We start from the raw sequence: 57,671 nt of genomic DNA on the forward strand, positions 1-57,671 counted from the left end.
TCCTGATCCGCCAGCAATTCTTTGTTAAATATTTTTGAATTGGTGTTGGCAGACAATTTCTGGCGCCTCGACCAGATGGTTAAAACAGTCGTATAAAGCGTGGGCAAATCGCTCAAAAAACAAAAAACCGCTCACAGAGCGGCTTTTTTTACATAAAACGTTTAGCGATTTGATCCGGCCACCAGCCTGAACTCATAAAAACGGCAATCCAGCGCGCCGTTATAGATAGGAAGCCGGCGCGACGGCGTCAGGCGGATCAGCTTGGGCAGGCGCAGATCGCCGGTGAGCAACCAGGCACGCCAGCCACTGAATTGCTGCTTGAGAACATTGCCCAGCTCCGGATAAAACTCAGCCAGCGCATCCAGTTCTTCCAGACGCACGCCATACGGCGGGTTGGCGATCAGCACACCTTCGGCTGCGGGTGCTTGTTCGGTATCACGCAGGTCGCCTTGCTGCACGTCCACCAGATGATCCAGCCCGGCTGCGATCAGATTATGGCGCGCGCTTTCAACTGCAACGGCATCACGATCACGCCCGGTGATTGGTGCGCTCAATGCTTCACGCGCCGCGCCACGCGCCTGCTCACGATAGCCATCCCATTTTTGCGCATCGAAGCCCGACAGACCTTCAAAGCCAAAGCGCCGCAAACGCCCTGGCGCCAGGCCCAAAGCAATCTGGGCCGCCTCAATCAAGAAGGTGCCGCTGCCGCACATGGGGTCATGCAGTGCTTCGTGGCCATTCCAGCCCGACAGCAGCAACAAGCCCGCCGCCAGGTTTTCGCGCAGCGGCGCATCCACGCTTTCCTGGCGATAGCCGCGCTTGAACAGCGATTCACCCGAGGTATCTATATAGAGCGTTGCCAGGCGATCAGTCATAAAGATATGAATACGCACATCGGGCGCATGCGTATCTACGCTGGGGCGCTCGCCACATGCGTCACGGAAGATATCGCAAACCGCGTCCTTCACTTTCAACGCGATAAAGTCCAGGCTGCGCAGATTGCTACGTTGTGCCGTTACCGAGACCTTGATGGTGCGCTCCACATTAAACAGCGCCGGCCAATCAGTACGCGTACCCAGACGATATAGATCAGCCTCGCTGCGATAGGCGCGTTCGTCCAGGCGCAACAAGATGCGGCTGGCGATACGGGAATGCAGGTTGGCCAGGTACATCAGATCGATCAGGCCGCGGAAACCCACGCCGCCTTCTTTAACATCGATATCCTGCGCGCCCAGCTCAGCCAGTTCATCGGCCAGTAGTTGCTCCAGGCCGCGTGGGCATGGTGCGTAGTATTGCTGGATAGCGGTCCAGTCAAACTGGTTGGGGCGCAATTTATTCGATGCGGCTACCACGCCGCCGCTGCCGGTGCCTCGGCTCGATACCGCGGCGGGTCGGCGGCCGGTATGCGAAAACCCGTCGCGACTATCCCGGCCGCGACCGCCCCGGTCATCCGCTTTCCGCTCGCCAAACACACGCGGGGCGCGCTCGCCCTCGGCGTCCGCACGCTTGCCGCCGCTGGCCGCTGCGCCCGTCTTACGCGCATGGTCGGCTTGCTGCGCACCGGGCCGTGCCGGTTTACGCGACGGCGCATCGGCAGTCGGCGCCAGGCGCGGTGGCAGTTTGAGGGTTTTCTTTTCAGTCATGATGTGCAAATCCAGTACGCCGCAGCCAGGCTACGGCAGGGTACGTCTAAGGGCGGCAGGCAATTTGCGCCGCACCAGAAAACAAGAATGCTGGATCAGTTCTGCCAGCAAATCGTCGGGGATGGCAGCGGGCGTATCCAGCGCAATCCAGTAATAGCGCCCCAGGTAAGGCGCGGGCCGCACGCCGGGACGATCGGTTAATTCGAGAAAACGCTCAGGCTCGACCTTGAAGCAGACCGCGCCGCTGTTAAGCCCGCAAATAGCGAACATTTTGCCGCCGATACTGTAGACCTCATTGGTCTGCCATTTGATATCGGTGGTGGCTCCCGGTTGCGCCGCGCAAAACGCGCGAAACTGATCGGCCGTCATCGCCATGCACGGTACTCCTTCCCCACGTTGATGGCTGCAGGATAGCAAGCTTCAGCAGGGCCATCGCCCAGGATCAGACCGCCACCTTGGCGCGGCGCCGCGTTTGTGCGATCGCCGGTGCCCAGATTTCGCCAGCCTGCTTCTTGCGCGTGGTCAACGTCAGGTCGCTGGGGCCGTAGACGTTGGTGTTATGCGTCAGCGGCGTAGTGATCAGATATTGCGCCTGCGTGGCTTTCAAGAAACCGCCCACCCGATCAATGTTAAAGATATCCAGATGCGCAAACGGCTCATCAATAAAGACAAAGCCGGATGGATTAGCATCGTCCATCATCAGGCTGATCAGCATGATCAGCGACTTCATCACCTGCTGGCCACCCGAAGCCTCGCCGTCGTTCAGGCCCATCATGCCTTTCTGGTCAAAGTTGAAGCGCACGGTCAGCCCCGCTTGCGCCAACACGGTGTCGTCGTTTTCCAGTTGCGGCAGATCAGTTTCGACATCAATGCCGGACAACTCACCCAGCCGCTTCAGATTGCGACCATATGTGCGAACGGTTGCTTTCAGCTTGTTGATATAAGCGGCGCGCGCTTCGTCGGTCAGTTGCGCGGTGCGTTCGACTTCATTGCGATGTAATTGCGTGTCGCGTTCGAGCGCGTGGTAGTCCTCGCCCAGTTTGTCACGTCGCACCAGCACGGTCTGATCGGTTTCCCAATCGGCTTGCGCCAGCCGTTCGCGTTCACGCTCGATCATATGGCGCGCCTCGCTCAGGCCGCCGTACTTGTCTTTGTATGCACGCAGACTGGCGCTGCTGCGCATTTCCGGCGGCATGCCGGCTTTGGCGTTGCGCAGATCACGGATACGGCGGCTTTGCTCATCGCGTTGGCGCGAAAGCTGGTTCAGCTCGTCATTAACGTGGGCGTTAAGGCGGTCGCGGCGGTCTTTCAGTTTCTCGAATTGCACGCGGCCGTCTTCACGGATCTTGCGCGCTTCGTCCCAGCTGGCTTGCGCCGCGGCCACCGCCGCGCCGGCTTCTTGCGCCCGCCGTTGTTCTTCGGGCCATCGTTCGGCGACGGCGGCAAATTCGTCCTGGCGTGCGGCCAGTTGCACCACGGCCTGCATGCCCATCAGCGACTGCTGCAAGGCCGAAGCGTCGCGCTCCAGTTCAACCAGCAGTGCTTCGCCCTTGAGCAACTGTTCGTTCAGGTCACGCAGCCGGCGTGCCGATTCTTGCAGGCGTGAGACGCGCGCCGCCTCGCCAAAGGCATATTCGCCCGGGCGCGCCGAAATATCGCGCGCGCCGCGCCGTTCTTTATGAAAGCCATCCCGCGTAATCCATTCGCCATCCAGATATTGCCCATCGGCAACCGATTTGGCGCGCTGGGTTCGATTGAGCAAGCTCACCAGCCAGGCAGGCGCGTCGGCTTTGAAATCGACGATTTCAAGAATCGAATTGCTGTTGGCGCGGCCCACCTTCTCGCGATCCGGCACGATGAAATGGCGGTATTTAAGTTGCTGACCCAGCTCGTACGCGCGCTGCCTATCCTGCGGTTTGTCCAGCAGGATGATGTGGCGATACGGCGCCAGCAGCGCTTCCACCGCGTCTTGCCAGGTGTTGTCGCGCACTTCGACGATTTCGGTCAGCAATTGGTGGCGGATGCCTGCCTCGTCCAGCGCCGCACGCATCCGGTTTACAAACTCCGGATGCGGTGCCCGCCCCTGGTCGAGCGCCAATTTCATATCCGTCAGCTGTTGGCGTTCATCCTTTTGCGCGCGGAGCGTCTGCTTGAGCTGATTGGCATGCTCGCGCTTGAGGGCCAGTTGATCGGCCAATGCCACGCCATCGGCGCCGTTCTCCGCAGCGGCCAGCTGGCGCAGGCGTTCCGCCTCTTTCATGGTTTTTTCACTGTCGCGCGCCGCGTCACGCGCCGACTGGAACACGGCATATGCCGCCTCGTTTTCAACGCGGGCCGCTTCTTCGTGCGTCACCGCAATGGCTTGCGCCGATTCGCTGTGACGATAGTGCGCATCCAGTGCATCCAGCTCGTCTTGTTTCTGGCGCAATGATTTACGCGCACCGCGGAACTGATTGATATAGCCGCGCAGGCTTTCCCATTGCTCCACATACTTGAGCGCCGGAATGGCGTGCTGTTCCAGCGTTTCGATATCCCGCTGCAGGCCTTGCCATTCCAGATAGTTATTGCCGCGCAATTTGAGCCGCTCCACATCCAGGCCCAACTGGCTAAGCTGCTGCTCCATCTTGCCCAGTTCGCCTTCGGCTTCTTTCAGACGCAATTTGGCTTCGGCGTAATGGTCGAGCACCTGTTTGTCGCCAAACACCTGGAACACCAGTTCCAGCAGGGCCTTGGGCGAGTATTCGCACAGCTTGTCGGTATCGCCCTGCTCCAGCGCCAGCACTTCGGCAATTGCGGGCGTCAGACCGGCTTGCTCCAGCCGTCGCTTGTATTCATTAACGCCCAGCCATTGCAACGAGGATTCAGTCTGGGCATCCAGCGTGACGTCGCCTTCGGCAATTGCATACTGACGCACCCAGTCACCGCCCTGCTTTTTAATACGGCAAAACAAGGTGACGACTTCAGAGGTGGCCGGGAAAAACAGATAGGGAAACAATCCGCCGCCCTGGCGACGCGGGTTGGATACCACGCCGCGCAGCCAGGCATTGTTTTCGCGGTTATTGCGCACATAGCGTTTGTAATCGCGCCGGCCCGAGCATTTGAGCGCCAGCAATGTGCGCAGCGCATCCAGCAAAGTGGTTTTGCCGGAGCCATTGGGGCCAACGATGGTGACAATCTGGGCATCCAGCGGCACTTTGATGGCGCGCCAGAAATCCCAATGGATCATTTCGAGTTCACGAATCTGGAACATTTACAGGTCTTCTCCAGATGCGGAGGCATCAACAGTAGCAACATCGAGCGCCAGTTGCGTGCCCGACAGATTAAGCACTTCGGCCATGGCGCCTTCGATAATGCGCGGAGCCAGTTTTGCGTAGTCGATCATCAGATCAAGCATCGGGCCTTCGTGGATCATCTTGTTGCGGCGGACCACAAAACCGAGCTTGGCCAGTTGGCCCAGATTCATCGAAAAGCGTGATTTGCCGCCCAGTTTTTTGCCAAAGTCGGCGTAGATGGCGTCTTCCGGCACGCCCAACGCCACTTCTTCGCCGCGCGCGATGGGCTTCTCGGCCCCAAACAGATCGGTCTGGCCGCCATTCTGGCTGGCGCGCGCAATCTGGCGTTCGCGCTTGGGCAGTATGATCAGCGCCCACACAATCACCAGCAAAGCGATCGCATCGCGTGGCAGGCCCATATTGTTGGATAGCCAGTTATCGCCCTCACCAAATACCCAGTCTTCCATTTCGGGTTTAAGGCCGATGGCGATGTGCTCGGCGTACGGGTTCTCCAGCAATTGCATGCCGCAATCGTCCAGCCGCCGGTCGAGCATGTCGCGAAACACTTCGTCGATCAGCGCGCGACGCGCCAGCGGGTCTTTGCGCGGAATAAAACGATGGGCGAACAGGCGCGCCAGCAGAATATTTAAAGCTTGATCCATAACGGGTACCTGGTCAGAGCGGCTTAAGCCGGCCACGCGTGAGCGCAGCCACTTCGGGGTGATCAATCAGGTCGACAACATCATCGGTCTCAAACGCCAGCGGCAGCTTGACCAGGTCGGCGACGATGCTTTGCTCCAGCGCGGCTTCGCGGTCACCCAACAGCGACAACAGCGACAAGCGATAGGCCGTTTCGGCATAGGTATCGGCCAGCACGGCCTCGGTCAGCGGCGTTTCCAGCTTGATGTTTTGCAGCAGCTCAAACAGTTCTTCGGCATGCCACAGGCGCTCGGCTTCAGCGGCGGTGACATTGGGTGATTCTTCCGAAGTGGGCAGCTCGCTGACGATCTCCTCAACGCGTTCGCGCTCAAGGATTTCAAATTCGGTTACGTCCAGCAGCAAGTCCGAAACCGCAAATGCAGGCTCGGGATGAAAACTGAGCAGATCGCGGCCCAGATCGGCCAGCTGTTCTTGCGAGCGGCCACGCAACCAGTCCGACACATTGGTCGAGGTCAGCCCGGACTGGCCCAGATGCACGCGCTGTGCCGCCAGTTCGGCCAGGCGGCGCTGGAATACGCCGGTCATATTGAGCATGCGGCCTTGCGACAGCGCGATCGCTTGTGCAATTTGCTGCACGCGGCGCTCGCCCGATTCGTCTTCGAGCACGGCGCGGACCACTTCGGTGCCCTTTTCCACCCACTTCCACACGCTATCGAGCTTGGCGCGCGCGCTGCGGATCTGGTGCTCGGATTGCGATTCGAGCGCTTGCTCAAAGTCGCCATGCAATTCGGTCAGGCGTGCTTGCAAATGCTGCAGCGATTCGGTCGAGATATTGCCCACGGCCTGGCCTGCAGCCACTTGCGCGGTCAGATAACCGAGCTCGGCATCGCCATCGGCAAATTGCGTCAGCGTGGCCACGGCAGCCAAGGCCACGCGGCCCGGTTCGGACAGGCCGTACAGGCCTTCATCGCTATCCCACACCAGCAAACCGTTATCGCGCAGCCGCTTTAACACGGTGTCGCGTTTGATGGCGTTGATATAACTGAAATGGCTTTCCAGCTCTTGCGGGCTCCAGCGTGGTGCTTCGGCGCGCGAGCCAATCTCACGCAGGATCAGCAGCCGCACCATGACTTCGTCTTCGCCACCGCGAAACAGCGTGATCAACGCATCCAGATACGGACGCGCGCGCAGCAGCCCGGCCAGCGGACCGAGGTCAGCCGGGTCAACGCCGGGCTGAAAAAAATCAGCAAAGGGGGAATCTGGATTCAACATGCAACCGCGAGGTAAAACGAGGAAAGCGGCATTCTACGACGGCTGGCGGTCTGGCGTCGCATTGCGGGCGGCATCCAGCGCTTGATCAAGTGCCGCCGTCACGCGGCCATCGGGGGCAAACTTGCGTGCAATCAAGGCGCGGCTGGCAAGCAGTTCGGGCACATCGACGTCTTGCCAGGTATAGGGCGACCATGCGCCGTCTTGCCAACGAATCAGCCGCAGATTATTGCGCAGCACGCGCGGCGCAAACGAGGTCTGCATCAGCACGCTCTGAAAAAACATTTCGTCCGGCACGGCGGTGCGGGCAAAAAAGCGCAGTACTTCGGGATGTTGTTCGCAAAACGCCAGGATGGCGCGGCAAGCCGGGGCCGACAGCGTCCACCATTGCGAGCCCGCAAAAATCTGCGGCACGGCCACCGGCGGATAGCGCCGCCACCCCAATCGTTGCACCGCGCGCTGCAGCTTTTGCCACAGCTTGCCGATCGGCTTGCCGTGCCAGCTTTGTGGATGCCAGGTTTGCCAGCGATAGCGCACGTCAAACTGTGCTTCGGTGCGGATATCGATAAAGCCATCGGTGGTTTGCGCGGCGAGGAAACGGGCGATGTCTGGGTGTGTCTTTAGCGGATAATCCGCGCCAGACAATAAAGTCGCCCAGGCGCAGCCATCAGCCAGCGCGGCGCGCATTAAATCGAGGGTGGCAGAAACCAGAGAGAAACCGCCCCAGTAGCAGGGACGGCGGGCGATGAACTGAACGTCCATGCCAGCAGGCACGGCGGCCTGCATCGCGGCAAAAGTCTGGGCCGAAGCACGCGCATCCACATGCACGTAGCAACGGCCACCCGCCAGCCGCTTGAGCAAGCGGCCCAGTTGCTGCGGGTGGTCATGCGCAAGAATCAGCCACGCCAGGCGTGGCACTTGCTCAGTTATCGTCGCCATCCACGTGGGCCAGCGCGCGGGCACATTCTTCCGGCGTCAGACCTTCGCAAATATTGTGCGGCGCGATTTCAGGGATGGGCACCACGTTGGCGCGCGCGGCCTCTTTCTTCAATTCGCGCACGGCATCCAGGTAATCCATGATGGCCCAGGTCAGTTCGCGCGTACCGTCGCCCGTCAGACCGGAGATGGTAAACAAACGCGGACGCGCCGGATCGAACACGGCGTATTCGTCTTGCGGGGTTTGATCCCAGCCATAGGCATCAAGGAAGGCTTTGACGCGCGCGTCGCGCTCTTCTTCCGGAATCATGTCCAGCTTGTTCAGCACCAGCCAACGCGGCTTGTTGTACAGGCTCTCGTCGTATTTGCGCAGTTCTTCGACGATGGCTTTGGCTTCGGCCACCGGATCGGTTTCTTCGTTGAACGGTGCCAGATCAACCAGATGCAGCAATACACCGGTGCGTTGCAAATGCTTGAGGAAGCGATGACCCAGGCCCGCGCCATCGGCCGCGCCTTCGATCAGACCGGGGATATCGGCCACCACAAAGCTGCGGTTGTCATCAATACGCACCACGCCCAGATTGGGGTGCAGCGTGGTAAACGGATAATCCGCTACTTTGGGGCGTGCAGCCGATACAGCACGGATAAAGGTGGATTTGCCGGCGTTAGGCATGCCCAGCAGGCCCACATCAGCGAGCACTTTCAGCTCAAGCTTGATGGTGCGGGTTTCGCCCGGCTCGCCCGGCGTGGTTTGACGCGGTGCGCGGTTGATCGAGGATTTGAAATGGATATTGCCCCAGCCGCCCTTGCCGCCCTTGGCAATCACGACGCGTTGGCCGTCATGGGTCAAGTCAGCCAGTACTTCGTCGGTTTCGGCATCCATGATGACGGTGCCGACCGGCATGCGCAGTTCGACTTCGTCGCCGGCCTTGCCGTAGCAATCGGCGCCGCGGCCCGATTCACCATCTTGTGCCTTGTAGCGTTTGACAAAGCGATAGTCGACGAGGGTGTTGATGTCTTCATCCGCCACCGCCCACACGCTGCCGCCGCGACCACCATCACCGCCATCCGGACCACCGCGCGGGATGAATTTTTCGCGGCGCATACTGGCCGACCCCTTACCGCCCTTGCCGGCGATCACTTCAATTCTGGCTTCGTCAATAAATTTCATTTTGGGACTCTTGTGTGAGCGTATGGGCAAGGTGCGCGCAGTAAGACACCACACCCGTCGCGTTATGTGCGACAGGCGCCCTGGTCGTAGCGGATCAATATACGGGCGTTGCCCGCGGCTTAACTCGGTAAAGATAGAGCCATATTGATCAAGAGCAAGAGGCAGCTTGTAACTACGCCTGCAAACTTGAGCCTCTTACAAAAGAAAAAAGCCCTATCAGACGATAGGGCTTTCAAGCTGCGAGATCGCTAAAGCCTCAGGCTTGAGCTTCTTCGCCCACGTACGGGGTTACGATCACGGTGCGACGCTTTTGCGCGCCCTTGATCGCAAATTGCACGTAACCATCAACCAGTGCGAACAGGGTATGGTCTTTGCCCATGCCGACGTTCTCGCCCGGATGAAATTCAGTACCGCGTTGGCGGATGATGATGGAACCAGCGTTGATCAGCTCACCGCCGTATACCTTCACGCCAAGACGCTTGGCCTGTGAGTCGCGACCGTTGCGCGAACTACCGCCTGCTTTTTTGTGTGCCATGGTGTTTTAGCTCCTGACAGATTACGCGTCGATCGAATCGATGCGGATTTCAGTGTAGTTCTGGCGATGGCCTGCGTGCTTCTGGTAGTGCTTACGGCGACGCATCTTGAAGATGCGAACCTTTTCGCCACGACCGTGGGAAACCACGGTTGCCTTGATGGAAGCGCCGGCGACCACAGGGGTCCCGATCGTCACTGCGTCACCGTTTGCCACCATCAATACTTCATTCAGTACGATCTGGCTGTCGATGTCTGCAGCAATCTGTTCTACTTTAAGTTTTTCGCCAATGACAACTTTGTACTGCTTGCCACCGGTTTTTACGACTGCATACATTTAACAAGCTCCAAAGAGTTTGCACCCAAAAAAACCATGTCACGAATGACATAGCCCTCCGCCCACGCGAAGGAATCGGCGAATATACGCAATCTTTCTTTCCCGGTCAATCACTTAGGCCAAATGGACGGTTGCAGCCACCCAGCCCGCCGCCGCATAGGGTGGGTCTGGACCCACCGACCAAAGTGATATGCCAATGACGCGCTACGTCGCCGACGGCTTGGTCAGCCGGGTCCTGGCCAACTCCATGCCCAGCGCCAGCCCCCGATGTTGCCCCCCGGCCAGCGCCAGACCAGGCCAACGTAAACCCGCCTTGCAAGCCGCCCGCCGCTTGAATCGTGTTAATATCCCGGCGGCTTTATCTCTCACCTTTTTTATCAGATACGCAAAGCGAGGCGCTCGTGGCAATGGAGTTTGTCAAATCGGTAGTCGACCAGAACATGAACCAGGTCGACGCCTTGATCCGCAAACAGCTCTATTCCGATGTAGTGCTGGTCCGCCAGGTCGCGGAATACATTGTGGCCTCGGGCGGCAAGCGTCTGCGCCCCATGCTGGTATTGCTGTCGGCCGAAGCGTTGGGCTATCAGGGCGAACATCACCGCACGCTCGCAGCCGTCATCGAATTTATCCACACCGCCACGCTGCTGCACGATGACGTCGTTGACGAATCCAGCCTGCGCCGTGGCCGGGAAACCGCCAACGCCCTGTTCGGTAATGCCGCCAGCGTATTGGTGGGTGACTTTGTCTATACCCGCTCGTTCCAGATGATGGTGTCGGTGGGTTCGATGCGCGTGATGGAAGTGCTGGCCGAGGCCACCAACATCATCGCGGAAGGCGAAGTACTGCAACTGATGAACATCGGCAACGTCGAGATCAACGAAGCCGACTATCTGCACGTGATCCGCTACAAGACCGCCAAGCTGTTTGAAGCAGGCACCCGTCTGGGCGCGATTCTGGCCGGGGCCGATGCGGATACCGAAGCCGCCTTTGCCCGCTACGGCATGCATCTGGGCACCGCCTTCCAGATTATTGATGACGTACTCGATTATTCCGGTCAGACCGATGCGATCGGCAAAAACCTGGGCGACGATCTGGCCGAAGGCAAGCCCACGCTGCCGCTGATCTACGTGATGCAACACGGCGCGCCCGAACATGCCCAGGCGGTGCGCGAAGCACTGACCGAGGCCAGTCGCGATCGCTTTGATGACGTTACACGTGCCATTGCCGCCAGCGGCGCGCTGGAATATGCGCGCAAGGTTGCGGCCGAAGAAGCCGCTCGCGCCAAGGCAGAACTGGCCCATGTGCCCGACAACCCGGCACGCCAGGCGATGCTGCTGCTGGCCGATATCGCAATTTCCCGAAACAGTTGACAGCTTGAAAGCCCGGCTGTAATAATCCGGGCTCTTCGCGATTGAGGCAGGTTTGATCGCAGAAATTCGGGGTGTAGCTTAGCCTGGTAGAGCGCTACGTTCGGGACGTAGAGGCCGGAGGTTCGAATCCTCTCACCCCGACCAGAATTTGCTGTTACGCATTGCGTGCCAGCCACAAAAAGCCGTCCAGCTCGCTGGATGGCTTTTTTGTTTTCAGCGCCGCCTGCGGGCCAGGTGGCACCTGGCCGCCCCGCTCGCAGCGCAATTTCTTCCAATACACGTACCGGCCACTGCGCCAGGATCGTGGCTTCTTTCTTCCGCTGCTGAAATCGCAACCATGAGCACCGCATCCAACGGCTTTCTGCTGTCCCTGTCTTTATGCCTCGACATCGGCGTGGTCAATATCGCCATGATGACCGCCGCCATGCAGCACAATTTCTGGCGCGGTTTCTGGTTGGGGATGGGTTCGTGCATCGGCGACCTGATCTATGCCGTGCTGGCCCTCGCCGGGATGACGGCCTTGTTGCGTTTTCCGGCGGTGCGCTGGGCGATGTGGATAGGGGGCGGCATCGTGCTGGTGGTGCTGGCGATCAAGATGATCCGCGCCGCCCTGCAGACCGCGAACGACCTTGACCGCAGCGCCGCGCCTATCGAAGGCGGCTACGCGCAACAAGCCGTCAAGGGCATGCTGCTGGCCTTGTCTTCACCGTCGGCCATCGTCTGGTTTGCCGCCGTGGGGGGCGCCCTGATTGCGCAATCAGGCGTGCAAGGCTGGCAGGCCACCAGTATGTTTCTCGGCGGGTTTCTGGCGGCTGGCGTGGTCTGGACCATTTCGATCTGTCTGGTGGCGCGCCAGGGCGGCAAGCTGTTTGGCGCACGGGCCCTCACTTTCTGCTATTACGCGTCTGCCGCCTTGTTTGCCTTTTTTGCCTGGCAAGTGATTACTTCGGGCTACAGCAAATTCATTGTCGGCGGCGCACCCTGATCAGGCCCGCCGGGCGGCGTACGGCGCGCGGGCAAAGCGCAGCGGGCTGATGCCGGTCACTTTGCGGAAGGCATTGCTGAAATGACTCAGATCATAAAAGCCCAGACCCAGGGCTACATCCTGAATATGCCGACCACGGCGCAATTGCTGGCGCGCTTCCATCAAGCGTAATTGCATGTGATAGCTCAACGGCGGCATGCCCATCGCCGCCTTGAAGGTGCGGATCAGATGATGTTTGCTAACGCCGCCGCTGGCGGCCAGTTGCTCCAGGGCGATCGGTTGGTCCAGATGCGCGCGCATCAGCTCTAGCACGCGCAGCAGCATCCCGGTATCGAGCGGGTGGACCGCGCTAACCGCTTCCGCGCCGCCGTTGCCCAGCAGCGCCGCGCTCAGCGTAACCCATGCGGTATCCAGATCATGCTGCTGCGGATTTCTGGCCGCGCGATAGAGCTGCAGTATCGCCTGCCGCAACTGAGCATCTTCGAATACGCCTTGCGCAATTTCGGGCGCGATGGCGCGGCTACGCCAGCCGTTTTCGGCCACGGCCTGGGCCAGGCGCTGCGGCTCTATATATACAGACACAAAATCTGCGCCACCCGCCGCCGTATCAAAAATGGACGACTGCACGGCCTCCGGGTTGTAGATCGTCACCGAATGCGCCTGGGCCGTGAATTCGCGGCCATCCAGCCAGATCTGCTCGCAGCCCGCCAAATTGACGCCGATCACGTATTCGGCATGGGTATGACGCGGAAAGCTGGCTGCCGTCTGCGCTTGCAGTCGTGCCACTTCCATCCCGTCGATACGATACAACTCCGCCATTTCGATCATCATCGCGCCCCGGCTTGCCAGCTCGCTTTATAACATTGATCGCGCTGCAGCCTGGCCCACGCCGCCCTGCGTACAACGCCAGCACGCAGCAGCCTGCCGCCCTTCGGGGCGTTTTTTGCGGCCGTTACATCCCCTTTTGTCTCGCCGCCCCTTATAATTCCCGCCTTTGAATCGATTTTTTCCGGACCCAAGCCCATGCAAGAGCAATACAACCCGGCCGAAGTGGAAGCCGCTGCACAACGTGAGTGGGAACAACATCAAACTGACCGCTCGCTGGAAGACACCAGCAAGCCCAAGTATTACTGTCTGTCGATGTTTCCGTATCCGTCCGGCAAGCTGCACATGGGCCACGTGCGCAACTACACTATCGGCGATGTGCTGAGCCGCTATATGCGCATGAACGGGTACAACGTGCTGCAGCCGATGGGCTGGGATGCATTCGGTATGCCAGCCGAAAACGCCGCCATCAAGAATGGCGCGCCGCCTGCGGCCTGGACCTACGAAAACATCGATTACATGAAAAAACAGCTCAAGTCGTTGGGCCTCGCCATCGACTGGGAACGTGAAATCGCCACCTGCAAGCCGGACTACTACCGCTGGGAACAATGGCTGTTTACCCGCTTGTTCAAGAAGGGTGTGGTTTACAAAAAGACCGGCGTGGTCAACTGGGATCCGGTCGACAACACCGTGCTGGCCAACGAACAAGTTGAAAACGGCCGTGGCTGGCGTTCGGGCGCGTTGGTGGAAAAGCGCGAAATCCCGATGTATTACTTCCGCATCACCGATTACGCCGATCAATTGCTGCAAGATCTGGATCAACTGGATGGCTGGCCCGAGCAGGTCAAAACCATGCAGCGCAACTGGATCGGCAAGAGCTTTGGCGCTGAAGTCGCCTTTGATTACGACGTCGATAGCGTGGGTGAAGCGGGCCAGCTCAAGGTTTACACCACGCGTCCCGATACGCTGATGGGCGCCACCTACGTCGCCATCGCCGCCGAACACCCGCTGGCCACGCTGGCCGCGCAAAAAAATCCGGCACTCAACGACTTTATCGCGGAATGCAAATCCGGCTCGGTGGCAGAAGCCGATGTCGCCACCATGGAAAAGAAAGGCCAACCGACCGGCCAGTTTGTGGTGCATCCGCTCACCGGCGCCAAACTGCCGGTCTGGATTGCCAACTATGTACTGTGGGGCTACGGCGAAGGCGCGGTGATGGCCGTGCCGGCGCACGACGAACGCGACTTTGAATTCGCCAACAAATACACGCTGCCCATCGTTCAGGTCTACGCCGCCAAAGCGGGCGACCAGGCTTATGACAGCACGCAGTGGCAAGACTGGTACGGCAACAAGGACGACAGTCTGGTCACCATCAACAGCGGCAAATACGATGGCCTGAGCTATCAAGCGGCCTTCGATGCCGTGGTGGCTGATCTGGCCAATAACACGCACGGCACCAAGCGCACGCAATATCGTCTGCGCGACTGGGGTATCAGCCGTCAGCGTTACTGGGGTTGCCCGATCCCCATCGTGCATTGCGCCGATTGCGGTGATGTGCCGGTGCCGGAAGATCAACTGCCGGTGGTGCTGCCGGAAAACGTGGTGCCGGATGGCCGTGGCAATCCGCTGGCCAAAATGCCCGAATTCTACGAAACCACCTGCCCGACTTGCGGCAAACCAGCGCGTCGCGAAACCGACACCATGGATACTTTCGTCGAATCGTCGTGGTACTACGCCCGTTACACCTCGCCCGATGCGCAAACCGGCATGGTGGATGAGCGCGCTAAATACTGGCTGGATGTCGACCAGTACATCGGCGGCATCGAACACGCGATCCTGCATTTGCTGTACGCGCGCTTTTTCCACAAGCTGATGCGCGATGAAGGCCTGATCCACACCGATGAGCCGTTCCGTAACCTGCTGACGCAAGGCATGGTGGTGTGCGAGACCTTTTATCGCGAGCACGCCGACGGCAAAAAGGATTGGTACAACATTGTTGATCTGGATCTGGAACGCGACGCCAAAGGCCGTATCACCAGCGCCGTCGCCAAAGCCGATGGCTTGCCGGTCACGATAGGTGGCGTCGAAAAGATGTCCAAATCCAAAGGCAACGGCGTTGATCCACAAGCGCTGATCGAGAAATACGGTGCCGATACCGCGCGCCTGTTCATGATGTTTGCCGCGCCACCGGAGCAAAGCCTGGAATGGTCGGATGCCGGTGTGGAAGGCGCCAACCGTTTTCTGCGCCGTCTGTGGCGCATGGTGCACGAGCATGTTGCCCAAGGCAGCGTCGCCGCTTATGCCGGTGGCGAGCTGTCGGCCGAGCTCAAAGCACTGCGCTTTGCCCTGCACAGCACCATCCAGAAAGTCAGCGATGACTTTGGCCGCCGCAAGCAATTCAATACCGCGATCGCCGCTGTGATGGAATTGCTCAACACGCTGGCGAAAGCACCGGTGAGCGACGCTGCCGGTCGCGCCGTGGCGCAAGAAGTGCTGGAAACCGCGGTCAAGATTCTGGCCCCCATCGTGCCGCACGCCACCAATGCGCTGTGGGATGCCTTGCAGCCGGGCTCGCGTCTGGCCGAGCAAAGCTGGCCCAAGGCCGATGCCTCGGCGTTGGTGCAGGACGAAATCGATATGGTGGTGCAGGTGAACGGCAAGCTGCGTTCAACCATCCGCGTCAGCAAAGACGCCAGCAAAGAGTCGATCGAGGCGCTCGCGCTGGCCGATGAAAACGTGCAGCGTTTTGTCGAAGGCACACCGAAGAAAGTGATTGTGGTGCCGGGCCGTCTGGTCAATATCGTCGCCTGAACGGCGCCCCGCTTAATAGATAAAGGTTGAGGCAATGACCCTGACATTGCGCCGGATTACGGCGGTTGTGCTGCTTGTGCTGCTGTCGGCATGTGGTTTTCATTTGCGCGGCAAAGGCGATACCGCCGGCTTTGCCTACCCTTTGGTCTATGTGGAAGGCGGCGGCGGTTCGGCTGAGCAATTGCGCAGCTATCTGCCGCTGCTGGACGGGGTAAAGCTATCAAAAACGGCGGTGGAAAACGCGACGGCCAAGATCGTCATTACCGGTGAGAAGGTCGACAACATCGTGCTGACCATCAACAGCTCGGGCCAGGCCACTGAATATAAAGTGGCGCTGACCGTCGGCTTCAGTGCCTTCCGCCCCGATGCCACCGCGCTGATGACCGACCAGAAAGTAATGCTGTCGCGCAGCTATTCCTACGATCCGAATAACCCGATCGCCATGAACGGGGAATCGGACCGCCTGGTGCGCGATATGCAACAGGATGCCGTGCAGTTGATTTTGCGCCGTATCAACGCGGTCGCCGCGCGCGACAAAGCCAATGCGCAGTGAGGACCTGGCCCGCCATCTGAAAGGCGGGCTGTCGCCGCTGTATGTGCTGCACGGTGACGAGACATTTCTGACGCTCGAAGCCGCGCAGGCCTTGCGTGACGCCGCGCGCCAGCACGGCTATGCCGAACGCGAGGTCATGACGGTCGAAACCGGCTTCTCCTGGAGCCAGCTGGGCATGGTGGGCAACAGCTTCTCGCTGTTCTCTGAAAAGAAACTGCTGGAATTGCGCATTCCCACCGGCAAGCCTGGCGTCGAAGGCGCCAAAGCGCTGGAGGCCTTCGCTAACCGCTTGCCGCCCGATACCGTTAGCGTGGTGCAGTTGCCCAAACTCGATCGCACCGCTCAGAACGCCAAATGGTTTCAGGCGCTCAGCCAGCATGGCGAAGTAATCGAAGCCCGCCCGGTTGAACGCAATGCCTTGCCCGCGTGGATCAACGCGCGGCTTAGCCAGCAGCAACAAAGCCTGGACGCCGACGCGATGCGCTTTCTGGTGGATCGGGTCGAAGGCAATCTGTTTGCCGCACATCAAGAAGTGCAAAAACTGGGACTACTGCATCCGGCGGGCCCGCTGAATCTGGAACAAGTCCGCGCCGCCGTCGCCAACGTCGCCCGCTTTGATGTGTTTCAGCTCGGCGAAGCCTTGCTCGCTGGCGACGCCACCCGCTTTGTGCGCATGCTGCACGGCCTGCGCGCCGAAGGCGAAGCGCCGCATCTGGTGCTATGGGCGGTGGCCGAAGAAGTGCGCAGCCTGTGGCGACTGGCGCACGGCAAGGCGCACGGCCACAATATGGCGCAGCTGATGAAAGAAAACCGCGTGTGGGGCGCCAAACAAGGGCTGGTGGAACGCGCACTCGACCGCGTTGATGGCACACTGCTACGCGATGCCCTCGCCCACGCCGCCCGCATCGACCAGATGAACAAAGGCGTCGGCCAGGGCGATGCCTGGGACGAACTGCTGGCCATGTGCCTGCCGCTATTAAAAACCCCCAAACCCAACCGACCGGATTTGCCGCGCCGCGCCGCCTGACCTTGTTGCGGCGCTTGACGATAGAGCCAGAGAGCCGACCATGAAAGAGCAGATCCTCGTAAATGTCACGCCGCAAGAAACGCGTGTTGCCACTGTCGAAGATGGCGTGGTGCAAGACATCCACATCGAACGCACGCAGCAACGCGGGCTGGTCGGCAATATCTATCTGGGCGTGGTCAAACGCGTGCTGCCGGGCATGCAAAGCGCGTTTATCGAAATCGGCCTGGAACGCGCTGCGTTTCTGCATATCGCCGACGTCATCGAACAGCGGCAACATCCCAACGACGAATTGCGTATCGAAAAGCTGGTGCACGAAGGCCAGCCCGTGGTGGTTCAGGTCATCAAAGACCCGATCGGCACCAAGGGCGCGCGGCTCTCTACCCAGGTCAGCATCGCCGGGCGTTTTCTGGTGTTTCTGCCGCAAGAAAAACATATCGGCATCAGCCAACGCATCGAGAACGGCGATGAGCGCGAACATTTGCGCAACCGCATGGCCAGCCTGCTGCCGCCCGACCATCTGGGCTACATCATCCGCACCTCGGCCGACCATGCCACCGATGCCGAACTGCTGGCCGATATCGATTATCTGAACCGCATCTGGGCCGATATCAAACTGAAATCGCAAACGCTGCCGGCCAAATCGCTGCTGTTCCAGGATTTGTCGTTGCAACTGCGCACGCTGCGCGACATGGTGAATACCGAGACCGAAGAAGTGCTGGTCGATTCGCGCGAGAACTTCAACAAGATGCGCGAGTTTGCTGAATCGTTTGTGGCGGATGTACTGCCGCGCGTGCAGCACTATGTGGGTGAGCGCCCGCTGTTTGAGCTGTACGGCGTGGAGGCCGAGATTGAACGCGCAATGGCACGCCGCGTTAATCTGAAGTTTGGCGGCTACCTGATCATTGATCAGACCGAAGCCATGACCACCATCGACGTCAACACCGGCGGCTTTGTCGGCCACCGCTCGTTTGACGACACCATCTTCAAAACCAACCTCGAAGCCACGCATGTCATCGCGCGGCAACTGCGCTTGCGCAATCTGGGCGGCATTATCATCGTCGACTTTATCGACATGGATAACGACGCCCACCGCACCGCCGTGCTGGATGAATTACAGAAGTCACTGTCGCGGGACCGCACCAAGGTCACTATTTCGGGCTTTACCAGCCTGGGTTTGATCGAGATTACGCGCAAACGCACGCGTGAAAGCCTGGCCCATGTATTGTGCGAACCGTGCCCCACTTGCCAGGGCCGTGGTCAAATCCGCACCGCTGCCACCGTCTGCTATGAAATCCTGCGCGAAATCCTGCGCGAAGAGCGCCAGTTCCAGGCGCGTGAGTACCGGATTTTGGGTTCGCAGAATGTGATTGATATGTTCCTCGATGAGGAATCCGCCAGCCTGGCGCAACTGGTCGACTTTATCGGCAAGCCGATTTATTTGCAGGTAGAGACGGCGTATACGCAGGAACAGTTTGATGTGGTGCTGGTGTAAACCGCCGCGCAGCACGCCGCGCCCGCCCGGGCTGAAAACGAGCGCGAGCATCTGATTGCGCTGCGCCTCACCCTGAGTTTTTTCGCCATCTCGCGCCTCGGGCTGCCTGCGAGCAGGTGTCGCTCGCTGTCAATGCCTATGTGTCGTCGCGCCTTGATTGCGTAAGTTTCCTTATTTCGTTCTGGTTTTAGATACAGTCGTTTTAGAATGGCCGCCTGTTCAGAAAACTCCGGACCGGGCGGCTGCCTGTCCTCACCGACAAGAACCAATGATTCGATCTTATCTGCCCATAGAACGACTGGCGCTGTTTGCGGCAGGCATCGCCATCACTGCACTGGTACTCACCGTTATTCTGGGCATACATATCGCGCCCACGTATCCGGATTTTATCGCCGGATATCCGGGCTGGTCCGCCACCGGCAAATGGCAGGACCTGGCGGTTGGCCCGGCTTTGATTGCGGCGCTGGTGGCGGCAATGACCTGGCTGGCCCATCGCCTCAGGGCTGAACGCGGAACAGACTCGACCGATCCTGAACGCGATGCGTTCAGCCGGCAGTTGCTGTACTGGAGTTTGCCGGCATTGATGGCAGGGCTGCTGCTGGTGGGCCAGCCGGTCACGGACTCACGCTGGTTTTATCTGTCAGGCGTCAGCGTGCTGGTGGTGGGGTTTATTGCGCGCCCTAACAGTAAAACCGCCGGCCTGGATGCAGCTGCAGCGGGTTTGGCGCTGGCTTGTGTGTGGGGACTCGCGCTGAGCCCGGTGGCAGTCCATCTCGCCGCTGCGCGCCTGCTCCATCGCGATCTCGCCTCCGAGCACACCTTGCTCCGACTTGCGGGGCTCATCCTGCTAGGCGGCATGGCTACCTTGCTGTACCTGGGGCGCTTGCGTCCCGCAGTAATCCGGCGCTTTTTGCCCAGCGCCCTGCTGCTGACTCAACTGGTGATGGTGCTGTTCTTTCTGGTGCTGGTTCCGGCGGGCCTGCTGGACCCCATGGGTACGCTGCGCCACTACGCGACCACGCCGGTTTTCAAGATAGCGATCATTGCCTTGTTGCTGGCCGCGGTGGTGGATGTGCTGCGTCGCTATGACCGGCAAGCACAGACCCGCGGCGAGGCATCGTTGTATGCACTGGTTTCGCCGTGGTCGCTGCTTGCGCTGCTGATGGCCCTGCATGTGGGCCATACCCAGCCGCCTATCGTCAGTCCGGATGATTATCATTTTGGCGAGATCCTGCTGAGCTGGTGGTCCTGGCTTAACGGTGCGCAGCCCTATACGCAGTTCATCCCTGCCCATGGTCTGGTGGACGACTTTTCTACCGGCTTTGTTTCGTGGCTGTTTCTGGGCGGCGAAGCCGGTACCTTCAGCGAGGGGACGCGCCTGGCTTATGCGCTGATGGCCATCCCGACCTTCTTCGCACTGCGGCGCGCCACTGCCAGCAATCTGCTGCCGTTTTTTGCGCTGTACGCGTTTGAAGGCCGGCTGGTCTGGCTGTTTTTCACCTTGTTTCTGGCATTGTGGTTTGACCCGGCCTTGTGGCGACGCCCCGGGCGTTGGCTGATTATCTGGTGCTACAGCCTGCCGCTGCTGCTGCTGGGCATCCCGGCGCAAGGTGCTCTGCTCATCCTCGCGGCGGCGCCCTGTGCCGCGCTGGCGCTGTGGCGCTGGTGGCATTCGTCGGCACGCCACGCGTGGCGGCAAGGCGCCGTCGCCCTGGTCGTCCTCGCTGCGTTGCTGCTGCTAAGCCCGGCGGCATCCATGATTCTGCAGGGGCTGATCTATCTGCGCGAAAACGGCCCGATCAACCAACTGGCTTATGGCATAGGCTGGGCCTTGTCGTGGACCACGCCGGCGGCGCGTTCGGTCTTGATGTATGACCTGGCCCGGATGTCGTGGATGCTGCTGGCGGCATTCCTGCTGTACGCGCTGTTCTGCCGCGTACGCCGCCGCCCGATTGCTGTGGTGAGTACCCGGGTGGCACTGCTCGGCCTGCTGTTCTGCCTGCTGATGATCCCGTACACCATGGGGCGTATCGATCCGGTGGGCACCTCGCGCAGTGGCGTATTCGCATTCTTCTGCTGGACCTTGTTGCTGCCCATCCTGTGCCACGTATGCGGCCCTCGCCTGCCCAACGTCAAAGCCCTGCTGCTGGTGATTGCGGCAGTTGCGGGTGGCTTGATTGGCTCGCCCGCCGCTGAGCTGAGCAATCTGCGCAGCGTGGCGCATGCCAATATCCAGACCCCTCCGCTACGCGACGTCGCGGCGGCGGGATTGCCCCGCCTCGGCATGGGCTACTTTTATGAAGACCATTGGCGTCGACTGGTTTCGGTGGCGCGCATCCTCAACGCCGAACTACCTCCCCGCGCACCGTACCTGGATCTGACTTCGCGCAATGGCTTGTATTTTTATACCGACCGCCCGCCCCTGCTGCCCGTGACGGCCGCCTATAACATGGCACCGCTGTCTCAGCAGCACACCGCGGTGGGCATACTTACCCGGCAACGGCCGGCGGTAGCGCTGCTTGAAGTGGACAATATCGTGCACGATGGCGGCGGCCTGGCCTTGCGCGCGCCGGTGCTGTATCGCTTTGCCATGCAGCACTACACCCCGGAAATGAACGATGGTTACGTCATTGGCCATTTCGACCGCTGGGCGCAGCCCGCTCGCCTGGTGGCATACGCCCAGGACGGTCTGAGCGACGCACGCTGGGATCATGGCGTAGACCGCCATACCCCGGCCATCATGCTGGCGGATCGCAACGCGCTGGCCTATCTGCAAGCCCATGACGTGGTGAAGCTGGCCAATGGTGAACAACGCCAGATCAGCGCCATCAATCTGGCGGAAAACACCCTTACGCTGGACGGCGCCCCAATCAAAGCGGCGGACGGGCGCGTGCTAACGGTCATGATTGCAGCGGCCCGCACGCAGCAATATCGCACGGCGTTGCAGGAGCGCGCGTTTGCCATCCACGATCTGCAGATGTTGCCGGTGTCATGGGGACGGTCGTGGGCTAGCCTGGCGCGCAAGACCAGCGACACTCGGGCCATTTCGCCCGTCCCGGCGGCGACGCATGATGTTCAACTTGTAGCGGGGGCATGGCAGGTCACCGGCCCCGATCCCCAACTGATCTTTGATATTTCTGCGCTGAAGACCTCGGGTGCTGCGCACGGCATGCTGAACTTTGATTTTGAATGCCGCGGTGCCAGCAGCACGCCACGTTTGCAGATTTTCTGGTGGGGCGATCAGGAAACCGGTGCCAGCGAGGCACACAGCCTGGTCTTCACCGCTGGCGACTCAGCAGGAACACTGGCCGTGCCGCTGGATTCGCAACCGAGTTGGTGGAATCTGCAGCAAGCCAGCCATCTGCGCATTGATCTGGACTCGGCGGGCGCATGTGGCGCATTTGTGGTGAAGCAGATCGGACTTTCGCAGCGCGGATAACGGCCCCTGGCGTCCGGGGGCCGTCCAGGCTTAATGCTCGCGTTTACGGCTGGTGCGACTGCGGACCACCAGCCAGCGCGGCGCGCGGAAACGAATAATGCAGCGATAAAGCCAGAGATAGGCAAACACAAACAACAAGGCCGAGCACTGCAGCGCCCAGGTGTTATTCCACAGCAAGACCGCCGGAATAACGCCAAGCGATGACAACAACCACAAGTACGGTGAAGTCATCGAGTTGCGGAACACTTTGTGGCGCGGATCAGGGCTGCCGACCGTCCAGCGCATCAAGCGCTTGTACACCAGTTGATGCAAATGGGCGGCATCGGGCAGGCCCGGATTGGACTGGCGGGACACGCGCCGCAACATGGTGAACACGGTCTCGACCACAGGGTAGCTCACCAACAAAAAGGCAAACCAGGGCGAAACTTGCGGATTGCGGGCCACCAGCAAGACCACCAGCGCGCCGATCCAGAACCCTAATAAATACGCGCCGCCGTCGCCCAGAAAGATCAAGCCACGCGGCCAGTTCCAGAATAAAAAACCAAGGCAGGCGCCGATGCCGGCCACGGCCATGGCCCACACCAGATGGTCGGACAGCAAAAAAGCGACGTAACCAATCCCGGCCAGCATAATGGCCGCGACTGCGGATGAAAGCCCGTTGTAGCCGTCGATGAAATTAAGCGCATTGGTGACGCCCGCCAGGGCCACCACCGTGATCACGAATGAGACCGCCGGGATGGCAAGGATGGGATCAATAAATGGCACATCGACGCGCACCACGCGCACGCCCAGAAAGCACCATGCCAGGATGGCCGACAAGACAATACTCGCCATCCGGATCAGCACCCCACCGCGTTTGCTGATGTCTTCAAACAGGCCGCTGGCAAACGCGGGCAATGCAATGGCGAGCATCTGCAGAAAGTAAGGGTGCTCGGCTTTGCCACGCAGCCACAGCACCCCCCAACAGGCGATGAGGGCAACCGCAATCGCAATACCCCCCACGCGCGGTACTGGATGAACATGGAATTTTTGCACGCCGCCCATATCGGAATCCGCGCTGAAGCGGGCGTGAAGATGACTGCTGCGCACCAGCCACATCGAGGCTAGAAAGGCGACCGCAAACGAAAAGACTATGGGAAGCACGCTATTTGTTCTTTATGGGTGCGAATTTATGAGGCCTATTATGACTCGTTTCTATAGACCCAGGTCACGTTCGGCGCACTTGTTACGTATATGTCTGTAAGGATCTTCAAGCCAGCCCCAGCGGCAGAAATAACGGATCGCCGAGACGATGTGATAGCCCAGCAGGCGCGGGCTGCGATACGAGCCTTTGGCGTAATCGTGCACCACGGTGGCGTGCGGAAAATAGCGCGTGCGCCATTGCATGCCGATACGTCTGCACAGATCGGTATCCTCCATATACATAAAGTAGCGAGGATCAAAGCCGCCGCATTGCTGCAATGCCGCGCGCCGCAGCACCATGAAACAACCGGACAAGACCGGGATATCCGCTACTTCGGCGTAGGACCAATGCCGCAGTTCGTACCGATCGCGCAAGCGCCGTTTGAGCGCGCAATCGGGCAAAAAACGCCGCAGCAACAGATCGGATGGCGCGGGCAGCAGTTTACACAAATGTTGCAGCCGACCATCCGGATAGATAATGCGCGGCATGAGTTGGCCGACGTCAGGCTGCTCATCCATATAGTCGAGCATGCGCAACATGCCCTCCGCACTGAAACTGATATCGGGATTAACGACCAGGTGATACGGCGCGTCGACATCGGCCAGGGTGCTGAGCGCCAGATTGTGACCCTTGCCATAGCCGTGATTGACGCCGGTACACACATAGCGCCAGCCACGCTGGGCGATATGTTCGCGCAAGAGCGGATCGCCGGCGTTATCGACTACACAGATCACCACGCCCTCCAGCGCTGCCAGCGAAGCCAACAAAGGCTGGAGCCGCGACAGCGCCGTGCGATAGATCACGACCGAAATCGTCAGACGCGCGCTGCTCACGCGATGCGCCCGGTTTTGCCGCGTACGCCGTCCCACAGACCACGCAACATCATGCGGGCATGGCTCGCGCGTTGCTGGGTGAAGCCGGCATAGACCACAAAGCGCAGCGGCAATTTGTAGAGTTCTATCCATTTCCATGCCGCGGGCACGTAATCCCGCCGCATCAGCGCCACGCAATTGCGGAAATAGTAATAATGGCGCAGCGGCGAATGCAGCGGATAAGCGCGGCCCAGCACCTTGACCGGTTCATCGCCCAGCGTGTGCTGCATGGTGACCGCGGGCCAACCGTAGCTGCGCCAGCCTTGTGCCCGCGCGCGAAGGCCCCATTCGATGTCAACAAAATCGATAAACAAGCGCTCGTCCATGGGGCCGATCTGCCGCCACGCGGCGGCGGGAATACAGGTACCCGAAGTGATCAGGTAATCCGCCTCGATCAACGCCGCGCCAGCGGCCGGATGGCGGACGATTTTGCCATTGACCAACTGGATAAAAGGCGCGCGTTGCTGCAGACGCCGGTCAAAATACGCCGGGCCGATCTGGGCCACGCGCTGGCCGACCAGCGCCTGCAACTGGGTGACAAGGCCATTGATCATCGCGGCATCGGGTTCGCTATCCTGATCAAACAAGAACAGATAATCGCAACCCTGGTCGAGCAGGCATGCCGCGCCCTGATTGAGCGCGCCCGCCACGCCGCGATTCTGGCCATTGGCGAGCAAGGTAAGGTGATCGTGCTGAGCCGCCAGGGTTTGCAGCGCAGGCGCGCAGTGGGCGGAGTTGTCCACCACCGCGACCGTATCGAACAGGCCCACCCACTTGCTGATTCCGGCCAGACTTTCGGCATCGGGTTGATAGGTCACCACCACGGCGCCGATCATGATGCAAGACGGTCCGGTTGGGCCGCAGGCGGGCCGATGTGTGTTGCGTCTGCACCGCGCACGTCGTATTTCAACAAATCTGCAATTCCTGTTTCAGGCATCTTGATAATGGCGAGCCGGAATCAGGCCGACAGGCGCCGGTAGGCCGCAGGCCACATATCGCGTTTGGCACGCGCACCTTCGTTAGGAAAAGCGTCGGGGCTGGCAATGCAGATATGGTAGTTGGCGGTGCTGGCCCAGTTGTCAAAGTTGTTGATCCAGCCCAACGATGCCGCCAGAGAATGCGGCGGATTCAGAATGATCGCAACAAACAGACGCGCCAGCTCTTCGGGGCTGACCTCCAGCTCCAGCGTCGCCAGCAAGGCGCTGGCCTTGCGATAGCCAGCCAGCGAACCCGCGTTGATGCGCGCCACGACTTGCTCGATATCGTAGTTAAGGCCGCGGCATTCGTCTTTGACGACCGTAACCGGGCTGGCGGCGCGTTCGCCATAGTAGGCACCGCCGTCGTAGCCCACCGTCGCCCCTTCGGGGGCGGAGAAGAACATTTCCACCGGCACGCGATTATTGTAAATCTCGGCCAGCCATGCCGGATCGCAAAAGCTGGCATCCAGCAGGGCTTTCATCTGCAGGCGTTCACCGCGCGCACGGCGTGACGGCGTATCGGCCAGGCAGAAGTAATAACCGATCACCTCAACGTCGAACATCGATTTGATTGCCGCTTCAAAGGCGTCTTGCGTGGTACCGCTCCAGCCTATATCAACAAAGCCCAGCCGCATGCCGTCGCGCACGCCCAATTCAAGCAGATAGCGATAGAGGCCCGAGCGCGTGTTGTAGGCGTGGCGCACGATCTGCTTTTTGTGCAGGCGCAGCAGATGCCGCGCGTGGTCGTGCAGTTCCGGGGTAATCATGATGTCGCGCGTCAGACCTGCAGCCAGCACGGCTTCGTCTGACGGGCTGGGCAATCCAATGCGGGCAAAATAGTCGTCGACCGAGAAATAGTCGCTACCGGAAATCAGAAAATCGAGATGCGCTTCGAAATTGTGTTCATTGATCTGCGCCAGGGTATAGGCAACGCGCGAACCATGCATATAGACATAGGGCGCATCGATTTGCTCTTCGGCAAACACCTGGTGCAATAAATGGCCATCGCGTGACACCAGGCAAAGCAGATCCAGCGTGTCTTTGGCGCTGATCGCGCGCAGCCAGCGCGAGAACGCCAGCAAGCCGACGGCACCGCAATACAGGCCGGCCGCTTCCAGCGGGTCGGCGCCGCCATGTTGTTTGACTTCGAGCTTCAGCAGTTCTTCCAGCACCGCCGTCACCGGCGTGTGTGCCAGATAGCGATGTCGGATATCGACCGGGCAATAATGAATGCCGGTCAGGCCGCGGCTTTGTGCGCGCTGCACATCGCTGACGTAGTTGTCGCCGATATGCGCGATATCGGCGGGGGCGACGCCCATTGCAGCAGCGACCTGATGATAAAGCTCGCCCGTATCCCGTTTGGTGGCGTTGCAATCACTGGAGACAAACACGCGCTCTGCGTCCAGCCCGAAATCCCTGCACAGCCCGGCGATAAAATAACCGGGCAAGTACATGTCGGAAACCACCACCACCCGCTTGCCCGCCGCTTTTGCATATTCAAACAGCGCGCATGCCGCCGCGCTGGGGCGGGTCAGCGCGCGCTCAAACGCCAGTTCGGACTCCAGCAGCTCTTCGCGGCTGCTGCCACCCACCTGGATGCCATCATAAATGTCGGCAAGCGTGATTTCCTTGCGCCCTGCCGCCAGCATGCGTTGAAACGCCAGCGTCTGAGCCTGCTGCCGGAGCGCGCGAAAATCCGGAATGCGATGCTTGAGGCCGACCAGATCAAATACAACTTCCGGCTCGGGCATGATCCGGTAGCACAAAGTGTCATAAAAATCGAAAGATATGAGCTTGTGATTGTCTATTTGTTCTTTGATCTGGAGCACGGACATTACCAGTTGGTCAGAAATTCACCGCTGTTCGGGTGCAAATTCGGGTTATAGAACGGATCGCGTCCGAACAAATGCGGATGATTGCGATAAAGGATTTTCTTCTCTCCGTGTAAGCGTTTCAGCTTGGTTGGGTCTATATCATCCAGGCCGCGGCTTACAGATTCATAATGATACAATCGGGCCGCTTGGGCGACTACGTTAAAATAGCCTGCCGCATATAATTTGAAGCATAAATCCACATCGTTATAGCCAACCGCCAGCGCTTCGTTAAACCCGCCCACCTGCTCGAATTTTTCACGCGAGACCAGCAGGCACGCCGCAGTCACCGCCAGCCAGTTGTAGTCCAGCAAGGAACGGCCAAAGTAATAGGGATGCGCTGGATCGCGGTCATAGAACGCATGGCCCGGCCCGTCGGCCAGGTTGACCACGCCGCAATGTTGTAAGGTGCCGTGTTCAAACAACAGACGCGCACCCACTGCCCCCACATGCGGCAATTGGGCAAAGCCCAGCATTCGCTCCAGCCAGTCGCCTTCGATGATTTCGGTGTCGTTATTCAAGAACAACAGATAATCGCCCGTCGCCGCGGCGACGCCTTTGTTGTTGATGGCCGAAAAGTTGAAGGGTCCAGCCGCATTGACCACGCGGGCCATGCCCTCGCGTTCCAGTTGCGCAAAGCAAGCCAGACTGGCCGCCTCTTCGCTGCCGTTATCCACCACAATGATTTCGTAGTTCAGATATCCGGTTTTGCTGATGATTGAATCAATGCAACGCTGCAGATAATCGATTTTGTCGCGCGTCGGAATAATGATCGAGACTTTGGGATTGCCGCTGATCGCGTATTTAACGCGGTATTGCCCCGGCATTTGCGGCACGGCTTCCAGTTCGCCCTGCAGCCCACGCCGCGCCAGCGCATCGAGTTTGGCTTTGCGCAAGGATTCAATGGCATAGGGCTTGGCTTCGGCGCTGGCGGCAATTGACCCGGAATGGATGCGCCAGTGGTACAGCACCTCCGGAATATGCGCCACGCCTTGCCACACCTCGCTCATCCGCAGAACCAGATCGTAATCCTGCGCGCCTTCGTAACCGATGCGGAAACCGCCGACGCGATCAAACAAGGCGCGGCTGAAACACGACAGATGGCAGGTGTACATGATGCTCATAAAGGCATCGGGCGACCAGGCGGGTTTGAAGAAGGGTTCGCTGTAGCGGCCCGCTTCGTCAATCTTGTCTTCATCCGAATAAATATATTCGGCCGCGGTGGCGCCGATGCAGACGGCCATCTTGTACAAGGCATCTGGCGTGTACAGATCGTCGTGGTCCAGCAAAGCAATGTAATCGCCGGTGGCCAGTGCTGCGGCGGCGTTGGATGCCGCCGAGATTCCGCCATTTTGCGGCTGGAACGCGACCTTCACCCGCGGATCATCAATCGCACTCAGATAGCGCCGGGTTTTTTCGTCGCTGCTGCAATCATCGGCAATGCACAGCTCCCAGTGCGGGTACCACTGCGCTTGCACCGATTCGATCATGGCCTGTAACTGGCGCAGATCGGTGTTATAGGTGGGCGTCACCACCGAAAAGCGGGGCGGATTGGGCATATTGGCAATCGCCGCCGCGATATCAGCCGTCAGCACTGGATCGCGATAATGCCAGGCGGTCGGCAACTCGCCCTTCTGCACGGGCGGTGCCATTACATGCGCAAGATCCGCAGGCAGTCGTCGATACAGCCGCAATTTAAGGCCATGCAAACCCTCATGGCGCAGTACCGACAGGACGCGTCGCACCGCTGCGGCCGCCCCACCTTGCCGTTTGATCATGCGCGGCATGGCACGCGCGCCGCGACGGGCAGCGCCCACATACAACGCGACCCGGCCTTTGCGCAGCGGCGAACTGCCGCCAAAGGCGGCGCCCACCCAACGCACCGGCGCGGCAACGCGCCAACTGGTGGAACCACGCAAGGCCGCGATTTCATGCTTGAGGGTGTTGATCTCGGTGGCCAGATCGGATGTGCTTGCTTCGCGCTGGCCCAGTAATTTGTTCTGCTCGCCAAGGCGCTGTGACATGACTTCTTTTTCCTTCTTGAAACGAGCCAACAGGCCTTCGTTTTCAGCAATTTTCTTTAACTGGATCTTGTTGGCCAGCACCAGCTTTTCGCGGTCGGCTTCCAGTTGCTGGCAGCGCAGGTTCGCTTCGGCAATGGCCGTCATCATGGCGCGGCTGTTGTAGCGCAGCACCCCGATGCCCGCCTTGGCATACACCGCGCGCAATTTCAGCGGCATGGCTGCGGCGGCTAAGGTGGCGGCATCGATTGCTGGAAAAATCTGTGGATCATCGTTATCGCATTGCAATAACAGGCCACGCTGTTCCAGCACCGGCACGCTCACGATATTGACCAGGGCGCCCAGACCGTTCTCGGTGCGATCCCACTGCCACACCGGCTGGCCCGTGGCGTCGCTGAGTTGCAGTTCACTCAGCATCAGCATGTCGGGTTGCGCTACCGGGTCCAGCCGCAGTGCAGTGAATGGCACTGCGGGTAACTGGAACTCGATCACCGAAGGTTCAGCGCCCCATTGGCCAAAGCTGCGTACGCAGTTCAACTCGTTAAAGCTTTCCTCGGTGGTCGCAAAATACAGCGCGGCAAAAAAATATCCGCGCGGAAGCTTGTTGGTGCTTGATTTGGGCGACAACCAGCCCGAATTGCTGGCCTCTTGATACCAGGCCAACACGGTGTCGTCGCGCAGTCCGGCGCTGAGCTCGGTAGCATTGAATTGCTCAAACGTACTGGCACGCACCTGCGCCAGCCAGGCCTCAAGGATGCGGGGCTGCAACAACAAGGCGGATGGCAGGTGGAAGCGCGACAAGATCCAGGCCAGCACATTCTCTTTGCGCTGCGGCCACGGTGCCACCATTGCGTGCAACAACGCCGGAATATCGTGGCCATCTGCGGCCACGTCGAGATGGCTATGCCCCAACACCGCCAGCGGCTTTTGCCACAACATCGCTTGCAAGCCCACGCTGGAGCTGACCGATACCACGCCCTGCACAAATGGCATCAGGTAATGCGAAGTGCCGTACACCACCCGGAACATCGGATGCCAGACAAAGTTGGGGTAGCGCACCGTCAGATGCTCGATCAGATCGGCGCGCAAGATTTCGTATTCCGGATGCTCACAGACCACCACGGCCACATCACGCGGCGTGGCCTCGAGCACATTGATCAGCAAGTCGTACTGGTCTTTGTACGTCGCATTGGCGTCGTAAGCATAAAAACTGGAGAACTGCAGCGGCAATAAAATAGCGGACTGAAAGCGCGCGATGATATCGGCCACATAGGGGTAAACCGGGTTGCTTTGATCAGCGCGGGCGGTGCAATAACGCTCGCGGATCAGGCGTACGATTTGCTCCGCTTCGGCCGACGCCGTGTGCGCTCTGATCTGCTCCGCAAACTTACCCAACATCCCGGCCGAGAACATGCCGCACGGGTCTAGATAAATGGTTTCCGGAAACGGCGGGCGCGAAATCATGCCCAGTTCAAAGTGGAAGGTCTGACTTTGCGGGAATGCAGTTTGCAAGAACGGCGCGGGTGAAAACGTGATGCAGACATCCGGCACATAGCCGCCGAGTTTGCGCTTGATCAGCGCAGCCATCGCGTCTGTGGTGGCGGCGTCGTTCTGGCCCAGATACCAGCGTGATGCGGCGTCCAGCGCATTGGCGCCAAACGCCGGAATCAGCTCGGTTTGCCCTATCGTTGCGACGCGGCTCTGGCCCAGGACCTGGCGCGCCGTCGCCCCGAGGGCGCTACCGGTGATGCAGGCGAATTCATGCGCCTGGGTGTCGGCCGTGCTCAGGCTCGACACCATGCGGTGCATAAAATCGAGGAGCCACCCTTTCTTCCAGAGCGGATTGTCGCGCTCGACCAACGGCTCCACATAAAACAGGATGTTCATTACTTCAGAATTCCCCGTGACGGGTAAAAATTTCTTTGGGCGCAATACCTAGCGCAACCGCCATACCCACCCGCCATTCTTTTTCGATGCCTTTGAGCGCCAGATCCTTGATCTCAGGCCAGAGCTGCTCAGGAATCGCCACCACGCCATCGCCGTCGGCGAAAATGAAATCGCCATTCTTGACCGTGACGTTGCCGATGGTGATCGGCATGTTCATCGCGCGCGTCGTGCCTTCAAATTTGATGTCCACGCAATAATGGCCGCGTGCAAACACCGGAAAATCGAGCTTGGCGACATCGTATTTGTCGCGGGTAACACCATCCACCACGGCGCCTACCGCGCCCGCGCGCATGGCGAGCTGGGCGTTCAGGTTGCCGAAGTAAGCATGATCAGGCACCCGGTTTTCCACCATGATCACATCGCCCGGACGCACAAACTGATAAGTGTCGAGCGCGTCATAAATGCCCTGCCACGATTCGTTCTCGTTGGGACGATCCAGCAGCAAGGTTTTGGCCCGCCCAAAAAAGCGCCCGCCACCCATGATTTCTTTGGGCAGCACAAAGTTGTGCCCCATTTCACGCGTGATATCGGCCAGCATCGACGAAGTCAGATACGGAAACAGCGCGCCCAACGCCAGGTTTTCGCGCGCACGCGCGCCCGCTGCGATGGTTTCGGCCAGTTGTAGATCTTCAGGCCAGTTCACGTCCACGACTTCGGTGGGGTTCAGCACAAACATCAGCGGTTTGCTGCCAAAGCGCTTGCCCGAGGTCAGCACCGAGGCACGCACGATGTAGAGCGACATGGCCTCGATGGTGACCGCCGGCAGGTCCACGCTGTTAGGAATGCGGCCGCGGCCGTACTCCGGATTGCCGTCTTTCCAGGTGTACTGTTTGCCCTGGGTGACCGCGACCAGCGAGTCGTGCTCCGGGCTAGCCAGCAGGGCGTCTATCGCACGGTTAAGCGTATCGGCATCGACAAAGGGCGCAGTACACAAGGCCTGCACATACAAGTCGGCCGTGCGCTGGCTGCATTCCCAGGCAAACAGTTCGTGCCCATCGGTGGCGTTGCTGGCCAGATCGGCGGGGCGCTGCAGGCGGCTGACCGGCAAATCAGAGGCAAGGTGTGCGATCTCATCGCTGTCGGTATCCAGCACGACCTCGGTAATCCGGTCACACTGCAACAGCTGGCGCAGCTTGCGCTTGAACAGATACTCGCCGTCCAGTACGCGCAGATTCTTGTTCTGAATACGGTCGCTCGACCCTTTGGCCGGCACGAAGGCAATGATATTGACCACTCTGATCTCCACAAAATGAGGCAAAACCGGGGCGACCGCCGCGCGCGGTCTTAACCCTCATGTAGTGCTGAACTACGCCGGAGTGACCGGTTTTAATTCGATATTTGCCGGTGAGTATACGTAACCAAGCACCTGGCGTTTTGACACAACGGTAAGTTTTCGTATCGGCCAACGCTGGTCAAGTTCGATGCGATTGCCCGAGATATCGGCCAGGCCGATATACAGAAAATATTCGCCCGCAGGCACGTTCAAAACAAACCGATAAGCCAGTGTATGTTTGCCCGGGCTTAATGCCAGATCTATCCCGGCATACAGGTTGTTATCGCCCCAGACGTCTACGCCGGCCTTGTTTTTCAAGGTAAAACCACTCACCACGCGCGCAAACGATTTATGGCTGTGGATGGTGGCGCGAATTTCCAGCACATCACCCGCCTGGTAGACCTGGCGTGGTTTGCCATCATCGCCCAGAAAATCTACGCCAAGATATTCAGCTTCACGCGTACCCAGCCGGGTTTCGCTGATGCCCTGCAGCTCGGCCTGATAATCGACCGTGACCTGGGGCACCACTTGTGCCGGTGTTGCCACCGGCGCCACGCCCGCGCGGGTCAGGGTTTCATATTGTTTGACCACCGCGAGTGGGTCATCACTGTCCACCAGCAACTGACCATGGTCGAGCAGTATGGCCCGGTCGCACAGCCGGATGATGCTGCCGGTGTCATGCGACACAAACAAAATGGTGACGCCACGCTCCTGCAGCTCGCGCATACGCAACATGCATTTGAGCTGAAAACCGGCATCGCCCACGGCCAGCGCCTCGTCCACGATCAGAATGTCCGGATCGACTTGCACCTGCACGGCAAACGCCAGCCGCACCATCATCCCGCTGGAATAAGTCTTGACCGGCTGATCGATAAAATCACCGATATCGGCAAATTCGGCGATGGCATCGTAGCGGGCGGTAATTTCCTGGCGGCTCATGCCCAGCAAATTGCCATACATGAACACATTTTCGCGCCCGGTAAAGTCCGGGTTAAACCCCGAGCCCAGTTCGAGCAAGGCGGCGATGCGGCCATGCGCGCTGATCTGGCCCATGGTTGGATTAAGCGTGCCGCAGATCATTTGCAGCAGCGTGGATTTACCGCTGCCGTTGCGCCCGAGGATGCCGACGGTCTCGCCTTTGCCGATCTGGAACGACACGCCATTAACGGCCCAGAACTCGCGAAAAAACTGCTTACGGCCGCGCGCCAGCATCTGCAGCAGGCGATCGCGCGGGCGTTCATAAATGTGATAGCACTTGCCGACGTTCTCGACCTTGATGGCGGGTTCAGAGGACATCTGCAAATCCTTTTCTGGTTTTCTGAAACCAGGCAAAACCGATACACGCCACTACCACGGCCGCCACATACTGCACGGCCAGCATCGACCACGCGGGCCCCTGGCCCCACAGCATGACGTTGCGCGCTTGCTCGATGATAGGCACCAGCGGGTTCAGGTTGAGCAACGCGCGGTATTCAGGCGGCAAAGAAGATGCCGGATAAAAAATCGGCGACATGAACATCAAGACCGTGGTCAGCAAGGCCGTCACCTGGGCGATATCGCGCAAATAAACACCCAAAGCCGCCAACGCCCAGGAGACACCCAGCGTAAACAGCAGCAAGGGCGCAATCACCAGCGGCAGCAACCAGATGGTGGCGGGCGGAATACCACGGCAAATCAAGTAGAAAAACAGCCACACCACAAAGCTGATCAACATATGAAAAAAGGCGGCGCCCAGGCTTACCCAGGGCAGCATTTCCAGCGGAAAGATCACCTTCTTCACATAGTTGGGGTTGGCCAGCACCAGGGTTGGGGCGCGGTTGATGCACTCGGCAAACAGGTTGAACACCATCAGCCCGGCAAACAGGATCAGGGCGAATTCTGATTTCGCGCCGCTGGCACCGCTCCAGCGCGCTTTGAACACTTCGCTGAAGACAAAGGTGTAGACCGAGAGCATGAACACCGGATTAAAAAACGACCACAACAAGCCCATCGCGGAACCGCGATAACGGCCGACGACCTCGCGCTGGATCAACGCCCCGACCAGCCCCCGGTGCCGCCAGAGCCCACGCGGCAACTCAAGGGGTGACGCCGAAAATTGCAGCATTACGCAAACACCTCGGCGTTTTGCCACAGTGCGGCAGCGGCATCTTTCGCCGACAACGCCGGCGCCCCGTCCAGCGGCCAGTTGATGGCCAGCGTCGGGTCCGACCACAGCACACTGCGTTCGTGTTCTTTAAACCAGTAATCCGTGGTCTTGTACAAGAACTCGGCGTAATCCGAGGTCACCACAAAACCATGTGCAAAGCCTTCCGGCACCCACAGCTGGCGTTTGTTTTCCGCGCTCAGCGTCACACCCACCCACTGACCAAAGGTGGCCGAGGATTGACGCATATCGACGGCCACGTCGTAGACCTCGCCCGCCACTACGCGCACCAGTTTGCCTTGCGGATGTTCAATCTGATAATGCAGCCCACGCAGTACGCCACGGGCGGAGCGCGAGTGGTTGTCTTGCACAAACTGCACCGGGCGGCCAATGGCGGCATCAAAGCGTTGTTGGTTGAAACTTTCGTAGAAGAAACCACGGTCGTCGCCGAACACTTGCGGTTCGATGATCTTGACGTCCGGGATGGCGGTGTCGATCACGTTCATTAAAAAACCTTTTCCTTGAGCATGCGCAGCAGGTACTGGCCGTAGCCGTTTTTCTTGAGGGGTTGCGCCAGGCGTTCGATCTCGGCGGCGCTCACCCAGCCCGAGCGAAAGGCGATTTCTTCCGGGCAGCACACTTTGAGGCCCTGGCGGTCTTCGATGGTATGAATGAACTGGCTGGCTTCCAGCATCGATTCATGCGTGCCGGTGTCCAGCCAGGCGTAGCCACGGCCCATGGTCTGCACATCGAGCTGGCCCGCGCTCAGATACGCCGCGTTGACGTCGGTGATTTCCAGCTCGCCGCGCGGTGACGGTTTGATCGATTTGGCAATCTCCACGACTTTGTTGTCATAGAAATACAAACCAGTCACCGCGTAGTTGGATTTGGGCTCGGCGGGCTTTTCTTCCAGGCTGAGCGCATGGCCTTCGGCGTCAAATTCCACCACGCCGTAGCGTTCCGGATCATGCACACGATAGGCAAAGACCGTAGCGCCCGACGGTTTGGCGGCGGCGTTTTGCAGCAGCTCGGCAAAGTCGTGGCCGTAGAAAATATTGTCGCCCAGCACCAGTGCGCAGTCGTCATCGCCGATGAACTGTTCGCCAATGATAAACGCCTGCGCCAGGCCGTCCGGGCTGGCCTGCACCGCGTACTGCAGCCGGATGCCCCACTGGCTGCCGTCGCCCAGCAATTGTTCAAAGCGCGGCGTGTCTTGCGGGGTGGAGATCACCAGAATTTCACGGATACCCGCCAGCATCAGCGCGCTGAGCGGGTAATAAATCATCGGTTTGTCATAGATGGGCAGCAGTTGTTTTGATACCGCCAGGGTGGCCGGATACAGGCGGGTGCCGGAGCCGCCAGCCAGGATAATGCCTTTACGATTCATCGTCTTGTTCCTTGAGCGTTAGCGACGCAGCAACAGCGTCAGCACCTGTTCCACGCCTTGTTGCCACGGCGGCAGCGTCAGGCCAAAGGTCTCGCGCAGCCGCGTGGTATCCAGCCGTGAATTAGCGGGCCGCGGCGCGGGTAGCGGGTAGGCGCTGGTCGGGATGGCTTCAATCCGCTCGGGCGTGGCTTTGAGCGTCACACCCGCCTGTTGCGCCATTTCGGCCACATGGCGGGCATAGCCATGCCAGCTGGTTTCGCCAGCGGCTGCAAGGTGATAGGTGCCATACGGATACGCCGCCGGTTCTTCGGCATGCAGATATTGCGCCACCAGCTGCGCCGTCACGTCGGCGATCAGGCTGGCCGCCGTCGGGGCGCCGATCTGGTCGGCGACAATCTTGAGCGCGTCGCGCTCCTGCACCAGACGTAACGCCGTCTTCAGAAAATTGGCGCCGTGCGCGCCATACACCCAACTGGTGCGCAGGATCAGATGGCGGGCGTGGGCGGCGCGGATGGCTGCTTCGCCAGCCAGCTTGGTCTGGCCATACACCGAACGCGGCGCGGTGGCCGCGTCTTCGGCATAGGGCTCGCTCTGGTCGTCGCCCGCAAACACATAATCGGTGGAGTAATGCACCAGCAGCGCATTCAGCTTTGCCGCTTCTTCGGCCAGCACGCCGGGCGCGCTGCCATTGATGGCTTGCGCGGCCGCCTGATCGGTTTCGGCTTTGTCGACGGCGGTATAGGCCGCCGGATTGACGATCACATCAGGCTGCAAGCGCTGGATAAGGGCGCGCAAAGCCTCCGGCTGCGACAGATCGCACTCGTGGCGATCCAGCGCCACCACCTGGCCGAGTACGGCCAGACTGCGTTGCAGTTCAAAACCCACCTGGCCCGTCTTGCCGGTGACCAGAATCAGAGGCAGATCACTGGCCATATTGTTGCGCCACCCAGTCGCGATACGCGCCGCTGCTTACGTTGTTCACCCAGTCCTGGTGGTCCAGATACCACTGCACGGTTTTGCGGATGCCGGTTTCAAACGTCTCGGCCGGTTTCCAGCCCAGTTCGCGTTCCAGCTTGCGCGCATCAATGGCATAGCGCCGGTCATGGCCGGGGCGGTCTTGCACATAGGTAATCTGGCTGGCATAGGCCGCACCATCAGCGCGCGGTTTGATCTGGTCCAGGATGGAACAAATGGTGTTGACCACATCAAGATTGGCTTTTTCATTCCAGCCACCCACGTTGTAGGTCTCGCCCAGCCTGCCGTCTTGCAGCACGCGGCGGATGGCGGAGCAATGGTCTTTGACGTACAGCCAGTCGCGGATTTGCTGGCCATCGCCATAAATCGGCAGCGGCTTGCCCGCCAGCGCATTCAGGATGACCAGCGGGATCAGCTTTTCCGGAAAGTGATACGGGCCGTAGTTGTTGGAGCAATTGGTGGTCAACACCGGCAGCCCGTAGGTGTGGTGCCAGGCGCGGACCAGGTGGTCGGACGCGGCCTTGGACGCGGAGTACGGGCTGTTGGGTTCGTAGCGGTTGGTTTCGGCGAACGGGGCGTCGGTAGCGCTCAGCGTGCCATACACCTCATCCGTAGAGACATGCAGAAAGCGGAAGGCGGCTTTGTCGTCGGCGGGCAGATCAGTCCAGTACGCGCGCACGGCTTCCAGCAGATTGAAGGTGCCCACCACATTGGTCTGGATAAATTCGCCGGGGCCACTGATGGAGCGGTCGACATGCGATTCGGCCGCAAAGTTGATCACGGCACGCGGACGATGTTCGGCCAGCAGCTGGCCAAGTACGGCGCGGTCGCCGATATCCGCGCGGACAAAAACATGCCCCGGATGGCCGTCCAGCGATTTGAGCGTGTCGGTGTTTCCGGCGTACGTGAGCTTGTCGACGTTGATGACGGGCTCGTCGCTTTGCGCAAGCCAGTCCAGCACGAAATTGCCGCCGATAAAGCCGGCACCACCAGTCACCAGAATCATTTGTTTACTCTAACCATAAGAAAAGTAAGTAGGGGTGCGCAAGAGCACCGCCCGGTCTGTATCAGGCTGTTGCAGCATTGCTGAAACCTTGACGCGCATTATTGTCTCAGAAGGCCCAGCGGCTTCATAGCTGCCAACTACAGCAATCGCCGGGCCACGGGCGCCATGCGGGCCAGCCGCCGTGCCGACCGCCGCGCCGCCAGCCCGCTTTTTGTCGACAAATCAAGCACTGGCGGGCAATTGCGCAGCCAGGTAGAGCGCCAGCATCTGTTGCAGTTGTGCCAACACGGCGGGGCGCTGCGGCAGGTCGGCTTCGTTATTGAGCGCCACTGCCGTCTTCATGGTCTGTAATACCACGATAGCCATTGCCTCCAGCTGTTGTGCGTCAAAGCCCGGGGCATGCGGTCGTAAGATTTCTGCCACGTAACGGCGCATATGTATACGCACGCCGGTGGCTTGTAAGGCTGGGCCACGACCACTTTCGGCCAGTACACCAAAGGCGGGATGATCGGCCCGAAAGCGCAGCAACGCGGGAAACAGTTCGCTGGCCAGTTGCCCCACCGTCCAGCCGGGCGATGCGTCCTGCAGGGCCTGCATACGTTGATACAAAGCTTCGGCATGGCGCGCCAGCACCGCATCGGCCACGTGTTCTTTGGTCGGAAAGTACTGGTACAGCGATCCGATTGACGCGCCAGCGCGGGCGGCAATCTCGGTCATGGTGGCGGCATCAAAGCCGTCCTGGGCAAAGACTTGCTGGGCTGCATCCAGCAAGGCGGCCACGCGCAAGCGGCCTTTTTCGCGCTGCGGCTGCCTGACCATTGCATTTTGTGAGGACATCCTCATATACTCCGCGTTTGTGAGTTCACCCTCACAAATCTTGTCTAATGTTCAATCCGCTGCCCATGGGCCAGCCCCTATTCTGAGGCCGAAATCATGAATATCGATGCAAAAACCACCGCGCTCGTCCTGATTGATCTGCAAGACGGCATTCTGCCTTATGCAGGTGCCCATCCGGCCAGCCAGGTGCTGGATTTGTCCAATCAACTGGCACAACGTTTCCGTGCTGCCGGTGCGCCGGTGGTGCGCGTGCGCGTGGGCTGGAGCGAAGATTATGCCGAAGCGCTCAAGCAACCGGTGGATAGCGCCGCTGGCGGTGGCGCACTGCCCGCTAACTGGTGGGATATTCCGGCGCAACTGGAAACCGGGCCCAAGGACATCCTGATCACCAAACGCCAATGGGGCGCCTTCTACGGCACCGATCTGGAACTGCAACTGCGCCGCCGCGGCATCACCACCATCGTGCTGGCCGGTATCGCCACCAATATCGGCGTGGAATCCACCGCGCGCACCGCGTGGGAGCTGGGCTTTGGCATCGTACTGGCCGAAGACGCCTGCAGCGGTCCGACCATGGACATGCACCAGTTCGCCATCAAGAACATCTTTCCGCGCATTAGCCGCGTGCGCAGTACCGCGGAAATTCTTGCCGCTTTTGCCTGATCCATATGGCGTTGACCCGTGCGGCGCCCCGTGGCGCCGCATTGCGTAAAGCTCGGTTTGACCGCCCGGTCAACATGACAAGCCCGGCCATCGCGCCGTAACGCCTGGCCGGGCATACTCCCGCCTCAGACTTAGCCGAAGGTGAGAGATGCCCCCCCGTACCCACGCCCCCCTGACGCCCGCGCTGGTTGCGCTGATGGCGTTTACCACCGGCCTGGCCGTGGCCAGCAATTACTATGCGCAGCCCTTGCTGCATACGCTGGCGCTCCATTTCAATGTCTCTGCCGCCCATGTCGGGCTGATCGTCACCGTCGCCCAACTCAGCTACGCCACCGGCCTGATGTTGCTGGTGCCGCTGGGCGACTTGCTGGAACGACGCCGCATGATCGTCACCATGCTGCTGCTGTCGGCGTGCGGACTATTGCTGACCGCCAGCGCACAGTCGCTGGGATTGATCTTGTTGGGCACCGGCGTCACCGCGCTGTTTTCGGTGGTGGCGCAAGTCTTGTTGCCTTTGGCGGCGACGATGGCGCAACCACACGAACGCGGCAAAGTGGTCGGCAGCATCATGAGCGGGTTGCTGCTGGGGATTTTGCTGGCGCGTACGGTCGCGGGTACCTTGTCGGCGTTGGGTGACTGGCGCACCGTGTATTGGTGCGCGGCCGGGCTGATGCTGCTGACGGCAGGCGTGATGCGTTATCGCTTGCCACGCAGTCAGCAACATCTGGGCCTGAGCTATCCGGCGCTGCTCGGCTCGGTGCTGCAGTTGTTTGTGCAGGAACCCGTCTTCCGCCTGCGTGCCCTGCTGGGCGCCCTCAGCTTTAGCGTGTTCAGCGTGCTGTGGACTTCGATGGCGTTTTTGCTATCCAGCCCGCCGTGGCATTTCAGCGATGGCACCATCGGATTATTTGGCCTGGCCGGTGCGGCCGGCGCCCTGGCCGCCAATGGCGCCGGGCGGCTGGCCGACAAAGGCCAGGCGCAACGGGTCACCACCGGCGGCTGGGTCTTGCTGGGGCTGGCATGGCTCCCTTTGGCATTTGCCCAGCAATCGCTGGTGGCGCTGGTGCTTGGCATACTGGTGCTTGATCTGGCCGCGCAAGCGGTGCATGTGACCAACCAGAGCATGATTTACCGGCTGCGCCCGGACGCGCGTAACCGGCTTACGGCCGGCTATATGACCAGCTATTTTATCGGCGGCGCCAGCGGTTCTTTGCTGTCGGCCAGCGCGTTTAATCTGGCGGGCTGGAATGGCGTGGTGGGCGTTGGCGCGGGGCTGAGTGTGATGGGCTGGCTGGTATGGCTGGTGGGCAGCCGCCGCGTGCCGGCGCAGGGTCAGCATCACCATACCCATTAATCGCCTCCGCACGGCGCAATAAAAAACGGGGCACACGCCCCGTTTTTTTCAGACCTTTGCGGCGGCAAGCGCTTTACTGGTCTTTTAACCAGCGCGCGGCATCAATCGCAAAATAAGTCAGGATGCCATCGGCCCCTGCGCGCTTGAACGCCAGCAGCGTTTCCAGCACCACTTTCTTCTCATCCAGCCAGCCGTTTTGCACGGCGGCCTTGATCATCGCGTATTCGCCTGACACCTGATAGGCATAAGTGGGCACGCCAAACTCGTCTTTGACCCGGCGCACGATATCCAGGTACGGCAAGCCCGGCTTGATCATGACCATGTCGGCGCCCTCGGTCAGATCCAGCGCCACTTCATGCAGCGCTTCGTTGCCGTTGGCCGGGTCCATTTGATAGGTGTATTTGTCGGCCTTGCCCAGATTGGCGGAAGAGCCCACCGCATCCCGGAACGGGCCATAGAAGGCCGAAGCGTACTTGGCGGAATACGCCAGTATGCGCGTCAGTTCAAAGCCCGCTGCATCCAGTGCCTGGCGGATCGAGCCATTGCGGCCATCCATCATGTCGCTCGGGGCAACCACGTCGACACCCGCAGCCGCATGGCACAGCGCCTGTTTGATCAGCGCCTCAACGGTCGCTTCGTTCAGCACATAGCCGCTGTCATCGATAATGCCGTCCTGGCCGTGCGTGGTGTAGGGGTCAAGCGCGCCGTCGGTAATCACACCCAGCTGCGGAAACGCCTGCTTGAGCGCACGCACGGTGCGCGGCACCAGACCATCGGGGTTCCATGCTTCCGCGCCATCCAGGCTTTTGAGCGGGCCATCGATAACCGGAAACAGCGCCAACGCCGGTATCCCCAGCGCCACGGCTTCGGCAGCCGTCTTCAGCAGCAAATCAATGGACTGGCGTTTGACGCCGGGCATCGACGTCACTTCTTCTTCGCGGTTGTCGCCGTCCAGTACAAACACCGGCAGGATAAAGTCGTTGGCGGTCAAAACATGTTCACGCATCAAACGACGCGAGAAATCATCACGCCGCATGCGGCGCATACGAGTAGCAGGAAACTGACGCAGAAAGCTCATGGGATCAACTTTGCAGGATGGAAAAAATCAATCTGCCCATTTTATCCGGGCTGGTTGAGATTTGCCTTCCGGAATACGGGCCAGGCTACGACCGTAACGCGCCAGACCAAGTTCACTGGCATCGATTTCCGGTTGTCGCGCCAGCACACAATCGGCAATGACCCTGGCGCTGCCACAGGCCATGGTCCAGCCCAAGGTGCCGTGCCCGGCATTGATAAACAGATTGTCATAGGCCGTGGCGCCGACCACGGGCGTGCCATCGGGGGTCATCGGGCGCAGGCCGGTCCAGGCGCTGGCCTGGTCGAGCGGGCCAGCGGTGGGAAACAGATCATGGCTCACCATCTTGAGCGTGCCGATGCGCGACGCCGCCAGCCGCTTGTCAAAGCCCGCCACTTCGGCCATGCCGCCGACGCGGAGCCGGTTATCAAAGCGGGTTAGCGCAATCTTGTAGGTCTCATCCAGCACGGTCGAACGCGGCGCGCCGTCCGGATTGCTCAGCGGCACCGTAAGCGAATAGCCCTTGACCGGGTAAATTGGCAGATCCAGCCCCAACGGCAGCGCCAGGGCGCGCGCGGCACAGCCCGTCGCCAGCACGATTGCATCGGCCTTCAGCACTTCGCCGTTGCGCAATTCCACACACGCAATGCGCTCGCCATGCGCCACCAGCCGCTCCACATCCACGCCGTAACGGAAATTGACGCCATCACGCGCGGCACGCGCCGCCAGGCGTTCGGTAAACAGTTTGCAATCGCCGGTTTCGTCATTCGGCAAACGCAACGCGCCTGTCAGCTTGTGCGCGACTTGTGCGAGAGCAGGTTCCACGTCGACCACGCCAGCGGTATCCAGCACGTCATGCGCCACGCCCATTTGCGCCAGCAACGCCGCATCGCGCTGCCCGCCCAGCAATTGTTTGTCGGTACGAAAAATCTGCAGCGTGCCCAGCGCGCGTTCTTCGTAATGCAGGTCGATTTCATTGCGCAAATCGCGCAGGCAATCGCGGCTGTATTCAGCCAGCGGCACCATGCGACTCTTGTTGCGGGCGTAGGCCGCCTCGGTGCAATTGGCCAGCATGCGCGCCATCCACACCAGCTGAAACCAGCTGCCATCCGGGCGGATGCGCAAGGGCGCATGGCGCGAAACCAGCCATTTGAGCGCTTTCCACGGGATACCAGGCGCGGCCCACGGTGCGGCATACCCGGGCGAGACCTGGCCCGCGTTGGCAAAGCTGGTTTCTTCGGCCGGGGCGGGCAGTTTCTCCAGCACCGTCACATCACAGCCCGCAGCTTTCAGGTAATACGCGGTGGTTACGCCCACCACGCCTGCACCAATCACAATGACTTTCATAGAGTGGGGTCTCGCGCTTTTATGCGCATGCCATATTTATGGAGAATAGCTGCAGTATAAAAACGAACTTCCAGTGATATTCTCCATTTCATGTCGGCTAAACACGAATAAACACCATGCGCACACGTTACGAAAGCGGCCGCACACTGGACCGCGTCGATTACAAGATTTTGCGAGTCTTGCAGCAGAACGCCCGGATTCCGATTACCGAACTGGCCGAGAAAGTGGGCCTCACCGCCACGCCCTGTACCGAGCGCATCAAACGGCTGGAAGAATCCGGCGCCATACTCGGTTATCACGCGCGGCTTAACCCGCAAGTGCTGCACGCGCCGCTGCTGGTTTTTGTTGAATTGAAATTGGGCCGCAAATCGGGCGAGGTGTTCGATGACTTCCGCCGAGCGGTGGCCAGCATTCCGGAGGTGCTGGAATGCCATCTGATCTCGGGCGATTTTGATTATTTGTTGAAAGCGCGCCTGCCCGATATGAGCCACTATCGGCGCTTGCTGGGCGACATTCTGTTGCGCCTGCCCGGCGCGGCTGAATCGCGCAGCTATGTGGTGATGGAAGAAGTCAAAGAGACGCTGGCCTTGCCGCTGCCCGACCAGGCCCCCTGATCCGCCCGCCGCCAGCTACATTCTGGCCGCCACATCCAGCCGCAGCCGCCTTACAATGCGGCTTTGCCCACAAGGCGCTGTCTGCTACGCAGCCGTACCCCGGAGTCCGACCCCATGTCTACCCAGCCGCAAATCATCCAGCACCGCATCACCCAGCTTCGTGCCGCCATGGCCCAGGCGGGCGTCGACGCGGTCGTCGTCCCTTCCGCTGATCCGCATCTGTCCGAATATCTGCCCGCACGCTGGCAAGGCCGCGCGTTTTTCTCGGGTTTTGATGGTTCGGTCGGCACGCTGGTCGTTACCAAAGACTTTGCCGGTGTATGGGTGGACGGGCGTTATTGGGTACAGGCCGAAACGCAACTGGCAGATACCGGCGTCAAGCTGATGAAGCTGCTCAGCGGCCAGGCGCAGCCGCATGCGGACTGGCTGGCAGCCAATCTGCCGGCGGGTGCAACGGTTGCGGCCGATGGCGATGTGCTGGCCCTCGGGGCGGGCAAAGCGCTGGCCGGCGCGCTTAAAGAAAAAGGCATCGCGCTGCGCACCGATATCGATGTGCTCGGCGCGGCCTGGGCTGACCGCCCGACGCTGCCGTCGGCACGTGTGTATGAACATATCGGCCCGCAAGCACCGGTTTCGCGCGCCAGCAAACTGCAAGCGGTGCGTGCCGCCATGCAGAACGCGGGCGCGGACTGGCATTTTATCTCGGCGCTGGATGATATTGCCTGGCTGCTGAACCTGCGCGGTGCTGACGTCGAATACAACCCGGTCTTCCTCGCGCATGCGCTACTTAACGCCGATCAGCTGACGCTGTTTATTGGCGACGACAAGATCGATGCCGCACTGCAAGCCACACTGGCGCAGGATGGCGTAACGCTGCAACCGTACGACCAGGCCACCGCCGCCTTGCGCGCATTGCCCGCCAATGCCGTGGTGCTGGCCGATCCGGCGCGCACCACCGTCGGCATTATTGGCTCGGTACCGGCTTCGGCCCGCGTGATTGAAAAGCTCAACCCGTCGCAACTGGCCAAATCGCGCAAGACCGCCGAAGAAGCCGCCAATGTGCGCGCGACCATGGCGCAAGACGGCGCGGCGTTGTGCAATTTCTTTGCGTGGCTGGATAAGGCACTCAACGTCGAAGCGATTACCGAACTGACCATCGATGAAAAACTGTCGGCAGAACGCGCCAAACGCCCCGGTTTTGTGTCGCTCAGCTTCAGCACCATCGCCGGCTTTAATGCCAACGGCGCTTTGCCGCACTACCGTGCACTGCCCGAGGCGCATTCCGAAATCAAAGGCAACGGTCTGTTGCTGATCGATTCTGGCGGCCAATATCTGGGCGGCACCACCGACATCACTCGCGTGGTGCCGGTCGGGACGGTCAGCGCGGCGCAAAAGCGCGATTACACGCTGGTACTGAAAGGCGTGATTGCCTTGTCGAGCGCAAAGTTTCCACGCGCGATTCGCGCCGCCATGCTCGACAGCATCGCCCGCGCGCCGATGTGGGCCGCAGGCGTGGATTACAACCATGGCACCGGTCACGGCGTGGGCTATTTCATGAATGTGCACGAAGGCCCGCAAAGCATAGGCTACTTCCGCGACGCGGGGCCCGATACCGCCATGGAAGCGGGCATGATTACCTCGATCGAGCCGGGCATTTACCGGCCGCAACAATGGGGTATCCGCATCGAAAACCTGGTCCTGAACACCCCGGCTGAGAGCAACGAATTTGGCGAATTTCTGCAGTTTGAAACGCTGACACTGTGCCCGATCGATACGCGCGTCATTGACGTCAGCCTGATGCGTGCCGATGAACTGGCGTGGCTGAACGACTATCACGCCACCGTGCGTGAACGCCTGCTGCCGCTGGTAGAAGGCGCAGCGCGGGACTGGCTGCTGGAACGCACCGAGCCGCTCACCGCCTGAGGCCACGCACAGGGCGGCCACCCCCGCCCTGCCCCTGCCACGCTCTCTGCGGCGCCCGACCTGGTTCGGGCGTTGTGCTTGATGGAATGTTGGATGACCGAAACAGACTCCCGCCCACCTATCTGCATCGCGGCTGCGGTGATCAGCCGGGCCGATGGCCAGGTACTGTTGGTACGCAAACGCGGCTCGCAGGCCTTTATGCAACCAGGCGGCAAGATCGATGCGGGCGAAACCCCGCTGCAAGCGCTGTGCCGCGAACTGCAGGAAGAACTGCAGATCAGCGTGCCGCCCGATGGCCCCATCTACCTGGGTCGCTATGCGGCAGCGGCAGTCAACGAACCCGGCTTTACTGTCATCGCCGAAGCGTTCCATCTGACCTGGGCCAGCGCAGTGACCCCATCCGCCGAAATTGAAGAAGCGCGCTGGATAGACCCGGCGCATCTGGCCAGCATTACGCTGGCCCCGCTGAGCCGCGATCACATCCTGCCCGCGTGGAAGGCGGTGTAATCACCAGTTGCTTTCGCGGTCCGGCGTGGCGCTGATCTTGTGGATGGATAGATCGGCGCCGTGATATTCCTCTTCCTCATCCAGGCGGATGCCGACCAGGCGCTTGAGTACGCCGTAGACCAGATAGCCGCCGCCAAACGCCACCGTCACGGCCAGCAAGGTGCCCAGCAGCTGACTGGCGATGCTGACGCCGCCCGCTCCGCCCAGCGCGGTCTGGCCAAAGATGCCGGCCGCGATGCCGCCCCACACCCCACACAGACCGTGCAAAGGCCAGACGCCGAGTACGTCGTCGATCTTCCAGCGGTTTTGCGTCACGGTGAACAAATAGACAAAAGCAGCACCCGCAACCGCGCCGACCACCAGGCTACCGAGCGGATGCATGATGTCCGAGCCTGCACAGACGGCGACCAGGCCAGCCAGCGGGCCATTGTGGACAAAGCCGGGGTCATTCTTGCCCACCCACATTGCCGCCAGCGTGCCGCCGACCATGGCCATCAGCGAGTTGAGCGCGACCAGGCCCGAAATGCCGTCGATGCGTTGTGCGCTCATCACATTAAAACCAAACCAGCCCACCACCAGTATCCACGCGCCCAGGGCGAGGAAGGGAATCGACGACGGCGGATGCGCCGCCACACCGCCATCCTTGTGATAACGCCCTTTGCGCGGCCCCAGATGCAGCACCGCCGCCAGCGCAATCCAGCCACCCACAGCATGCACCACCACTGAACCGGCAAAGTCATGGAAGGCTGCGCCCAGATGCGCGCTCATCCATGCTTGTATGCCCAGATTACCGTTCCAGAAAATGCCCTCGATAAAGGGATAGAGAAAGCCGACCAGCACAAAGGTAGCCGCACTTTGCGGGTGAAACCGCGCGCGCTCGGCGATGCCGCCGGAAATAATCGCCGGAATGGCCGCCGCAAAGGTAAGTAGAAAAAAGAATTTGACCAGCGCATAGCCGTTGTTCTGGTTGAGCGCACTCACCGGCTGCAAAAAGTGGATGCCATAGGCGATGCCGTAGCCCACAAAGAAATACGCAATCGCAGAAATGGCGAAATCGGTGAGGATTTTGACCAGGGCATTAACCTGATTTTTTTTGCGGACGGTACCGAGTTCCAGAAAGGCAAAGCCCGCATGCATGGCCAGAATCATGATGGCGCCAAGCAGGATGAACAGCACATTGGTGCTGGATTGAAGGGTATACACAAAGAGCTCCGGGCTTTCTGCACTAAAACTGAGTGGAGTGCACCAAAAGCAATCCATATGCCAATTAACGTAAGCGCTTGTTTTATCGAAATATGAACAGCAGATTTATGCGAATCAGCACCAAATACCGCACAATGACGGTGCAAAACCCGGGGCAGCGCTGAAAATTGAGCACCAAATTAGCCACCGCATCCCAGTTGCAGTGCACGATTGCACCAACCCTGCGCCACCGCTAGCAAACTGTAAGAAAACCGGCGGAATTCGATACTTAAGGACACTGCAGCGGCTCACTCTGTAAAGATTTTGAAAAGCCCGGAACGCATTCTTACACCCTCGTACTAATCCCATACAAACCAGGTAGTTATCACACTAGCGATGTGAACTTCACACTAGTTATGATAACGGCATTGGGTACAACATCGCTTTGCACTGGGCCGCGTGATTCCACACGGCCGGTAAGGGAGTAAGACCATGAAATCGCTCGTGTTGATGCTGAGTCTGGCCTCGATGGCAGGTGTCGCCGCAGAAGCGCAGGCCGCCGAATATGGCCGTGTTATCTCAACCACTCCGGTGGTCGAAAATTATTCCAACCCGCAGCAATCGTGTTGGACCGAACAAGTGGTGGTGCAACAGCCGCACAACTACGGTGGCGCTTTGCTGGGCGGGATTTTTGGTGGGCTGCTGGGCAGCACGGTTGGCCGCGGCAACGGCAATGTGGCGGCAACGGCGGCCGGTGCGGCGATTGGGGCCTTGTCCGGCGATAACGCCGCCAACCAAGGCAATACCAGCGTGCAGAACGTGCAGAAATGCACCACCGTGCAAGGCCAGACGCAGCAACGCATTATTGGCTACGACGTCACTTACGAATATTCGGGCCAGCGTTACACCACGCGTATGGCGTATGACCCGGGCAACCGCGTGCCGATTTCGGTAAGCGTTGATGGCCAGCAGCAGCAACAGCCGGTGCAGACCGTGACGCAAGCCGCGCCGGTCACCAGCACCACCACTTATGTGCAATCTGCGCCGGTTGTGGTCAGCAGCACCCCGACCGTCATCTACACCACCCCGACCTACTACGCCGCGCCGATTTTCTGGCCGTCGTTGTCGATCGGCTACTACCGTGGGTGGGGGGGTGGCTGGGGCTATCACGGTGGCGGTTGGCACCACTAAGCCGCCGGGGCTCGATGCGATCGGGCCCACGACAACAAAAAACCCCGCATCGCGGGGTTTTTTTTGGGCACTGCGCCGGGCGCGGGGCTCAGTCTTGCAGCATCTTTTCCAGTTCGCCGCTGCTGAACAGTTCTTTCATGATGTCCGAACCGCCCACGAATTCGCCTTTGATATACAGCTGCGGAATGGTCGGCCAGTTGGCGTATTCCTTGATGCCCTGGCGTACTTCAGCGTTTTCCAGCACGTTGACGGCCACAAAGTTGGCGCCCAGGTTTTTAAGGATTTGCACAGCGCCAGCCGAAAAGCCGCATTGCGGGAAAGTCGGCGTGCCTTTCATGAAAAGCACAACCGGGTTTTCGGTGACGGTCTGACGGATGCTGTCTTGAATGCTCATGGATTTAACTCGCGCTGCGGAACCCCCACGTAGCGATCGACGCTGAGTTCCTGATTAATTTACTCGGGTATTCTACTCAGCCGCCGGTTTGGGGGCAAGCCCGCCGCTGACGCGATCCAGCCCAGCCAGGTCTTGCCAGGTCTGCACGTCGCGATAACCGGCCGCGGTCAGCAGATCGCGGCTGGCCAGGCCCTGGTCGTAGCCATGTTCAAACAGCAGCCAGGCTTCGGGTTCCAGCCAATCCGGCGCGGTATCAATAATGGTGCGGATGTGCGCCAGGCCATCGGCCTCATCGGTCAGCGCGCCGCGGGGCTCAAAGCGTAGGTCGCCCTGGGCCAGATGCGCGTCGTTACTTTCTATATAAGGCGGGTTGGACAGGATCAGATCAAAGCGTTGCGGCGGCAGCGCGGCAAACCAGTCGCTCAGTGCAAACGTCACGCCCGGTGCATGGCGCGCGCCATTGGCCTGGGCCACTGCCAGCGCGGCAGGCGAAATATCCACCGCCGTCACCACCGCTTGCGGTCGTTCATGCGCCACGGTTACCGCGATAATGCCGCTGCCGGTGCCCAGATCGAGCACCCGCGCCGTCTGGCCGGGGGCGATGCGTTGCAACGCCAGTTCGACGATCAGTTCGGTATCCGGCCGCGGAATCAGCACAGCGGGCGTCACACTGAACATCAGGCTGTAGAACTCGCGCTCGCCCAGCAGATAGGCCACCGGCTCGCCCGCGCGCCGCCGCGCTGCCAAAGCGGCGAAGCGTTGCACCAACTCGTCGGGCACTTCATCGCGGTCATGCGCAATCAGCCAGGCACGGCCATGCCCGGTCAGGTGGAACAACAGCGCGGTCGCATCGCTGCGATCAAGCCCGCTTTGCGTGAGCAGAGTCTGGTAGGTATGCATGCGCGCAGTGTAGTAGCCGGGCCGGGGCGGCACAAATTGTGCAGGCGCGTGGACGGCAGGCTCTCGTATAATCCGCGCACAGAATTTGACGGAGTTGCGCGCATGCTAACCGCTTACGGTTTTGTAGAAGGCCGACTGCGGCCGATGCCGGTCGAAGCGGCGGCAGACCTGGTCCGGCCCGACGTGGTGTGGGTGGACGTGGTCGACGCGCTGGAGCACGAGCGCGGCTGGCTGAACGAGACCTTCAAGCTCAAGCTCGATGACGAAGAAATGGAAGACATCGAGGATTCGGCCCGGTGTTATATCGACGAAGCCGGCATCCATCTCAATTCATTTTTTCTGCATCAGCGCCATGACGAAGCCGAAGTGCTGACGGTGACCTTTTTGCTAACCGAAGGCCGGCTGTTATCGATCCGCACCGACGAGCTGGCCGCGTTCCGGCTGTTCCGGATGCGCGCGCGCATGCAGGCTGACTTTGTGCACTCGGCCGAAGACATCCTGCTGGCCATTTACGACGTCGCAGTCGAATACGCCGCCGATGTGCTCGAAGGCGTGTACACAGGCCTCGACAAGGTCAGCAGCCGCGTGCTGACGCGTTCCAGTGAAATGAGCGATAAAGACATGGCCGAAACCGTCTCCGACATCGCGCGCCAGGAAGACATGAACGGCAAAGTACGGCTGGACTTGATGGACACGCGGCGGGCATTGTCTTTTTTGCTGCGCGGTCGTAGTTTGACGCACGCACAGCAAGACAATCTGCGCGAAGTGCTGCGCGATCTGGAATCGCTGAACAACCACACCGCCTTTTTGTTCGACAAGATCAACTTCTTGATGGACGCGGTCATGGGCCTGATCAACCTGCAGCAAAACAAAATCATCAAGATTTTCTCGATTGCCGCCGTGGTGTTTCTGCCGCCGACGGTCATCGCCAGCATCTACGGCATGAACTTCAACGCCATGCCGGAACTACACTGGCAACTGGGTTATCCATTTGCCATTGTCTTGATGATTCTGTCCGGCATTGCGCCGTACTGGTTTTTCAAGCGCAAAGGCTGGTTGTAATCTGGTCAGCGCACGCTGTGCGCTGTGGTCTGGCGACCGAATGGCTTGTTTTTTGCCGTCACGCCCGCATTTGTGCCTGACGCTTTTTTAAGATGGGTGTTACCGATGACCGTTCCGCATCTCACCACCGCGCTGTCTGGCCCTTTGCTGGATCTGGAGCGCCGTATTCTGCTGGCCCAGCCTGAAATCGAACATTGGCTGCGCAATCAATGGCAAGAATCGACGCCGCCGTTTTATGGCTCGGTGGATTTGCGCAACGCCGGTTACAAGCTGGCTCCGGTGGATATGAATCTCTATCCCGGCGGCTTTAACAACCTGAATCCCGAATTCCACCCGCTGGGCGTGCAAGCGGTGATGACCGCGCTGGAAAGCTTCTGCCCCGACGCCAAGCGCCTGCTGCTGATCCCGGAAAACCACACCCGCAATACCTTCTATCTACAGAACGTGGCTGCGCTGACGCGCATTTTGAAGATGGCCGGGCTGGTGGTGCGCCTGGGCACGCTCAACCCCGAAATTACCGAACCGACTTCGTTTGATCTGCCCGATGGCCAGAAGCTGACGCTGGAACCGCTGGTGCGCAATGGCCGCCGCCTGGGCGTCGCCGGTTTCGATCCGTGCGCCGTGCTGCTGAACAACGATTTGTCGGCTGGCATTCCGCCGATGCTGGAAGGCATCGAGCAAACGCTGCTGCCGCCGCTGCATGCCGGTTGGGCCGTGCGCCGCAAGACGCATCACTTTGCCGCCTATGACCATGTCGCCAATGACTTTGCCAAGCTGATCGGCATCGACCCGTGGACCATCAATCCCTACTTTGATCATGTCGATCAACTCGACTTCCACGCGCGCACCGGCGAAGAACGTCTGGCCGATACCGTCAGCCAGATGCTGGACAAAATCCGCATCAAATATAAAGAACACGGCATCGACCACGACCCGTTTGTCATCGTCAAAGCCAACGCCGGTACTTACGGCATGGGTGTGATGAGCGTGAAGTCGGCCGACGATGTGGTGGGTCTGAACCGCAAGCAACGCAACAAGATGAGCGTGATCAAGGAAGGCCTGGAAGTGCACGATGTGATCGTGCAGGAAGGCGTGCCCACCTTTGAAAGCATCAACGACGCCGTGGCCGAGCCGGTGGTCTACATGATGGATCGCTTTGTGGTGGGCGGTTTCTACCGTGTCCACACTGATCGCGGCCCCGAAGAAAACCTCAATGCGCCCGGCATGCATTTTGTGCCGCTGGGCTTTGCCAGCCCGTGTACCACGCCCGATTGCGATGGCGAGCCGGACAGCGCGCCCAACCGCTTCTACGCCTATGGCGTGGTAGCACGGCTGGCTCTGCTGGCGGCCGCGCACGAACTGGAAGCCACTGCGCCAGCCGTGCACTTGTCATTCGCCGCCTGAACGCCCGCTTCTCCTGCGGTTTTAACCGGAACCCAACATGCGCCTGCTCGTCATTGCTGATCCCGTGGTCGGCTTCAAGATCCACAAAGATTCCACCTATGTGATGTTGCGCGAGGCCGCGCGACGCGGGTGGGAACTGTGGGTGACGCAGGCGCATGATCTGCGCGTGTACAACGGCGTGGTCGAAGCCGCCGCGCAAAAGCTCACCTTTACCGACACCCAGGAATACAAGGTCTGGTTTGAGCTGGAGCCGCATCTGCAGCAGCCGCTCAAAGACTTTGGCGCGGTGCTGATGCGCAAAGACCCGCCGTTTGATGCGCAATATCTGTACGCCACGCATCTGTTGTCGCTGGCCGAGTCGCAAGGCGCGCGCGTGTTCAATCCGGGCCAGACGCTGCGCGATTACAACGAAAAGCTGGCCATCCTCAAGCATCCGGAATTCATTACGCCGACGATGGTGACGCAACGCGCCGCCGACATCCGCGTGTTTCTGGCCGAGCATCAGGACGTCATCCTCAAGCCGCTGGATGGCATGGGCGGCATGGGCATTTTCCGCATTACGCCCAACGACCCCAATGTCGGCTCGATTATCGAAACGCTAACCGAGAACGAAACCCGCACCGTGATGGCGCAGCGCTATCTGCCCGCCATCAAGGACGGCGACAAGCGCGTGTTGCTGATTGATGGCAAGCCGGTGGACTGGTGCCTGGCGCGCATTCCGGCTGCGGGCGAAACGCGCGGCAATCTGGCGGCGGGTGGCACCGGCGTAGCGCGGCCGCTGACGCCGCGTGATCGTGAAATTGCCGAAACACTGGGCCCGCAACTGGCCGCCAAGGGTCTGTTTCTGGTGGGTCTGGATGTGATTGGCGACAACGTCACCGAAATCAACGTCACCAGCCCCACCTGCTTTCAGGAAATTACCGCGCAGTCCGGCATTGATGTCGCGGCTTTGTTTATTGACGCGCTTGAGCGCAAGTTGGGCCTGTGATCCGCTTGTGGTGCCGGTTTTTGCTGTATGCCGTATGCGCGATCACGCTGACTGCCTGCGGCAAACCGCCGGAATTCCAGCAAGAAAGCTATGTGTTCGGCACGCGCGTGCAGATCACCATCTATGGCGAGCCCGAAGACAAGGCCGCGCCGGTTAGCGCCGCCATCCTGGCTGACCTCGACCGGCTGCACGCGCGTCTGCATGCCTGGCAACCCTCAGAAATCACGCGCATGAATGCGGCCTTTGCCCAAGGCAAGCCGTATCAAACCGATCCCGAAATGATCGCCATCCTCAAGCAGGCCCAAGGCTATGCCGAGCGCTCGGATCAATTGTTTGATCCGGCCATCGGCGATCTGGTGGCGGCGTGGGGCTTTCATAAAGACACGTTTGCGCCGGTGCTGCCCGATGCGGCCGTGGTGCAGAAGCTGGTGGCGGCCCACCCCACGCTGGATGATCTGGAGTTTGACGGCAATGCAGTCAGCAGCCGCAATCCCGCAGTGAATATCGATCTGGGCGGTTTCAAGGGCTTTGCGCTGGATCGCGCTGCCAGCTATTTGCGCAAAAAAGGCATGAACAACGCGCTGATCAATATCGGCGGCAATGTGCTGGCGCTGGGCCGCAAAGGCGATACGCCGTGGAAAGTGGGCCTGCAGCATCCGCGCAAACCCGGCGTGCTGGCCATCATCCAGCTCAACGACGGCGAATCCATCGGCACCTCGGGCGACTATCAGCGCTACTTTGAAGTCAAAGGCCAGCGCTACTCGCATCTGATCGACCCGCGCAGCGGCCAGCCCGCCCAAACCATGCAGGCCGCCACCGTTATCGCACCCGCCAGTACCGAAGCCGGCGCGATTTCGGACGCTGCGACCAAGCCGGTATTTGTCGGCGGCATCGGCAGTGCCACGCATTATGCCGATCGCTTTGGCATCAAGGATGTGTTGCTGGTGGCCAGCGATGGCAGTGTGTATCTAACGCCCGATATGCAGTCGCGCGTGCAATGGCAGCAGAACCCGCCGCACATTTACCGGTTGCGCTAAGGCCACAACGTAGCCCGCTACGCCTGTAATTTTGCGGCGCAGGTCAGGTTATCTCTTACGAGAAAGGCAGTTTTTCGGTTATAAATCCGGGTGGGGCGTCGACCGGATGGTTAACGCCACTGCAATAAGCCAAAACAAGACCCGAATACACCGCACCAGGCCGTACAAGGAAACCGTTCCACATGGTAGGCATCATCATCGTGACGCATGTGTCGCTGGGCGAGGCGCTGATCTCGTGTGCACAGCACATCATGGGTCGGCCCGTGCTCAATGTCGGGCAACTGGCAGTCAGCAAGACCGATGATCCCGACCTGGTGGTGGTCAAGGCGCAAGAACTGATTGAAGTCCTGGATGATGGCTCGGGCGTGCTCTTGCTCACCGACATCTACGGCGGAACGCCCTCGAATGTGGCCAACCGCCTGATCCAGCCGGGCCGTGTAGAAGCGGTGGCCGGTGTCAATCTTCCCATGCTGGTACGCGCGCTGACGTACTGTCAGCAGCCGCTCGAAGTGGTGGTCAGCAAAGCCATCACCGGCGGGCTCGAAGGCGTTTTGTACATGTTGCCCAATCAAGGCTGATCAAGGTCAGAGAACACCATGCCGTTACTCGAAGTGGAAATCGTCAACAAACTGGGCCTGCATGCGCGGGCCTCGAGCAAGCTCACCCAGCTGGCCAGCCAGTTTCAGAGCGAAGTCTGGATCAGCCGCAATCAAAAGCGGGTCAACGCCAAGTCCATTATGGGCGTGATGATGTTGGCGGCAGGCAAAGGCAGCAAGGTGACGCTGGAAACCAGCGGCCCGGATGACCAGAACGCGCTGGATGCGCTGACGGCACTGATTGCAGACAAGTTCGGCGAAGGCGAATAAGCCTGCCCAGCACACACCGGCTGCCTGCACGCAGCCCTCGTCGGGAGGTTGGATGAGTCTTACATTGCATGGGATAGGCATCGGTGGCGGCATCGCCATCGGCCACGCGCATCTGATATCGCATACCGATATCGAGATTGTGCATTACGCGCTGCGCGACGAAGATCTGCCGTCCGAAGTGGCGCGTTATGACGCCGCGATCAAATCCACCCGCCAGGAACTGGAAATGCTGTGGGGCAGCATTCCGGATAACGCCCCCACCGAGCTGGGTGCGTTTCTAAGCCTGCATATCATGTTGCTCAACGACCAGACGCTGTCGGTGGAACCGCGCGAGCTGATCGTCAAACGCAAATGCAATGCCGAGTGGGCGCTAAAAGAACAGCTGGACCAGCTGTTGGCGCAGTTTGACGATATCGAAGAAGAATATCTGCGCGAACGCCGTACCGATGTCATTCAGGTGGTAGAGCGCATTTTCAAGGCGCTGGCGGGTCACGACGTGTGCAGCCACGCGCTGGCCCCCACCAACCGCGACACCATCCTGGTGGCGCACGACCTGTCGCCCGCCGACATGGTGCTGTTTAAAGACACCGATTACGCCGCCTTTATGACCGACGTGGGTGGCCCCACCTCGCATACCGCCATCCTGGCGCGCAGCCTGGATTTGCCGTCCGTGCTGGCCCTGCGCCAGGCGCGCGCGCTGATCCGCGAAGAAGAAGTGGTGATTGTCGATGGCGTGAACGGCGTGGTCATCGTTGATCCGGACGAACGCACGCTGGTGGAATACCGCGCGCGCCAGATTGAATGGCAAGCGCGCCAGGCCAAGCTACAAGACATTCTGAACAGCCGCTCGATTACGCGCGATGGCGTGGAAATCGAACTGTTCGGCAATATCGAAATTCCCGACGACGTCGAACAAGTGCTGGCCGCCAACGCTGGCGGCATCGGCTTGTTCCGCTCCGAATTCCTCTTCCTCAGCGAAGACGATCTGCCGACCGAAGAAGAACAATACCAGGCCTATAAAACGGTGACGGAACGCATGGGCGGCCAGCCCGTCATCATCCGCACCATCGACCTGGGTAAAGACAAAATCCCCAAGTGGCAAACCGAAACCGATTCGCCCAATCCGGCGCTCGGGCTGACCGGCGTGCGGCTGTGCCTGGCCGAGGCCGGCATGTTCCGCATCCAGTTACGCGCGCTGTTGCGGGCCTCAGCGCACGGCAAGATCAAGCTGCTGGTGCCGATGTTGTCGCATGTGGGCGAAGTGAAGCAGGTGCGGCGCCATATCGAAGAGACCAAGGTGCAGCTACGCGCCGAGGGTATCGCGTTTGACGACGCCATCGAGCTGGGCGGCATGATCGAAGTACCGGCGGCGGCGCTGACGGTGGCGCATTTTCTGCATCATCTCGACTTTGCCTCGATCGGCACCAATGACCTGATCCAGTACACGCTGGCGGTAGATCGCAATGACGATGCAGTGTCGCATCTGTACGACCCGGTGCACCCGGCCGTGCTGCAATTGCTCGAGCACATCATTGGCACCTGCAACCGCATGAACAAACCGATCTCGATGTGCGGCGAAATGGCCGGCGATCCGGTGCTGACACGCATTTTGCTGGGGCTGGGTTTGCGCCGCTTCTCCATGCTGCCCACCCAGATCCTTAAGGTGAAGCAACAAGTGCTGGATACCGATCTGGCCGAAGTGCGCGATCTGGTGGGCCAGTTGTTGCAGGCGGAGAACGCCGACGAAGCACGACTACTGCTGAAACAACTGCAGTACTAGAATTCGCTGAACTGTTTCCACGCGACGAATTCGCAGCCCACGGCCGCCTTGCCCCGGCAGTGGGTCTCACGCCCCAGGTGATTTATGAGTATCAAGCTGGCGCCGGCCAGCCCGGACGTCGCCCTGCTTCTGGCCCAGGCTGAAGCGCTTTATCTGCCGCAATGTGAACTCAGCCTGCCCTTGGCCGAGCAAGCGGCGCATCTGGCCACCAGCTTGAACGACGAAGCCGGCGAAACCGCCGCGCTGTTGCTGTGGGGCCGCTGTCTGGTGGTGTTGCAAGGCGGTGCCGCGGCGCAGCCGGTATTGCGCCGCGCGCTGACCATGGCAACCCATCTGGACCACGCCTGGGCGCGCGCCCGTGCCAACCACGCGCTGGCCGAAGCGCTGGCCAACGGCGGCGACGACAGCCGGGCGCTTACGCACTGGCTCGACAGTCTTGAAGACGCACTGGCCACCCGCCAGATCGACCTGTTTATCGAAGCCAATCTCGGCCTCGGCAATCTGTATGTGGTGCACGAAGATCACGAAAACGCCTTTCGTTTTCATAGCATCGCCGCCGATTTCGCCCGCCTGC

At 60.1% G+C, this 57,671-nt stretch carries 49 protein-coding genes and 1 tRNA gene (1 of these 50 running past the window's edge); 22 read left to right on the top strand and 28 right to left on the bottom strand.

What is annotated here, in order from left to right; all coding sequences use genetic code 11:
• Positions 1–161: 161 nt before the first annotated feature.
• The 9 genes from ACYQ1A_RS17360 to rplU form a co-directional block, all read right to left on the bottom strand.
• Positions 162–1,643 (bottom strand): THUMP domain-containing class I SAM-dependent RNA methyltransferase, encoded by a 1,482-nt coding sequence (locus tag ACYQ1A_RS17360; protein WP_499363925.1) that lies wholly within the window; start codon positions 1,641–1,643, stop codon positions 162–164.
• A 30-nt stretch (positions 1,644–1,673) separates the two neighbouring features.
• Positions 1,674–2,018, bottom strand: a complete 345-nt coding sequence (locus ACYQ1A_RS17365; RefSeq protein WP_499363927.1) for an MmcQ/YjbR family DNA-binding protein — start codon at positions 2,016–2,018, stop codon at positions 1,674–1,676.
• 67 nt (positions 2,019–2,085) lie between these two features.
• Positions 2,086–4,893, bottom strand: a complete 2,808-nt coding sequence (locus ACYQ1A_RS17370; RefSeq protein WP_499363929.1) for an AAA family ATPase — start codon at positions 4,891–4,893, stop codon at positions 2,086–2,088.
• Positions 4,894–5,577: a hypothetical protein gene (locus tag ACYQ1A_RS17375; RefSeq protein ID WP_499363931.1), complete on the bottom strand. Its 684-nt coding sequence runs from the start codon at positions 5,575–5,577 to the stop codon at positions 4,894–4,896.
• A 13-nt stretch (positions 5,578–5,590) separates the two neighbouring features.
• Entirely contained in the window at positions 5,591–6,847 is a 1,257-nt protein-coding gene (locus ACYQ1A_RS17380; RefSeq protein ID WP_499363932.1) for a hypothetical protein, read from the bottom strand.
• A 33-nt stretch (positions 6,848–6,880) separates the two neighbouring features.
• A complete protein-coding gene (locus ACYQ1A_RS17385; protein WP_499363933.1) occupies positions 6,881–7,783 on the bottom strand; it encodes a beta-1,6-N-acetylglucosaminyltransferase in 903 nt (300 codons plus the stop codon).
• On the bottom strand, positions 7,767–8,951 hold the full coding sequence (gene obgE, locus ACYQ1A_RS17390; RefSeq protein ID WP_499363934.1) for a GTPase ObgE: 1,185 nt from the start codon (positions 8,949–8,951) through the stop codon (positions 7,767–7,769). The genes ACYQ1A_RS17385 and obgE overlap by 17 nt, the downstream gene beginning before the upstream one ends.
• 256 nt (positions 8,952–9,207) lie before the next feature.
• The gene (gene rpmA, locus ACYQ1A_RS17395; protein ID WP_053939289.1) at positions 9,208–9,486 is read right to left on the bottom strand and encodes a 50S ribosomal protein L27; all 279 of its coding nucleotides are present in this window, start codon (positions 9,484–9,486) and stop codon (positions 9,208–9,210) included.
• Positions 9,487–9,507: 21 nt separating this feature from the next.
• Positions 9,508–9,819, bottom strand: a complete 312-nt coding sequence (rplU, locus tag ACYQ1A_RS17400; protein ID WP_053939290.1) for a 50S ribosomal protein L21 — start codon at positions 9,817–9,819, stop codon at positions 9,508–9,510.
• Between the two features lie 407 nt (positions 9,820–10,226).
• Here rplU and ispB point away from each other — a divergent pair, with 407 nt between their 5' ends.
• The 3 genes from ispB (at position 10,227) to ACYQ1A_RS17415 (ending at position 12,174) form a co-directional block, all read left to right on the top strand.
• Positions 10,227–11,189 carry an octaprenyl diphosphate synthase gene (gene ispB / locus ACYQ1A_RS17405; RefSeq protein ID WP_499363937.1) on the top strand — a complete coding sequence of 321 codons (963 nt, stop codon included), beginning with the start codon at positions 10,227–10,229 and terminating at the stop codon, positions 11,187–11,189.
• A 67-nt stretch (positions 11,190–11,256) separates the two neighbouring features.
• Positions 11,257–11,333: transfer RNA gene (locus ACYQ1A_RS17410), tRNA-Pro, on the top strand.
• Positions 11,334–11,526: 193 nt separating this feature from the next.
• Positions 11,527–12,174 (top strand): LysE family translocator, encoded by a 648-nt coding sequence (locus ACYQ1A_RS17415; protein ID WP_499363938.1) that lies wholly within the window; start codon positions 11,527–11,529, stop codon positions 12,172–12,174.
• Here ACYQ1A_RS17415 and ACYQ1A_RS17420 read toward each other — a convergent pair whose 3' ends face one another.
• Positions 12,175–13,005: a helix-turn-helix domain-containing protein gene (locus ACYQ1A_RS17420; RefSeq protein WP_499363940.1), complete on the bottom strand. Its 831-nt coding sequence runs from the start codon at positions 13,003–13,005 to the stop codon at positions 12,175–12,177.
• A 192-nt stretch (positions 13,006–13,197) separates the two neighbouring features.
• Here ACYQ1A_RS17420 and leuS point away from each other — a divergent pair, with 192 nt between their 5' ends.
• From leuS to ACYQ1A_RS17445, 5 genes are all read left to right on the top strand, one after another.
• On the top strand, positions 13,198–15,810 hold the full coding sequence (leuS, locus tag ACYQ1A_RS17425) for a leucine--tRNA ligase (protein WP_499363941.1): 2,613 nt from the start codon (positions 13,198–13,200) through the stop codon (positions 15,808–15,810).
• 34 nt (positions 15,811–15,844) lie between these two features.
• Positions 15,845–16,363 carry an LPS-assembly lipoprotein LptE gene (locus ACYQ1A_RS17430; RefSeq protein WP_499363943.1) on the top strand — a complete coding sequence of 173 codons (519 nt, stop codon included), beginning with the start codon at positions 15,845–15,847 and terminating at the stop codon, positions 16,361–16,363.
• A complete protein-coding gene (gene holA, locus ACYQ1A_RS17435; protein ID WP_062222479.1) occupies positions 16,353–17,390 on the top strand; it encodes a DNA polymerase III subunit delta in 1,038 nt (345 codons plus the stop codon). Before ACYQ1A_RS17430 ends, holA begins: the two co-directional genes overlap by 11 nt.
• Before the next feature lie 40 nt (positions 17,391–17,430).
• Complete coding sequence (rng, locus tag ACYQ1A_RS17440; protein ID WP_499363945.1) at positions 17,431–18,882, top strand: ribonuclease G; 1,452 nt, start codon at positions 17,431–17,433, stop codon at positions 18,880–18,882.
• Positions 18,883–19,150: 268 nt separating this feature from the next.
• A complete protein-coding gene (locus tag ACYQ1A_RS17445; protein ID WP_499363947.1) occupies positions 19,151–22,321 on the top strand; it encodes a hypothetical protein in 3,171 nt (1,056 codons plus the stop codon).
• A 30-nt stretch (positions 22,322–22,351) separates the two neighbouring features.
• Here ACYQ1A_RS17445 and ACYQ1A_RS17450 read toward each other — a convergent pair whose 3' ends face one another.
• The 13 genes from ACYQ1A_RS17450 to ACYQ1A_RS17510 all read right to left on the bottom strand — a co-directional run bounded on the left by ACYQ1A_RS17450 (position 22,352) and on the right by ACYQ1A_RS17510 (position 38,813).
• A complete protein-coding gene (locus ACYQ1A_RS17450; RefSeq protein WP_499363949.1) occupies positions 22,352–23,365 on the bottom strand; it encodes an MraY family glycosyltransferase in 1,014 nt (337 codons plus the stop codon).
• 150 nt (positions 23,366–23,515) lie between these two features.
• A complete protein-coding gene (locus ACYQ1A_RS17455; protein WP_499363950.1) occupies positions 23,516–24,337 on the bottom strand; it encodes a glycosyltransferase family protein in 822 nt (273 codons plus the stop codon).
• On the bottom strand, positions 24,334–25,212 hold the full coding sequence (locus tag ACYQ1A_RS17460) for a glycosyltransferase family 2 protein (RefSeq protein WP_499363952.1): 879 nt from the start codon (positions 25,210–25,212) through the stop codon (positions 24,334–24,336). Before ACYQ1A_RS17460 ends, ACYQ1A_RS17455 begins: the two co-directional genes overlap by 4 nt.
• A gap of 122 nt (positions 25,213–25,334) precedes the next feature.
• Positions 25,335–27,188, bottom strand: coding sequence for an HAD family hydrolase (locus tag ACYQ1A_RS17465; RefSeq protein WP_499363953.1), 1,854 nt, complete (start codon positions 27,186–27,188; stop codon positions 25,335–25,337).
• Positions 27,188–31,132, bottom strand: a complete 3,945-nt coding sequence (locus tag ACYQ1A_RS17470; RefSeq protein ID WP_499363954.1) for a glycosyltransferase — start codon at positions 31,130–31,132, stop codon at positions 27,188–27,190. Before ACYQ1A_RS17470 ends, ACYQ1A_RS17465 begins: the two co-directional genes overlap by 1 nt.
• A gap of 4 nt (positions 31,133–31,136) precedes the next feature.
• Positions 31,137–32,426 (bottom strand): RraA family protein, encoded by a 1,290-nt coding sequence (locus ACYQ1A_RS17475; protein WP_499363955.1) that lies wholly within the window; start codon positions 32,424–32,426, stop codon positions 31,137–31,139.
• A 72-nt stretch (positions 32,427–32,498) separates the two neighbouring features.
• Positions 32,499–33,761: an ABC transporter ATP-binding protein gene (locus ACYQ1A_RS17480; RefSeq protein ID WP_499363956.1), complete on the bottom strand. Its 1,263-nt coding sequence runs from the start codon at positions 33,759–33,761 to the stop codon at positions 32,499–32,501.
• Positions 33,751–34,569 carry an ABC transporter permease gene (locus ACYQ1A_RS17485; protein WP_499363957.1) on the bottom strand — a complete coding sequence of 273 codons (819 nt, stop codon included), beginning with the start codon at positions 34,567–34,569 and terminating at the stop codon, positions 33,751–33,753. Before ACYQ1A_RS17485 ends, ACYQ1A_RS17480 begins: the two co-directional genes overlap by 11 nt.
• Positions 34,569–35,114, bottom strand: coding sequence for a dTDP-4-dehydrorhamnose 3,5-epimerase (gene rfbC, locus ACYQ1A_RS17490; RefSeq protein WP_499363958.1), 546 nt, complete (start codon positions 35,112–35,114; stop codon positions 34,569–34,571). The genes ACYQ1A_RS17485 and rfbC overlap by 1 nt, the downstream gene beginning before the upstream one ends.
• The gene (gene rfbA / locus ACYQ1A_RS17495) at positions 35,114–35,995 is read right to left on the bottom strand and encodes a glucose-1-phosphate thymidylyltransferase RfbA (RefSeq protein ID WP_499363960.1); all 882 of its coding nucleotides are present in this window, start codon (positions 35,993–35,995) and stop codon (positions 35,114–35,116) included. The genes rfbC and rfbA overlap by 1 nt, the downstream gene beginning before the upstream one ends.
• A gap of 18 nt (positions 35,996–36,013) precedes the next feature.
• A complete protein-coding gene (rfbD, locus tag ACYQ1A_RS17500; RefSeq protein ID WP_499363962.1) occupies positions 36,014–36,928 on the bottom strand; it encodes a dTDP-4-dehydrorhamnose reductase in 915 nt (304 codons plus the stop codon).
• Positions 36,918–37,976, bottom strand: coding sequence for a dTDP-glucose 4,6-dehydratase (gene rfbB, locus ACYQ1A_RS17505; RefSeq protein ID WP_499363963.1), 1,059 nt, complete (start codon positions 37,974–37,976; stop codon positions 36,918–36,920). The genes rfbD and rfbB overlap by 11 nt, the downstream gene beginning before the upstream one ends.
• A 222-nt stretch (positions 37,977–38,198) precedes the next feature.
• Positions 38,199–38,813, bottom strand: a complete 615-nt coding sequence (locus ACYQ1A_RS17510; protein ID WP_499363965.1) for a TetR/AcrR family transcriptional regulator — start codon at positions 38,811–38,813, stop codon at positions 38,199–38,201.
• A 96-nt stretch (positions 38,814–38,909) separates the two neighbouring features.
• Here ACYQ1A_RS17510 and ACYQ1A_RS17515 point away from each other — a divergent pair, with 96 nt between their 5' ends.
• Both ACYQ1A_RS17515 and ACYQ1A_RS17520 read left to right on the top strand, forming a co-directional pair.
• Positions 38,910–39,473 (top strand): hydrolase, encoded by a 564-nt coding sequence (locus ACYQ1A_RS17515; RefSeq protein ID WP_499363967.1) that lies wholly within the window; start codon positions 38,910–38,912, stop codon positions 39,471–39,473.
• 148 nt (positions 39,474–39,621) lie between these two features.
• Positions 39,622–40,827 (top strand): MFS transporter, encoded by a 1,206-nt coding sequence (locus ACYQ1A_RS17520; protein ID WP_499363969.1) that lies wholly within the window; start codon positions 39,622–39,624, stop codon positions 40,825–40,827.
• Between the two features lie 73 nt (positions 40,828–40,900).
• Here ACYQ1A_RS17520 and hemB read toward each other — a convergent pair whose 3' ends face one another.
• Positions 40,901–41,905, bottom strand: coding sequence for a porphobilinogen synthase (hemB, locus tag ACYQ1A_RS17525; protein ID WP_499363971.1), 1,005 nt, complete (start codon positions 41,903–41,905; stop codon positions 40,901–40,903).
• Positions 41,906–41,932: 27 nt separating this feature from the next.
• Positions 41,933–43,249, bottom strand: coding sequence for a D-amino acid dehydrogenase (locus ACYQ1A_RS17530; protein ID WP_499363972.1), 1,317 nt, complete (start codon positions 43,247–43,249; stop codon positions 41,933–41,935).
• 116 nt (positions 43,250–43,365) lie between these two features.
• Here ACYQ1A_RS17530 and ACYQ1A_RS17535 point away from each other — a divergent pair, with 116 nt between their 5' ends.
• The 3 genes from ACYQ1A_RS17535 to ACYQ1A_RS17545 all read left to right on the top strand — a co-directional run bounded on the left by ACYQ1A_RS17535 (position 43,366) and on the right by ACYQ1A_RS17545 (position 46,293).
• Positions 43,366–43,863 (top strand): Lrp/AsnC ligand binding domain-containing protein, encoded by a 498-nt coding sequence (locus tag ACYQ1A_RS17535; RefSeq protein ID WP_499363974.1) that lies wholly within the window; start codon positions 43,366–43,368, stop codon positions 43,861–43,863.
• 114 nt (positions 43,864–43,977) lie between these two features.
• Complete coding sequence (locus ACYQ1A_RS17540) at positions 43,978–45,786, top strand: aminopeptidase P family protein (RefSeq protein WP_499363976.1); 1,809 nt, start codon at positions 43,978–43,980, stop codon at positions 45,784–45,786.
• 93 nt (positions 45,787–45,879) lie between these two features.
• Positions 45,880–46,293 (top strand): NUDIX hydrolase, encoded by a 414-nt coding sequence (locus ACYQ1A_RS17545; RefSeq protein ID WP_062223530.1) that lies wholly within the window; start codon positions 45,880–45,882, stop codon positions 46,291–46,293.
• On the opposite strand, the gene ACYQ1A_RS17550 is transcribed toward ACYQ1A_RS17545, so the two are convergent.
• The gene (locus tag ACYQ1A_RS17550; protein ID WP_499363978.1) at positions 46,294–47,496 is read right to left on the bottom strand and encodes an ammonium transporter; all 1,203 of its coding nucleotides are present in this window, start codon (positions 47,494–47,496) and stop codon (positions 46,294–46,296) included.
• 471 nt (positions 47,497–47,967) lie between these two features.
• On the opposite strand from ACYQ1A_RS17550, the gene ACYQ1A_RS17555 reads away from it, so the two are divergent.
• Positions 47,968–48,666, top strand: a complete 699-nt coding sequence (locus tag ACYQ1A_RS17555; RefSeq protein WP_499363980.1) for a glycine zipper 2TM domain-containing protein — start codon at positions 47,968–47,970, stop codon at positions 48,664–48,666.
• A gap of 88 nt (positions 48,667–48,754) precedes the next feature.
• Here the strand turns inward: ACYQ1A_RS17555 and grxD are convergent, their stop codons facing one another.
• Both grxD and prmC read right to left on the bottom strand, forming a co-directional pair.
• Positions 48,755–49,060 (bottom strand): Grx4 family monothiol glutaredoxin, encoded by a 306-nt coding sequence (grxD, locus tag ACYQ1A_RS17560; RefSeq protein ID WP_499363982.1) that lies wholly within the window; start codon positions 49,058–49,060, stop codon positions 48,755–48,757.
• 72 nt (positions 49,061–49,132) lie between these two features.
• Positions 49,133–49,960, bottom strand: a complete 828-nt coding sequence (prmC, locus tag ACYQ1A_RS17565) for a peptide chain release factor N(5)-glutamine methyltransferase (RefSeq protein ID WP_499363984.1) — start codon at positions 49,958–49,960, stop codon at positions 49,133–49,135.
• A gap of 102 nt (positions 49,961–50,062) precedes the next feature.
• Between prmC and corA the strand changes: the two genes are divergently transcribed.
• The 8 genes from corA to ACYQ1A_RS17605 form a co-directional block, all read left to right on the top strand.
• A complete protein-coding gene (corA, locus tag ACYQ1A_RS17570) occupies positions 50,063–51,022 on the top strand; it encodes a magnesium/cobalt transporter CorA (RefSeq protein ID WP_499363987.1) in 960 nt (319 codons plus the stop codon).
• Between the two features lie 105 nt (positions 51,023–51,127).
• Entirely contained in the window at positions 51,128–52,426 is a 1,299-nt protein-coding gene (gshA, locus tag ACYQ1A_RS17575; RefSeq protein WP_499363988.1) for a glutamate--cysteine ligase, read from the top strand.
• 37 nt (positions 52,427–52,463) lie between these two features.
• Positions 52,464–53,414, top strand: a complete 951-nt coding sequence (gene gshB / locus ACYQ1A_RS17580) for a glutathione synthase (RefSeq protein WP_499363990.1) — start codon at positions 52,464–52,466, stop codon at positions 53,412–53,414.
• Positions 53,415–53,434: 20 nt separating this feature from the next.
• Positions 53,435–54,451: an FAD:protein FMN transferase gene (locus ACYQ1A_RS17585; RefSeq protein ID WP_499363992.1), complete on the top strand. Its 1,017-nt coding sequence runs from the start codon at positions 53,435–53,437 to the stop codon at positions 54,449–54,451.
• A 182-nt stretch (positions 54,452–54,633) separates the two neighbouring features.
• On the top strand, positions 54,634–55,029 hold the full coding sequence (locus tag ACYQ1A_RS17590; RefSeq protein WP_062223522.1) for a PTS sugar transporter subunit IIA: 396 nt from the start codon (positions 54,634–54,636) through the stop codon (positions 55,027–55,029).
• An 18-nt stretch (positions 55,030–55,047) separates the two neighbouring features.
• The gene (locus ACYQ1A_RS17595) at positions 55,048–55,317 is read left to right on the top strand and encodes an HPr family phosphocarrier protein (RefSeq protein WP_053939329.1); all 270 of its coding nucleotides are present in this window, start codon (positions 55,048–55,050) and stop codon (positions 55,315–55,317) included.
• A 52-nt stretch (positions 55,318–55,369) separates the two neighbouring features.
• The gene (gene ptsP / locus ACYQ1A_RS17600; RefSeq protein ID WP_499363994.1) at positions 55,370–57,097 is read left to right on the top strand and encodes a phosphoenolpyruvate--protein phosphotransferase; all 1,728 of its coding nucleotides are present in this window, start codon (positions 55,370–55,372) and stop codon (positions 57,095–57,097) included.
• Positions 57,098–57,181: 84 nt separating this feature from the next.
• Positions 57,182–57,671, top strand: the 5' portion of a protein-coding gene (locus tag ACYQ1A_RS17605) for a GGDEF domain-containing protein (RefSeq protein WP_499363997.1). Its footprint extends 1,139 nt past the window's final position; only the first 490 of its 1,629 coding nucleotides appear in the window; its start codon is at positions 57,182–57,184; its stop codon lies beyond the right edge, outside the window.

This window comes from Silvimonas sp. JCM 19000 (genome assembly GCF_054652575.1).

What these genes read in the sequence shown, in the direction of transcription:
- ispB (WP_499363937.1), top strand. Translation starts at nt 10,227, where the DNA reads ATGGAGTTTGTCAAATCGGTAGTCGACCAGAACATGAACCAGGTCGAC.
- ACYQ1A_RS17595 (WP_053939329.1), top strand. Translation starts at nt 55,048, where the DNA reads ATGCCGTTACTCGAAGTGGAAATCGTCAACAAACTGGGCCTGCATGCG.
- corA (WP_499363987.1), top strand. Translation starts at nt 50,063, where the DNA reads ATGCTAACCGCTTACGGTTTTGTAGAAGGCCGACTGCGGCCGATGCCG.
- ACYQ1A_RS17480 (WP_499363956.1), bottom strand. Translation starts at nt 33,761, where the DNA reads ATGTCCTCTGAACCCGCCATCAAGGTCGAGAACGTCGGCAAGTGCTAT.
- holA (WP_062222479.1), top strand. Translation starts at nt 16,353, where the DNA reads ATGCGCAGTGAGGACCTGGCCCGCCATCTGAAAGGCGGGCTGTCGCCG.
- ACYQ1A_RS17370 (WP_499363929.1), bottom strand. Translation starts at nt 4,893, where the DNA reads ATGTTCCAGATTCGTGAACTCGAAATGATCCATTGGGATTTCTGGCGC.
- ACYQ1A_RS17450 (WP_499363949.1), bottom strand. Translation starts at nt 23,365, where the DNA reads ATGGGCGGCGTGCAAAAATTCCATGTTCATCCAGTACCGCGCGTGGGG.
- ACYQ1A_RS17590 (WP_062223522.1), top strand. Translation starts at nt 54,634, where the DNA reads ATGGTAGGCATCATCATCGTGACGCATGTGTCGCTGGGCGAGGCGCTG.
- ACYQ1A_RS17510 (WP_499363965.1), bottom strand. Translation starts at nt 38,813, where the DNA reads ATGTCCTCACAAAATGCAATGGTCAGGCAGCCGCAGCGCGAAAAAGGC.
- rfbA (WP_499363960.1), bottom strand. Translation starts at nt 35,995, where the DNA reads ATGAATCGTAAAGGCATTATCCTGGCTGGCGGCTCCGGCACCCGCCTG.
- ACYQ1A_RS17540 (WP_499363976.1), top strand. Translation starts at nt 43,978, where the DNA reads ATGTCTACCCAGCCGCAAATCATCCAGCACCGCATCACCCAGCTTCGT.
- ACYQ1A_RS17415 (WP_499363938.1), top strand. Translation starts at nt 11,527, where the DNA reads ATGAGCACCGCATCCAACGGCTTTCTGCTGTCCCTGTCTTTATGCCTC.
- ACYQ1A_RS17360 (WP_499363925.1), bottom strand. Translation starts at nt 1,643, where the DNA reads ATGACTGAAAAGAAAACCCTCAAACTGCCACCGCGCCTGGCGCCGACT.
- ACYQ1A_RS17365 (WP_499363927.1), bottom strand. Translation starts at nt 2,018, where the DNA reads ATGGCGATGACGGCCGATCAGTTTCGCGCGTTTTGCGCGGCGCAACCG.
- ACYQ1A_RS17380 (WP_499363932.1), bottom strand. Translation starts at nt 6,847, where the DNA reads ATGTTGAATCCAGATTCCCCCTTTGCTGATTTTTTTCAGCCCGGCGTT.
- rfbD (WP_499363962.1), bottom strand. Translation starts at nt 36,928, where the DNA reads ATGGCCAGTGATCTGCCTCTGATTCTGGTCACCGGCAAGACGGGCCAG.
- hemB (WP_499363971.1), bottom strand. Translation starts at nt 41,905, where the DNA reads ATGAGCTTTCTGCGTCAGTTTCCTGCTACTCGTATGCGCCGCATGCGG.
- ACYQ1A_RS17545 (WP_062223530.1), top strand. Translation starts at nt 45,880, where the DNA reads ATGACCGAAACAGACTCCCGCCCACCTATCTGCATCGCGGCTGCGGTG.
- ACYQ1A_RS17375 (WP_499363931.1), bottom strand. Translation starts at nt 5,577, where the DNA reads ATGGATCAAGCTTTAAATATTCTGCTGGCGCGCCTGTTCGCCCATCGT.
- ACYQ1A_RS17535 (WP_499363974.1), top strand. Translation starts at nt 43,366, where the DNA reads ATGCGCACACGTTACGAAAGCGGCCGCACACTGGACCGCGTCGATTAC.
- ptsP (WP_499363994.1), top strand. Translation starts at nt 55,370, where the DNA reads ATGAGTCTTACATTGCATGGGATAGGCATCGGTGGCGGCATCGCCATC.
- ACYQ1A_RS17385 (WP_499363933.1), bottom strand. Translation starts at nt 7,783, where the DNA reads ATGGCGACGATAACTGAGCAAGTGCCACGCCTGGCGTGGCTGATTCTT.
- grxD (WP_499363982.1), bottom strand. Translation starts at nt 49,060, where the DNA reads ATGAGCATTCAAGACAGCATCCGTCAGACCGTCACCGAAAACCCGGTT.
- ACYQ1A_RS17460 (WP_499363952.1), bottom strand. Translation starts at nt 25,212, where the DNA reads ATGATCGGCGCCGTGGTGGTGACCTATCAACCCGATGCCGAAAGTCTG.
- obgE (WP_499363934.1), bottom strand. Translation starts at nt 8,951, where the DNA reads ATGAAATTTATTGACGAAGCCAGAATTGAAGTGATCGCCGGCAAGGGC.
- ACYQ1A_RS17420 (WP_499363940.1), bottom strand. Translation starts at nt 13,005, where the DNA reads ATGATGATCGAAATGGCGGAGTTGTATCGTATCGACGGGATGGAAGTG.
- rplU (WP_053939290.1), bottom strand. Translation starts at nt 9,819, where the DNA reads ATGTATGCAGTCGTAAAAACCGGTGGCAAGCAGTACAAAGTTGTCATT.
- rfbC (WP_499363958.1), bottom strand. Translation starts at nt 35,114, where the DNA reads ATGAACGTGATCGACACCGCCATCCCGGACGTCAAGATCATCGAACCG.
- ACYQ1A_RS17445 (WP_499363947.1), top strand. Translation starts at nt 19,151, where the DNA reads ATGATTCGATCTTATCTGCCCATAGAACGACTGGCGCTGTTTGCGGCA.
- ACYQ1A_RS17485 (WP_499363957.1), bottom strand. Translation starts at nt 34,569, where the DNA reads ATGCTGCAATTTTCGGCGTCACCCCTTGAGTTGCCGCGTGGGCTCTGG.
- leuS (WP_499363941.1), top strand. Translation starts at nt 13,198, where the DNA reads ATGCAAGAGCAATACAACCCGGCCGAAGTGGAAGCCGCTGCACAACGT.
- ACYQ1A_RS17465 (WP_499363953.1), bottom strand. Translation starts at nt 27,188, where the DNA reads ATGTCCGTGCTCCAGATCAAAGAACAAATAGACAATCACAAGCTCATA.
- ACYQ1A_RS17515 (WP_499363967.1), top strand. Translation starts at nt 38,910, where the DNA reads ATGAATATCGATGCAAAAACCACCGCGCTCGTCCTGATTGATCTGCAA.
- rng (WP_499363945.1), top strand. Translation starts at nt 17,431, where the DNA reads ATGAAAGAGCAGATCCTCGTAAATGTCACGCCGCAAGAAACGCGTGTT.
- ACYQ1A_RS17470 (WP_499363954.1), bottom strand. Translation starts at nt 31,132, where the DNA reads ATGAACATCCTGTTTTATGTGGAGCCGTTGGTCGAGCGCGACAATCCG.
- gshB (WP_499363990.1), top strand. Translation starts at nt 52,464, where the DNA reads ATGCGCCTGCTCGTCATTGCTGATCCCGTGGTCGGCTTCAAGATCCAC.
- ACYQ1A_RS17530 (WP_499363972.1), bottom strand. Translation starts at nt 43,249, where the DNA reads ATGAAAGTCATTGTGATTGGTGCAGGCGTGGTGGGCGTAACCACCGCG.
- gshA (WP_499363988.1), top strand. Translation starts at nt 51,128, where the DNA reads ATGACCGTTCCGCATCTCACCACCGCGCTGTCTGGCCCTTTGCTGGAT.
- ACYQ1A_RS17430 (WP_499363943.1), top strand. Translation starts at nt 15,845, where the DNA reads ATGACCCTGACATTGCGCCGGATTACGGCGGTTGTGCTGCTTGTGCTG.
- prmC (WP_499363984.1), bottom strand. Translation starts at nt 49,960, where the DNA reads ATGCATACCTACCAGACTCTGCTCACGCAAAGCGGGCTTGATCGCAGC.
- rfbB (WP_499363963.1), bottom strand. Translation starts at nt 37,976, where the DNA reads ATGATTCTGGTGACTGGTGGTGCCGGCTTTATCGGCGGCAATTTCGTG.
- ACYQ1A_RS17555 (WP_499363980.1), top strand. Translation starts at nt 47,968, where the DNA reads ATGAAATCGCTCGTGTTGATGCTGAGTCTGGCCTCGATGGCAGGTGTC.
- rpmA (WP_053939289.1), bottom strand. Translation starts at nt 9,486, where the DNA reads ATGGCACACAAAAAAGCAGGCGGTAGTTCGCGCAACGGTCGCGACTCA.
- ACYQ1A_RS17520 (WP_499363969.1), top strand. Translation starts at nt 39,622, where the DNA reads ATGCCCCCCCGTACCCACGCCCCCCTGACGCCCGCGCTGGTTGCGCTG.